Raw genomic sequence first — 56,432 nt, forward strand, 5'->3', positions numbered from 1 at the left:
AGATGCACCCGCACGCGACGGTGCTGGTCGACGACGCGGCGGCCTCGCGTCTGCAGCTCGCGGACTATTACCGCCAGACGTACGCGTCCAAGCCCGACTGGCAGGGCCTGTAGGCGCCCTTCTTCTCGCGGGTCCTCCCGCGACGCACAGCCGCCCGCCGACGCGCGGTCCACGCCCCTGGGCCGCGCGTCGGCGGGCTCTTTCCGTGCCCGCGCCGGGGCGCGCGGAGGGCGACGAGCGGGCGGCACCCGCCCGAAAGGGGGCGCAGATCGAGCCTCTGGGGCCGGGCGGACGTGGCCGACGCCTCACGCGCGCACGGCCGGGTGTCGGCGTCGCGACGTAGACTGCACCCCATGACCGAACTCCGTGCGAGCACCGCCCCCGGGGGTCCCGAGGACCCGTTCCGGAACCCTGCGACCGAGCCGACGACCGGCACGTCGACCGGGGTGCTCGAGCGCGAGGAGACGCGCGAGCAGACCGAGCCGGGCGACCACGAGCGCTTCGCGCACTACGTGCGCAAGGAGAAGATCATGGAGTCGGCGCTGTCCGGCAAGCCCGTGATCGCGCTGTGCGGCAAGGTGTGGGTCCCGGGTCGCGACCCGAACAAGTTCCCCGTGTGCCCCACGTGCAAGGAGATCTACGACGGTCTGCGGGACCCGCAGGACGGCGAGGGTGACTCCGGCAAGTGAGCGGGGAGCACCACTCGACGTCCACCGGTCACTCCGCCCCCGACTCCCGTAGCAGGACCAGCCCGCCCGCGCCGCAGAGCCCCTCGTCGGCTGCGGCGTCGCACCTGTCGCCCGCGTTCCCGCGCCGTGCCCCGTGGGGCTCGGCGTCGAAGCTGCGCGCCTGGCAGGCGGAGGCGCTCGAGCTGTACCGCACGCGCGCGCCGCGCGATTTTCTCGCCGTGGCGACGCCGGGCGCCGGCAAGACGACGTTCGCGCTGCGGGTCGCGACCGAGCTGCTGGAGCAGGGCGTGGTGCGGCGTGTGACGGTCGTCGCGCCGACCGAGCACCTCAAGCACCAGTGGGCGGACGCGGCGGCGCGCGTCGGCATCCGGATCGACCCGAACTTCCGCAACAGCCAGGGCCGGCACGGCGCGCACTACGACGGCGTCGCGCTCACCTACGCGCAGATCGCCGCGAAGCCGGCGCTGCACGCGGCGCGCACGACCGCCGACCGCACGCTCGTCATCCTCGACGAGGTACACCACGGCGGTGACGCGCTGTCGTGGGGCGACGCCGTGCGCGAGGCGTTCGAGGACGCGACCCGGCGCCTGGCTCTCACCGGCACGCCCTTCCGCTCGGACACGGCCGCGATCCCGTTCGTCGAGTACGAGCGCGGGCCGGACGGCATCCGGCGGTCGCGCGCCGACTACACGTACGGCTACGGCGACGCGCTGCGCGACCACGTCGTGCGCCCGGTCCTGTTCCTGTCCTACTCGGGGAACATGCGCTGGCGCACGAAGTCGGGCGACGAGGTGAGCGCGCGTCTCGGCGAGGCGCTCACGAAGGACATGACGGGGCAGGCGTGGCGGACCGCGCTCGACCCGAACGGCGAGTGGATCCCGTCGGTGCTCGCGGCGGCGGACAAGCGGCTCACGGAGGTGCGGCGCGCCATCCCGGACGCGGGCGGCCTCGTCATCGCGACCGACCAGACGGACGCGCGCGCCTACGCCGGCCACCTCGCGCGCATCACCGGCGAGTCGCCCACGGTCGTGCTCTCCGACGACGACGGCGCGAGCAGCCGCATCGAGGAGTTCTCCGACGGCGACGGGCGCTGGATGGTCGCGGTCCGCATGGTGTCGGAGGGCGTGGACGTCCCGCGGCTCGCCGTCGGCGTGTACGCGACCTCGACCGCGACGCCGCTGTTCTTCGCGCAGGCCGTCGGGCGCTTCGTCCGTGCGCGCCGCCGGGGCGAGACGGCGTCGGTCTTCCTGCCGAGCGTGCCGCACCTGCTGGAGCTCGCGAACGGGCTCGAGATCGAGCGCGACCACGCGCTCGACCGGCCGCTGACCGCCGAGGAGCAGGGCGAGGGGTTCAACCCCGAGGACGCGCTCCTGGCGGAGGCGAACCGCGAGGAGAAGGCGTCGGGGGAGCTCGTCCAGGGCTCGTTCGAGGCGCTCGAGGCGCAGGCGTCGTTCGACCGCGTCCTCTTCGACGGCGGCGAGTTCGGCACGGGGGCGGACGTCGGCTCGGACGAGGAGCTCGACTTCCTCGGGCTCCCGGGGCTGCTCGACGCCGACCAGGTGACCACGCTGCTGCGCCAGCGCCAGGCGGACCAGATGAGCCAGCGCTCGAGGAGCGCACGGTCCGCGGAGCAGGAGCGTGCGGAGATGGACCACCGCCGCGCGGCCGAGCTGCGCAAGGAGCTCCAGCAGCTCGTCTCGGCGTGGGCGCGGCGCAGCGGGCAGCCGCACGGCTCGGTGCACAACGAGCTGCGACGCCGGTGCGGCGGCCCCGAGGTGCCGCTCGCGACGGTCGAGCAGCTCGACGCGCGCGTCGCGACCGTGCGCGGCTGGTTCGTCGGCAAGCGCTAGACGCCCACCGCCCGGTGCGGCGGCACGACGGGGCACGACGGACGTCGGTCAGCCCGGCCCGACCGACGGCCGGGCGGCCCCGAGCCCGCGCGAGCCGCTCAGGGGAGCGTGTGCACGACCGTGGGGATGGCGGGGTCGCCGGCGGAGAGACGCCGCGCGCCGCGCGGGAGCTCCGCACGGGCCTCGCGGTGGCGGTGCGCGGCGTTCTGCACGCCGTACGAGCCGACCCACCGCGAGTCGACGGCGCCGTCGACGACGAGCGGCACCTGGAGGCGGCGCAGGTCGCCGTCGTCGGGCTCCCACTCCTGGACGGCGAGGTCGGCGCCGGTCACGACGACCTCCTCGACCGCGCGCCCGTCGGCGTCGTAGCGGCGAGCGGCGCACTTGCGGCCGCCCGTGCTCGTCTTGGCGGTGGACGCCTTGGCGACCGGCTGGAGCACTCCCGAGGAGTCGGCGCGCGCGACGAGCTTGTAGACCATCCCGCACGTGGGAGCGCCCGAGCCGGTGACGAGCGACGTGCCGACGCCGTACGAGTCGACGGGCGCGGCGGCCAGCGACGCGATGGCGTACTCGTCGAGGTCGGACGTCACGGTGATCTTCGTGTCGTGGGCGCCGAGCGAGTCGAGCTGACGGCGCACCTCGACGGCGAGGACGCCCAGGTCGCCCGAGTCGAGGCGCACGGCGCCGAGCCGTCCGCCGGCGGCGCGGACCGCGTTCTGCACGCCCTTGCGCACGTCGTAGGTGTCGACGAGGAGCGTGGTCCCGGGCCCGAGCGAGGCGACCTGCGACGCGAACGCCGACTCCTCGTCGTCGTGCAGGAGCGTGAAGGCGTGGGCGGCGGTGCCGATCGTCGTCAGGCCGTAGCGGCGGCCCGCCTCGAGGTTCGACGTCCCCGCGAACCCGCCCACGACGGCCGCGCGGGCCGCGGCGACGGCCGCGTGCTCGTGCGCGCGCCGCGCGCCCATCTCCAGGCACGGCCGCTCGACGGCGGCGCTCGTCATGCGCGACGCGGCGGACGCGACCGCGGAGTCGTAGTTGAGGATCGACAGCACGAGCGTCTCGAGCAGCACGGCCTCGGCGAACGTGCCCTCGACGGTCATGACGGGGGACTGCGGGAAGAAGACCTCGCCCTCGGGGTACCCGGTGATCGAGCCCGTGAACCGGTAGTCGGCGAGGAACTCGAGCGTGCGCTCGTCCACGACGTCCTGCGACCGCAGCCAGTCGAGCTCCGCGGTCGAGAAGCGGAACGACGCGAGCGCCTCGAGGACGCGGCCCGTGCCGGCGAGGACCCCGTACCGCCGGCCCGGGGGCAGACGGCGCGTGAAGACCTCGAACAGGCAGTGCCGCTCGGCGGTGCCGTCCGCGAGCGCGGCCTGGAGCATCGTCAGCTCGTACCGGTCCGTGAGGAGCGCGGTCGACGCCGACGGCCAGTAGGGCGGGCGCGGGGGGGAGGTGAGGCGGGCAGCGCTGTCGGCGGCGAGAGGGGCGACGCTGCCCGGGTCGGCGATGCTCATGCGGACCACGGTAGGGCAGCGACGCCCGCCGTGGGTGCTGAGAACTCCCCGAATACAGTGGTGACGTGAGACCTCAGCCGATCTTCACCCGCGCCGGTGGCGCGCGGGCGTCCGTGACCGTGCCCGAGGAGGCGACGCGCGCCGACGAGGCGGCCCGGCTCGACAGCCCGTGGGCGACCGTCGTGTGGAACGACCCGGTGAACCTCATGAGCTACGTCGCCTACGTGTTCGAGTCCTACTTCGGCTACCCGGCGGCGCGCGCGCACGAGCTCATGCTCCAGGTGCACCGGGAGGGGCGCGCCGTCGTCTCGACCGGCGACCGCGAGCGCATGGAGGTCGACGTGCAGGCGATGCACTCGTTCGGCCTGTGGGCCACGCTGCAGAAGGACGGCGAGCAGTGAGGCCGTTCCGCGCCGAGGCGCACGGGTACGTCGCGGAGCTCGAGCCGTCGGAGCGGATCGTGCTCGCGCAGCTCGCGGGCGACGTCGCGCAGATGCTCCAGGAGGGCGTGCCGGGTCGCGGTCCGGGAGGGGCCGGCCCGGGGGCGGGCGAGCCCGACGACGCGTGGTCGCCGCCCGGGTGGACCGGCCCGGTCCCGGGCGGGCCCGGTGGTGGTGGGGGAGCGGCGACGCCCCCGCCCGACCCCGCGGTGCGGCGTCTGCTCCCGGACGCCTCCGACGACGCCGAGGTGGCCGCGGAGTTCCGGCGCTTCACGCAGGACGACCTCGCGGCGCGGAAGGTGGGCCGGCTCGTGCTGCTCGCGCGCAGCCTCGTGGACCACGAGCCGGCGGGGGCGGCGCCGTACGTCGTGGGCCGGGACGAGGCCGAGGACGTCGCGGCGGCGCTGACCGACGTGCGGCTCGTGCTCGCCGAGCGGCTGGGCCTGCGGACCGACGAGCAGGTCGAGGGGCTCTACGACGAGCTGGACCGCGAGGGGGACGACGGCCCGGACGACGGCGAGGTCGGCGGCGCGCCGCGCCGGTTCCTCGTGAGCGTGTTCCTCCTCACGGGGCTGCTGCAGGAGTCGCTCGTCGACGGGATGCTCGCGGACCTGCGTGCGGGGCGCGGGCGTCCCTGAGCAGCGTGGACCGTCGTCGGGCGCCCGTGCGTCGCGTCGCTGCTGCGGCACCCTGTGGGCGCTGCCACAGCGGTGCGGCGCGTCCGGGCGCGCCGCGCGCGCGGACGCGCCAGTAGGCTCGGGCGGGTGAACGACGCTCCCATCGGGATCTTCGACTCGGGCGTGGGCGGCCTGACCGTGGCACGCTCGATCCTCGACCAGCTCCCGAACGAGGCCCTCCACTACATCGGGGACACCGCGAACGGGCCCTACGGTCCCAAGCCGCTCGCGGCCGTCCGGGCGATGGCGCTGGCGATCATGGACCAGCTCGTCGACGACGGCGTGAAGATGCTCGTGATCGCGTGCAACTCGGCGTCGTCGGCGGTGCTGCGCGACGCGCGCGAGCGGTACACGCAGCGTCACGGGCTCCCTGTGGTCGAGGTGATCCTGCCGGCCGCGCGGCGCGCGGTCGCGGCGACGCGCACGGGCCGGATCGGGGTCATCGGGACGCGCGCGACGATCACGTCGCGCAGCTACGAGGACGCGTTCGCCGTGACGCCCGGCCTGAGCCTGACGACGCAGGCGTGCCCCGAGTTCGTGCCGCTCGTCGAGCAGGGCGTCACGTCCGGCCCGGAGGTCCTGGAGGTCGCGCACCGCTACCTCGACCCGGTCAAGGCGGCGGGGGTGGACACGCTCGTGCTCGGCTGCACGCACTACCCGCTGCTGACGGGCGCGATCTCCTACGTCATGGGCGAGGAGGTCACGCTCGTGTCGAGCGCGGAGGAGACCGCCAAGGACGTGTACCGCACGCTCGTCGCGCACGACCTCGAGCGGTCGCGCGACGCCGGGCCGCCGCGGCACCGGTTCCTCGCGACGGGGAGCGCGGAGCCGTTCGAGCACCTCGCGCGGCGGTTCCTCGGGCCCGAGGTGCTCAGCGTGGAGGCCCTCTGATGCGCCTCGTCACGGTCGGCTGCTCCGGGTCCTTCGCGGGCCCGGCCTCGCCCGCGTCGTCGTACCTCGTCCAGGTCCCCGCCGCCGAGGCGGCCGCGGCGGGCGCCGAGGCGCGCGACTGGAACGTCGTGCTCGACCTCGGCAACGGCGCGCTGGGCGCGCTGCAGCGGTTCGTCGACCCGCTCGACGTGGACGCCGTCGCGCTGTCCCACCTGCACCCGGACCACTTCGTCGACGTGTGCGGGCTGTACGTCTACCTGCGGTACCACCCGGAGCGCGGGTCGGTGCGCACGGGCGTCCCGAGCCGCCTGCGGGTGCTGGGCCCCACCGGGACGGCGGCCCGGATCGAGGCGGCGTACGGCGCGGAGCCCGGGGACGGCATGGGCGAGGAGCTCGACGTGCGCACGTGGGAGCCGGGCGCCCCGGTGCAGGTCGGGCCGCTCACGCTCGAGCCGTTCCGCGTCTTCCACCCGGTCGAGGCGTACGGCGTGCGCGTCACGGGCCCGTCGTCGCTGCGCCCGGGCGAGCAGGCCGTGCTCGCGTACACGGGGGACACCGACGCGTGCGACGGCGTCGTGGACCTCGCGCGCGACGCCGACCTGCTCCTCTCGGAGGCCGCGTTCCACGAGGGCCGGGACGACGGCGTCGAGCGGGGCATCCACCTCACGGGCCGCCGGGCGGGCGAGGTCGCGACGGCCGCGGGGGCGCGCCGCCTCGTCCTCACGCACCTGCCGGCGTGGAACGACCCGCAGCGCTCGCTCGCCGAGGCGCGCGAGGTCTACGACGGCCCGCTCGACGTCGCGAGCACGGGCGCGGTCTTCGACGTCTGACCGCGCTCGGCGGACGGGGGCGGTCGGTAGGGTTGGCGCCATGACCACCCCTGACTCCTCCGGCACCTCCGCGGCCGTCGTGCGCGCCGACGGCCGCACGCCCGACCAGCTCCGCCCCGTGACCATCACCCGCCACTGGCTCGACCAGGCCGAGGGCAGCGTGCTCGTCGAGTTCGGGCGCACGCGCGTGCTGTGCGCGGCGTCGTTCACGGAGGGCGTGCCGCGCTGGCGCAAGGGGTCGGGCGAGGGCTGGGTCACGGCCGAGTACGCGATGCTGCCGCGCGCGACGAACGAGCGCAGCCAGCGCGAGTCCGTGAAGGGCAAGATCGGCGGGCGCACGCACGAGATCTCGCGCCTCATCGGCCGGTCCCTGCGCGCGATCATCGACGTCTCCGCGCTCGGCGAGAACACCATCGTGCTCGACTGCGACGTCCTGCAGGCCGACGGCGGCACGCGCACCGCCGCGATCACGGGCGCCTACGTGGCGCTCGCCGACGCCGTCGCGTGGGGCCAGCGGCACGGGCACGTCAAGGGCGGCAAGCCCGTCCTCACGGACTCGGTCGCGGCCGTGAGCGTGGGGATCATCGACGGCACCCCGATGCTCGACCTCCCGTACGTCGAGGACGTGCGCGCCGAGACGGACATGAACGTCGTGGTCACCGGGTCGGGCACGTTCGTCGAGGTGCAGGGCACGGCCGAGCACGCGCCGTTCGACCGCGCCGAGCTCGACGCGCTGCTCGACCTCGCGGTCGCGGGCACGGCGGACCTCGCCGCGATCCAGCGCGCCGCGCTCGCGCAGGACGCCCGGTGAGCGACGCCGTCGCGGGCGCGGGCGGGAGCGGCGTCGTCGTGCCCGACGGCGCGCGCCTCGTCCTCGCGACGCACAACCGGGGCAAGATCGCCGAGCTGCGCGCGATCCTCGCGGCCGAGCTCGACGCGCACCCGGGTCTCGAGCTCGCGCCCGGGGCGATCGTCGGCGCGAGCGACGTCGGGGCGCCCGAGCCGGTCGAGGACGGCGTGACGTTCGCCGAGAACGCGCTCCTCAAGGCGCGCGCGCTCGTCGCCGCGACCGGTCTGCCCGCCGTGGCGGACGACTCGGGTCTCGCCGTGGACGTGCTGGGCGGTGCGCCGGGCATCTTCTCCGCGCGCTGGGCGGGGCGCCACGGCGACGACGTCGCGAACCTCGAGCTCCTGCTGGCCCAGCTCGCGGACGTGCGCGCCGAGCACCGCGCGGCCGGGTTCGTGTGCGCGGCGGCGCTCGTCGCGCCGGACGGCACCGAGGTCGTGCGCACGGGCGAGATGCGCGGGACGCTGCTCACCGCGCCGCGCGGCACGAACGGGTTCGGCTACGACCCGATCCTGCTGCCCGACGAGCAGCCGGGCGACGGGACGAGCCGGTCCGCCGCCGAGCTGAGCCCGGCCGAGAAGAACGCCATCAGTCACCGCGGCAAGGCGTTCCGCGCGCTCGCGCCCGACGTCGTGGCCGTCCTCGGCGCACGCTAGGGGACGCGCGACAGGGGAGCGGGGCGGTGACGCGCGCGCCCGCCCGGTCCCGTCAGCGGGACGGGCGGACGCCGTCGCGCGGGGCGCGGCCCGCGAGCTCCGCGGCCCGGCGGCGCCGCTCGGCGGGCCGGAGCACGCCGACGAGCGCGACGACGCCCCGCCAGCCGAGCATCGTCACGGCGAGGAAGCCGAACGACACGACCTGGAAGGCCGGCGCGACGCCCTGCCCCGTGAGGACCCGCAGGAGCACCCCGAGCGCCCACGCGCAGCCCCACACCACGACGCCCGTCGGCCACGGCCGTGCGGGGTGCCGCCACGCACGCGTGACGAGCCAGCCGACCGCGGCTCCCGCCGCGAACGGCCACGCGACGACGAGCAGCCGCGCCGCGCCCTCGTCGGCCGCGTGCGTCGCGAGACCGCCGCTCGCGAGCGCGAGGACGCATGCGGCGTCGGCGAGTGCGGCGAGGGCGACGGCCGCGGGGCGCGCGCGGCCCGCAGGGGCGGGGCTCATGCCGTCGACGCTACCGCCTGCCGAGGTCCGCCACGGCCGCGCCGACGTGGCGTGCGACACCCCTCACAGACAGCCCAATCACAGGGGGCGCAGCCCCGGGACCTGCCACGCGCCGTCGAGCACCTCGGGGCGCGGCCGGTAGAGCCGGACGAGGAAGTTCCAGCCGTCGGGCACGGGGATCGCGTTCGGCTCGTCGGCCGGGTCGTCCGGCGGGACGAACCGCACCGTGACCGCGCCGTCGGCGTCGCGGACGCCCGTGATGCTGTTGACGGAGTAGCGGCCCTGCGGGTTGGGCGCGAAGAAGCCCTGCGCGTCGTACACGGACACCGACCAGAACGCGTCGACCGGGACGTCACGCAGCGTCAGCGCGTACCGCCCGACGGGCAGCCCCGGGTCGACCCCGACGTACGACGCCTCGCTCGTCGGCAGCCCGCCCCACCCCGCGGCCGTCCCGACGAGGTGCCGTACGGGGTCCACCTGCTCGCGCGTGCCGAACATGCGGTCGAACCCGCGCAGCCCCGCGGCGAGCCGCAGGAGCGCGCCCCGCGTCGCGTCGAGGCTCGCGGCGTCCCAGTCCGGCGCGACGAACGGCTCGGCCGATCCCGCGGTGAGGGTCAGCGCGTCCTGGAGCGCGGTCACGGCCGCGACGTCGCCCGGGTCCTGAGGGTCGACGAGGACGCGGACCGCCACGACCGCGTACCGCGTGCCGACCCGGGCGGCGTCGAGCGGGTACGTGCCCGGGTCGTGCAGCACGTCGCGCACGAGGTGGTCGTTGTCCAGCACCATCGCGGACAGGTAGCGCCCGCCCGCGTCCGGCAGCGTGAGGGTCGCGCCGCCGGCGAGGTCCACGACGGCAAAGCTGTAGAGCGTGTCCCGGTTGAGGCGCACCACGGTCTGGCGGTCCACCGGCGCGGGCTCGCGGTTGTGCCGGAACCGGTTGACCCCGCCCGCGTCGCGCTGCAGGTCGGCGAACATGCGGTCGGTCTCGGCGCGGACGAACGTGTCCACGTCGACGTGCTGGGGCATGGGTCCTCCTGGGCGGACGGTGCGGGCGGTGCGGGCGGGAGAAGCGAAGCACACGGGCCGTCGTCGTGCGCGCCGAGGACGGCGCCTAGGGTGGTCCCCGTGCACCTCGCGGCCGACGACCTCGCCTTCTCCTACCCCGGACGCCCCGTCCTCGACGGCGTGGGGCTGCGCGTCGCGCCCGGGACCCGACTCGGCGTCGTGGGCGAGAACGGCACGGGCAAGTCGACGCTCCTGCACGTGCTCGCGGGCGACCTCGTGCCGAGCCGCGGCGAGGTGCGCCGCGCGGGCTCGCTCGCGCTCGTCGAGCAGGAGCTCGCGATCGAGCCCGGGCAGACCGTGGGCACGCTCGTCGCCGGGACCCTCGCGGGGCTGCGGGCCGTCGCCGCCGAGCTGGAGGCCGCGGCCCGCGACTTCGACCACGAGGCGGGCGATCTCGCCGAGCTCACCGAGATCCTCGCGCGCGCCGAGCACCTCGCCGTGTGGGACGCCGACCGCCGGGTCGACGTCGCGCTCTCGCGCCTCGGCGCGTGCCGCGACCGCGACCGCGAGCTCGCCACGCTGTCCGTGGGCGAGCGCTACCGCGTGCGCCTCGCGTGCCGGCTCGCCGAGCGCGCCGACCTGCTGCTCCTCGACGAGCCCACCAACCACCTCGACGCCGGCGGCATCGACTTCCTCACGGGCGAGCTCGTCGCGTGGCGCGGCGGCGTGATCATGGTCACGCACGACCGGCAGCTGCTCGACGACGTCGCGACCGAGATCCTCGACCTCGACCCGTCGATGGACGGCAGGCCCGTGCTCTACGGGCAGCCGGGCTACCTCGCCTACCGCTTCGCGAAGAACCAGGCGCTGCACCGCTGGCGCCAGCGGTTCCGGGCCGAGCAGAAGCGCGCCGAGAAGCTCGCCGCCGTGCTCGACGCGTCGTACGAGGGGCTGTCGGACGAGTGGCGCCCGCCCAAGGGCAGCCAGAAGCACCGCCGCGCGACGCGCGCGCGGATCCACGTCAAGGCCGCCGACCGGCGCCTGCAGCAGCTCGAGGCCGAGGCCGTCGAGGTGCCCGTGCCGCCGCTCCAGCTCGTGTTCCCCGAGCTGCCCGCGATGTCTCCGGGCTGGGACCCGGGCGACCCGGTGCTCGAGCTGCGCAGCCCGCGCGTCGGGCCCGACGGCGCGGCGCGCCTCGACCTGCCCGGCACCCGGGTCGCGCTCCCGCCCTCCGGGCGCCTGCTCGTGACGGGCCCCAACGGGAGCGGGAAGTCGACGTTCCTCGCGGCGCTCGCAGGACTCGTGCCGCTCGACCGCGGGACGCGCACCGTGGTGGACGGCGCGCGGCTCGGCGTCGTCGCGCAGGAGGGCCCGTCGCTGCCCCCGGAGGCGGAGGCGCGCACGGGCTTCGACGAGTACGCGCGCGAGGCGCTCGACCTGCTCGACGCGGGCCGCCTCAACCCCGACCACCTCGTGCCCGTCGCGTTCCTCGGCCTGCTCACCGAGGAGGACCTCGACCGCCCGCTGCGCGAGCTGTCCGCGGGCCAGCGCCGCCGGTTCGACCTCGCGCGCGCCCTGCTCGCGGCGCCGCACGTGCTCCTGCTCGACGAGCCGACGAACCACCTGTCGATCGACCTCGTCGACGAGCTCACGCAGGCGCTGCGGGTGACGCCCGCGGCCGTCGTCGTCGCGACGCACGACCGCCGCATGCGCGACGACCTCGAGGACTGGCCCCGGCTCGAGCTCGGCGGCTGACAGGGCCGGCGCCGCGGGTCAGCGGCCCGCCGGGGCGCTCCCCGCCGGGACCAGCACGTGGCCCAGCGCACGGCCCCACGCGCGCGCCCGGTCGAGCTCGCCCTCGTCGAGCGGCCCCTCGACGTCGCCGACGTAGAACGACGCGGGCGGCACGACGAGCCGGAAGCCCGCCCGGCGCAGCACCTTCGCCGCACCGCGCGCGGCCGACCCGGGCAGCGGCTTGACCTTCGTGACGCGCGTGTCGAACGTCGCGGCGAGCCGCGGCTCGCTCTGGCGGGGGACGGACTCGACCCACTCGCGCAGCCCGGTCTCGCGGTCGGACACGGCGCCGCTCGCGCGCTGCACCGCCTCCGCGCGGGTCGACGGCCGACTCATCCCGAACGCGTGCGTCGGCCCGCCCACGACGAGCAGCCGGACGTGGCGCAGCGCCTCCGGAGTCGCGGCAGCCTCCTCGACGTCGAGCACGGTGACGCGCACGGCGTCGCACAACCCCTCCGCGACCGCGCGCGCGACCTGCTCGCTGTTGCCGTACATCGACTCGTAGACCACTGCGGCGTCCATGGCGTCCCCTTCGTCACCACGCCGCCGCGACCCGGCGGCGCCTCTCCCTCCAGCGTCGGCCAGGGCCGGCCGCCAGACCTAGGGCCCGACGGGCCGGGGGCGGGGGCCGTTGGTCCCGTCCGGGCGCGAGCGTCAGGGAGCGGCGCGCAGGCGCGCGTCCACGACGCGCACCAGCCACGCGAGGCCGACGAAGACGACCGCCACGACCGCGGTGTTGAGGAGCGCCGGGGCGAGGCCGAGCGTCGTGACGTCGAGGAACGGGTACGGGTACCAGCCGACGACGGCGCCGCGCACGAACGTGTACGCGATCCACGCCAGCGGGAACGCGAGCGACCACCACACGGTCGCGGCGTCCACCCGCGGCCTCGGGCCGACCAGCACCCACGCGACGAGCGCGAGCAGCGGTGCGAGCAGGTGCAGGAGCAGGTCGGACACCTGGCCCGCGGCGCTGAGCTCCGCGATCCCTCGCAGCACCGTCTGGTAGACGATGCCCGTCACCGCGATGCACAGGAGCGCGTCGAGGCGCGCGACCCGGAAGACGGCGCCGTCGCGCGCGGGCCGCACCACGAGCAGCACGGACACGACCCCGACGAGGAGGTTCGACTGGACCGTGAAGTAGGAGAACAGGCGCACGAGCCGCTCGGCCTGGCTCGGCGCGGTGCCCGGGCCGTCGACGAGCGCGATGACGAGCTCCATGACCACGCCCGCGAGCGCCGCGAGCGCGACGAGCGCGTGCAGCACGCGCGCGACGACGAGCCGGCGACCGGGCGCGGCGACGCGCGGGGCGGGCGTCACGGGAGACGGCCGACGTACGCCATCGCCTGGCGCAGCAGCACGCCCTGCCCGCCACGCATCTCGAGCTGGACCTCGTCGCTGCACGCCTGCTCGGGCGTGAGCCACGCGAGCTCCAGCGCGTTCTGCTGCGGGCGGCAGTCGCCCGTCACCGGCACGACGTACGCGAGGGACACCGCGTGCTGGCGCGGGTCGTGGTACGACGTGATGCCCGGCGTCGGGAAGTACTCGGCCACGGTGAACGGCTGCGGCGAGGCGGGCACCTGGGGGAGGGCGACGGGCCCGAGGTCCTTCTCGATGTGCCGCAGGAGCGCGTCGCGGATGCGCTCGTGGTACATGACGCGGCCCGAGACGAGCGCGCGCGTCATCATGCCGTCGGGCGTGACGCGCAGCAGGAGCCCGACGGCGACGACGTCGCCCGAGTCGTCGACCCGCACGGGCACGGCGTCGACGTAGACGAGCGGGAGCTGGGCGCGCGCGACCGCGATCTCCTCCGGGCTGAGCCAGCCCGCGGGTCGCGGGTTCTCGTGGGAGAAGTCGTCGGGCGGGAAGTCGGCGGTGTCGGTCACGCGACTGTTCTACCCCGAGCGGTGCGGCGGGGCGAGTCCGCTCAGCGCGGGGCGCCGTCCGGGGGCGGCTCGGCGACGCGCGCGACGATCTCGACGAGGGCACGCTCGGCGACCGGTCCGGGCAGCAGCTCCAGGAGGGCCATGAGCGGGGCCAGGCTGTCGGGCAGCACGCCCGCGCCGGGGTCGGCGTCGTCGCCGGCGGCGAGCAGCGGGCCGAGCGCCGCCCAGACCTCGTCGGAGGTCGGCGCGCCCGCGGCGGCCCCCGGCGCCGCCGCGAGCGAGCCGGCGACCGCCGCCAGCGCGGCGCCGACGTCGGGCCGGGGCGCGCCGCGCACGGCGTCCGCCCCGTCGACGAGCGCGGGGACGAGGCCGTCGAGCCCGGCCTCGGTCACGGGGGTCACGGTGAGGTGCGTCGTGTGCGGCAGTCGCGTGCCGTCCTCCTGGACGAGCCCGGGCTGCGGCTGGAGGACCCACCCGCGGGACCGGACGGCGTCGGCCCACAGGTGGGGGTCGACGCGGCGCTCGGGCGCCACGGACTCGTCGGTCGCGACGGCGACGAGCGGCCCCGTGGGGCGCCCGACCACGCGCAGTCCCTCGATCCCGTCGACGGCCGCGTGCAGGGCGCGCGTCGCACGCACGCAGCGCGCCGTCAGCGCCGTGTACCCGGCGGTGCCGAGGGCCTGGCTCACCGCCCACGCCGCGGCGAGCGGGGCCGCCGACCGCGAGCCGGAGATCGTGGGGTTGACGACGGGGTAGCCGGGCCAGCCCGTCGTCGCGAAGAACTGGCGGCGCTGCCGGTCGCGGCCGCGCACGAGCATGACGGACGTGCCCTTGGGGGCGTAGCCGTACTTGTGCACGTCCGCGGAGATGCTCGTCACGCCCGGGACCGCGAAGTCGAACGGCGGCGGGGTGTCGCCGCCCGCGGCCGCCCAGAACGGCAGGACCCAGCCGCCGACGCACGCGTCGACGTGCACCGGGACGCCGCGCGCGTGCGCCGCCGCCGCCACGTCGGCCACCGGGTCGACCACGCCGTGCGGGTACGAGGGCGCGGACACCACGACGAGCGCGACGTCGTCGCCGAGCGCGGCGACGAGGTCCGCGGCGGCGGGCGTCCCCGTCCCCGGGTCGACGGGGACGAGCGTGAGGTCGACGTCGAGGTACCGGGCGGCTTTGCGGAACGCGGCGTGCACGCTCACGGGGGCCACCACGCGCGGGCGCGCCCCCGGGTGCGCCTCGCGGAACGCGTCGCGCGCGATCTTCACGGCGAGCAGGCAGCTCTCGGTACCACCCGACGTCACGGAGCCCACGACGGCGTCCGGCCCGTCCGCGGGCCCGGAGAGCATCTCGCGCGCGAGCGCGACCAGCTCGCCCTCCATGACCGCGACCGACGTGAACGTCGTCGGGTCGAGGCCGTTGACGGGCTGGACGGCGCGCGCCGCGGCGGCCGCGAGCTCGTCGAGCTCGGGGAGCCCCGGGTCGTAGACGTAGGACAGGACGCGGCCGCCGTGCGTCGGCGCGTCGGCCGCACGGAGCGAGGCGAGCCGGTCGAGGATCCCGTCGGTGCGCAGCGGGACGTCGCCGCCCGGCGCGGCCGCGGGGTGCGGTGCGTCGGCCGACGGGTCAGTCGCGGGATCGGTCGGTCGGTGCGGGGTGGTCACGCGGCAGCTCCGGTGCTGTGTCGTCGATGTCCCCCTTGCGAAGACCGTACCGTACGAGCGGGACCAGGCTCAGCAGCACGAGGACCGCCGGGACGACCGAGAACGCGAGCGCGATCCCGTCGACGGCGGCGGCGGGCTGCGTCGCGACCTCGTCCGCGCGCGTCGAGACGTAGCCCGTCACGCCGAGGACGAGCGACAGCACGGCCGCGCCGAGCGCCATGCCCGTGGTCTCGCCCGCCGTCCACACGCCGCTGAACGCCCCGCCGCGGCCCTCGCCGTGCGTCCGCGCGTCGTGCGCGATGACGTCGGGGAGCATCGCGAGGGGGAGCGCCTGCATGCCCGCGTACGCGACGCCGGCGAGCGCCGTGGGCACGTAGACCCACGCCCCGGGGACCCACAGGAGGGGGATCATCCCGAGCGCGGCGACGGCGAACAGGACGGTCGCGACGACGAAGCCGCGCTCCTTGCCGTCGCGGCGCGCGAGGCGGGTCCACAGCGGCATGCACAGCAGCGCGGGCGCGATGAGGGCGGCGAAGAGGTAGCTCACCGCGGCCTCGTCCTGCAGCACGTAGCGCGCGACGTACGCCGCGCCCGCGAGCATGAGGCCCGTGGCGACGGCCTGGAGGAAGAACGCGACGAGCAGCGTCCGGAAGGGCCGGGACCGGCGCAGGGCGTCGGCCGACTCGCGGACCGCGAGCGCCCACGCGCGCGAGGCGGTCGTCGAGGGCGGGGGAGTCGCGGGCGCGGCTGCCTCGCCGCGCGGCCGCCGGGGCGCGACGCGCGAGGCGACGAGCATGCCCGCTCCGATGACGACGCCGGACACGACGCCCATGACGAGGTAGCCCGTGGTCGAGTCGCCGCCGCCGCGCAGGGCGGGCCCGCCCGCGCCGAACAGGAGGATCGCGAACGCGAGCGCCGCGACGCGCCACGCGAGGAGCCGGGTGCGGCCGTCGTAGGTGGCGTCGAGCTCGGCGGGGAGCGCGATGTACGGGACCTGGAAGAGCGAGAAGGCCGTGGCGGCGAGGAGGAACGCGACGAGCACCCAGATCGCCGCGGCGGTGGGGCCCGCCCCCGCGGGCGCGGCGAACGTGAGCGCGAAGAGCACGGGGAGCGCGAGGGCGCCGACGGTCATGAACCGCCGTCGCGACCCGGTGCGCGCGAGGTCGCGGTCGGACCCGTACCCGATGAACGGGTCGATGAGGACGTCCCACACCTTGGCCCCGGTGACGATGAGCCCGGCGACGGCGGCGGGCACGGCGAGCGCGTCGGTGAGGTACACGAGGAGGACGAGGCCGGGCAGGGTGCCGAAGCCGCCGGTGCCGACGGAGCCCGCGGCGTAGCCCGCGATCGTGGCGCGCGAGAGTCGGGTCGTGGTGGTGGTCGTCACAGGGGCAGCGTAGAGGCTGGTGGGACGCGCGGCCGGGCGTGCGCCCGTGCCTGCGGGGAATAGGTGGGGGACGATCGTTGCTCTACGAGGCAGAAACCCACCGTCCAGGAGGATCCCCCATGGCCACGCAGGCACTGACCGAGTCCACGTTCGAGCAGACCATCACCGAGAACGACATCGTCCTCGTCGACTTCTGGGCGGACTGGTGCGGGCCGTGCAAGATGTTCGCGCCGGTGTTCGAGGCGTCGTCGGAGGAGAACCCCGACGTCGTGCACGCCAAGATCGACACGGAGGCGGAGCGCGGCCTGGCCGCGGCGGCGAACATCACGTCGATCCCCACGCTCATGGCCTTCCGCGAGGGCATCCTCGTCTTCTCGCAGCCGGGCGCGCTCCCGGCTCCCGCGCTCAAGCAGGTCGTGGACGCGGTGAAGGGTCTCGACATGGACGACGTGCGCCGGCAGATCGCCGCGGCGAGCGACGGGACGCCCGCGCAGGACGCCTGACGCGACCCGGGGCGCACCGCGCGCCCCAGCACGACCACGCACGGCCCGGCACCCTCGAGGGTGCCGGGCCGTGCGTCGTCTCGGTCAGAGCCGCCACGCGCGCGCAGGGTGCGTGTGGCAGAGAACCGGTGCCCGCACCGGCAGGGGGCAATGGTGCGGGCACCGGCTCTGCCGTCACGCTAGACGGTCAGTTGGACGGTCGTCCAGGTGAGGAGCGGGTGAAGTTTCCCGTTCAACTTTCTGAGAGAGCGCTTACCACCGACACTGGCGCCATGGGGCTGCACTGGAAGCACAAGGACGACGGTACGTACGAGGCGCAGGCGCGTGAGGGCGTCTACCGGATCGCGGCGCGGCGCGAGGAGTGGTGCCTCGAGAAGCCGCACCCGGTGCCGGGACGCATCGGCGGCTTCCGCTCACCCGCAGAGGCGATGGCGTGGGGCGAGGACCTGCACCTCGCCGCGACCGGTCCGCGCGTGCGCACGCCGCAGCCGGCGTGGCCGACGGTCGACGAGTTCGCGCGCGTCGTGGACGTGCAGCCGACCGTCCTGCGTGCGTGGATCGCCGTCCACGCGGGCGGCTCGACGAGCCCCCGCCGTCGGCTCGACCCGACCACGCAGGAGCGGATCAAGGCCTTCTTCGAGGTCAGCGTCGTCCGCTAGGGGTGCCGCGCCGCCCGCCGGGATCCGGCGGACCGACGCCCCGCCCGGCGTCGACAGGACGAGGCGCCGGCGTGCGGTACCGGCGAGGCGCCGGCCTCAGGACCCCTGGAGGATCTCGTCGAGCGGCCCGACGTCGCGGGTCCCGCTCCGTGCGGCCTGGTCGACGATCACCCGGGCCACGTCCCGCAGGGGGACGTGGCGGTTGTTCGAGCAGTGGCGGATCCGGGCGAACGCCTCGTCCGCGTCGATCCCGTAGGCGCCCATGAGGACGCCCTTCGCCTGCTCGATCCCGCCGCGGGACCGGGCGGACGCCTCGATGTCGTGCCGCGCCCGCTCGTTCGCGATCGCCGCGATCCTGGCGGTCACGTCGACGACGTAGCCCATGAGCTCGACGACCTCGCCGCTCTCGCGCTCGCGGCGGCCCTGGCCGAGGAGGACGAGGTGCTTCTCCCGGCCGTGCGCGTCCATGATGCGGTGCACGCTCGCGAACGCCTCGCCGGTCTCCTGCGCCCTGCGGAGCATCGCGCGGACCCGGTCGCGGTCGTCGGGGTGCTTGTGGGCCAGGACCAGCTCGGTCGTCGGCACGACCTCGCCCGGCTCGAAGCCGTGCACCCGGTACGTCCCCGACGACCACCACCAGGTGCCGGTACCCAGGTCGAGGCGGTACTGGCCGATCTGCTGACCCGCCACGGGTGTCAGGAGGTGGTCGGTGGCATGGTCGTCCACGGACATGTCGTTGCTCCGGCTTCTGCAGAGAGATGAGGAGCCAGGTCCAGACTCGACCCTTCGACCGTACGCCCCTTCGGGGAGAAGCGACAGGCGAGACGCCGGCGTCCGTCGGGTTGCGCGGGGCGCCGCGGACCGCGGCGGAGGCTGCGTCGCAGGTGGGGGCGTCGGGCGACGTCCACGCGGTGCGCGAGGCGGGACTCGAACCCGCACGTCCGAGGACACCAGGACCTAAACCTGGCGCGGCTGCCAGTTACGCCACTCGCGCGCGGGGGTCAGTCTACGGCGCGAGCGCCGCGCCCCGGCCCGGTCGCTCCGCCCCGGGGGGGGCGGCGACCGGACGGCGGCGCGGCGCCCGCGCGGGTGGGACTACTTCGGGTCGATGCCCAGGTCGCGGCGCAGCTTCGCGACGTGACCGGTGGCCTTGACGTTGTACTGCGCGAGCTCGACCGCGCCCTCGGGGTCGACGACGACCGTCGAGCGGATCACGCCCACGACCGTCTTGCCGTAGAGCTTCTTCTCGCCCCACGCCCCGTACGCCTCGAGCACCGTCCTGTCCACGTCGGAGACGAGCGGGAACGTCAGGTGCTCGGCCTCGGCGAACGCGGCGAGCTTGTCCACCGGGTCGGGGGAGACGCCGACGACCGCGTACCCGGCGCCCTGGAGCGAGGCGAGGCTGTCGCGGAAGTCGCAGGCCTCGGTCGTGCAGCCGGGCGTGCCCGCCGCCGGGTAGAAGTAGACGACGACGTGCTTGCCGCGCAGGTCGGACAGCGTCACGGTGCTGCCGTCGGCGGCGGGCAGGGTGAAGTCGGGAGCGGTGTCGCCGACGGTGAGGCGCGTGGACATGGATCTCCTTCGGTCCGGCCAAGGGTGTGCTTCGAGCGTAGGTGAGGGTCCGCGGCACCGGTAGCGTTGTTGCTGTGAGCAAGACGACGTCCGCCCCCTCGACCACCGCGCGCCCGGCCCGCACGACCGCGCGCGACCTGCCGATCCGCATGCTGCACGACCGCCTCCTCGTCGAGCCCGAGGTCGACGCGAGCGAGCGTCAGAGCTCGGCGGGCCTCGTGATCCCCGCGACCGCCGTGGGCCCGAAGCGGCTCGCGTGGGCCGTCGTCGTCGCAGCAGGTGAGCACGTGCGCCAGGTCGCGGTGGGCGACCGCGTCCTGTTCGACCCGGACGACCGTGCCGAGGTGGAGCTCGGCGGCAAGGACCTCGTGCTGCTGCGCGAGCGCGACGTGCACGCGGTGTCGCAGGACGTCGAGGAGGACGGGCCGACGGGCCTGTACCTGTAGTCCCGCGCCTGGTCCGGGCGTCGCGGCCGGTGTCGCCGACGTCACACGGGCCGGGGCGGAACGGATTTTCCCGGCGCGCCCGCGGCTGCTAGTGTTTTCTCTCGCGCGCCATTAGCTCAATTGGCAGAGCAGCTGACTCTTAATCAGCGGGTTCGGGGTTCGAGTCCCTGATGGCGCACCACCACCGACCGGGCCGTCCGCACGCGGGCGGCCCGAGCCGCGCCGGTCGAGAGCCGGTGCGGGCGGCGGTCCGGATCCCTCGCGGGACACGGGCCGGCCGCTGGTAGGGTTCCCTCTCGCGCGCCATTAGCTCAATTGGCAGAGCAGCTGACTCTTAATCAGCGGGTTCGGGGTTCGAGTCCCTGATGGCGCACCCCTCCTGACCAGGCCGTCCACCCTCGCGGTGGGCGGCCTTCGTCGTCGGTGCCGCCGTCGCCCTTCCCTCGTCCTGCGTGCCCGCCGCAACCGTCGCCGTCCGTTTCGCCGGAGTTCGCCCGGCACCGACCTCGCGTTCACCCCCGCCGGGAAGGGTCCGGTGCGGGCGTCGTCGCCGCTCGGCAGCGCCGCCCGTCGACCCGTTCGCCACGGAAGGGAACCACGATGGACACGTCCGTGCCCACGCACAGGACTTCGAGACGGACCGCGGGACGGACCGGCGGCGGGGCGCGGCGTCGCGCCGCGCTCGCGGGAGCGATCGGGACGGTGCTCGCCGCCGGGCTGATCGCGCCCGGAGCGACCGCCGCCTCGCCCACTCCCCGGACGGCCGCCGGCGGCACCGCCGTGACGGCCACGCAGGAACGACCCGCGCTGACCCCCACGACCGGCACCTACCTCGACGGCACCGTGCGCGTCGCGGGCGACCCGGTGCGCGCGGGCGATCCGGTCACGGCGCTCGCGGTCGACGGCACGGCGCTCGACGCGAGCGCGACGCCCGCGACCGCACGCCTGCTGTTCGACGTCGGCAGCAACTCGGTCGAGAAGCGGTACGGCAGCCACGTGCTCGTCAACGGCGAGCGCCTCGAGCTCGACCGCGACATGGTGTCCGAGCGCGTCGCGCTCGACGTCCCGGCGCAGTGGCTCGTGCAGGGCGAGAACCGGGTGCGGTTCGTCGTCGGCGCGGTGACGACGTCGTGCGGGACGAACTACGACGACTACGACCTCACGGACGTGTCGCTCGAGCTGCTCGGCGAGGTCGCCGACGGCTCCGCCAACGCCTTCTCCTACGCGTTCGGCGACGGCTCGTGCGGCACGAACACCGCCCGCGTGCTCAGCGCCGACCTCACGTTCGACCTCGACCAGGACCCGGCCGCGACGACCGGCCTCGCCGCGGACCTCGACACCACCACCCTCGAGAACGGCGCGCACACGCTCACCGCGACCACGCTCTCCGGTGCGGTCGCCACGAGCGCCGTCACCGTGAACAACGGCGCCCCCGGCGCCCCGGCGCTCGTGCCCGCGGACGGCGCGCTCCTCACGGGGGAGCAGACCGTCCTGGCGACCCCGCCCGCGGGCGGCGACGCGCCCGCCGGGATCGCGCTCGACGGGACCCCGCTCGAGACGGTCGCGACCCACGGTGCGGGCTCGTCCGCGTTCGTCTTCACGGTCGGGTCGAACTCGATCGAGGCCCGCTACACGAACCACCTGCTCGTCAACGGGCAGCGCATCGACCTCGTCGACCGCGACTACGTGAGCGAGACGGTCCGGGTCGACGTGCCCAACGCGTACCTGTCCCCGGGGCGCAACACGATCCGCTTCGTCACGGGCACGTACCCGACGTCGTGCGGCGACAACCGCGACGACTTCGCGATCTCCGGGATCGCGCTCGACCTCACCGACGGCACGGCGACGGGCGTGGGCGTCGCACCGTCGTACTCGCTGGGCGACGGCGACTGCGGCACGAGCACGACGAAGCCGCGCGAGGTCGACCTCGCGTTCGACGTCGTGCGCGACGCCGACGCGCCCGCGACCGGGCTGCGGGCCGACGTCGACACCGCGACGCTGGCCGACGGCGAGCACACGATCACGGCGGCGACGGCCGCCGGCGCGGCCGCGCGCCGTACCGTGACGACCGACAACACCGGACCCGCGGTCGTCTCCAGCACCCCGGCTGCGGGCGCCGAGCTCGCGAGCGCGACGAGCCTCGCGGTCGAGCTCGCGGACGCCGCGGGCGTCCTGTCCGGCCCCGACGTGACGCTCGACGGCGAGCCGGTCGCGCTCGGCGCTCCCGTCGGCCCCGGGCTCGCCCCGGGTGCGCACACGCTCGTCGTCACCGCGACGGACGTGCTCGGCAACGCGAGCACGCACGAGATCGCGTTCACGAGCCTCGGCGTGCCGGACGTCCCGACCGACCTCGCGCCCGCGCACGGCACGCGCGACGTCGCGAGGAGCGTCGACCTGTCCGCGCGCGTCGCAGCGCCTGGCGGCGGCGACGTCACCGCCACGTTCTCCCGTGCCGACGTCACCGCCCCCGTGCTCGTCGCGCAGGGCGAGTCGGCCGAGGTCCCGACGACGCTCCCGATCGAGGGTGAACAGCCCGCCGGGGCCGACGCGCTCGCCCCGGGCGACGACCTGACGCTCGACTCCCCGCAGAGCCGCGACGTCACCTACCAGCGCTTCGAGCTGCCCGCCGACGGCACGACCGCCGGCCAGGTCGTGCGCTGGGAGGGCGTCGTCGACCCGCAGCGGCTCGCGACCCTGCACGTGTGGGACGGCGAGCGGTGGGAGCCGCTCGCGTCCGCGCGTGGCGCGGTCGAGGGCGCGACGTCGTTGAGCACCGTGCTCCGCGACGGTGCCGCGGTCGACGGGACCGTCCACGTCCTCGTCACGGGCACCGACCCCTTCGCCGACGACATCGCGGCGGGCGGGTCGCGCGAGGAGACCGACTTCGCGCCGCGCGACGCCTACGACTTCTCGCTCGTGCACCTCACCGACACGCAGTACCTCTCCGAGGGCGCGGTCGAGCAGGAGACGGCCGAGGAGCGCGCCGTGTGGGCCCGGGCGTACACCGACCTCACGCAGTGGGTCGTCGACAACGCCGAGGAGCGGGGCATCGCGTACGTCGCCCACACGGGTGACGTGAACGAGAACTACACCCGCGTGCCCGCCGACGACGCGGCGGTGGAGCAGATCCGCGGCGAGTACGCGTTCTCCTCGTCCGCGCAGCGGATCCTCGACGACGCGAACATCCCCAACGGCGTCCTCGCGGGCAACCACGACAACCTCACCGGCCAGGACAACGGGCCCGGGGCGCTGTTCAACGAGTTCTACGGCCCCGAGCGCTACGAGGCCCTGTCCGCGGGGTGGGAGAACGCGTCCTACGGCGGCCCGTGGCGCGAGGGCGACAACCAGAACCACTACGACCTGTTCAGCGCGGGCGGGCTCGACTTCGTCGCCGTCTACCTGTCGTACGGCGTGACGGACGAGGAGGCGGCGTGGGCCGACGGCGTGCTCGAGCAGTTCCCCGACCGGAACGCGATCGTGCTCACGCACGACTACCTCGTGCCGAGCACGAACCCCGACGGCCGTGACTCCGAGATCTCGACGCCCGACGGCCGCCTCGTGCACGCGAAGGTCGTCGAGCCCAACCCGAACGTGTTCCTCGTCCTCGCGGGGCACCGGCACGGCGTGGGCATCAACGTGCGCCAGGACGTCGGCACGCCGGGCAGCGGCGTCGTCGAGCTGCTCGCCGACTACCAGTTCTACGAGGTCACGGCCGAGGAGGCGGGGCTCACCGAGATCGGCGGGTACGCGCCCGACGAGGGCCTGCGGCTCGGCGCGAGCTTCCTGCGGCTGCTGCAGTTCGACGTCGACCGCTCCGAGATGATCGTCGACACCTACTCGCCGTGGCTCGCGAACTTCGGCGCCACCGAGTACGACGACGAGCAGCGCTACGACGGCCGCGAGGACGACTTCACCGTCCCCGTCGACCTCACGACGCGCGTGACGAGCCTCGCGACCGACGCCGTGTCGCTCTACGCGCCGGGCGAGGAGATCGGCCGCGTGACCGTCCCGTCGGGCGAGGTCGCGACCGTCCCGTGGGACGGGCTGGTGCCGGGAGCGCTGCACGCGTGGACCGTCACCGCCACGAGCGCGGGCGGCGGCACGGCCGTGTCGCCGGTGAGCACGTTCACCACCGCGCCCGCCGGGGGCGGCCTCGTCGTCGAGACGACGGCGCGCGCCCAGTGCCTGGCCGGCACGGCGTACGTCGCGGTGCGCGCGACCAACGCGGACACCGTCCCCGTGGACGTCACGCTCAGCACGCCGTTCGGCGAGCGCACCGTCCCGGGCGTGCGGCCCGGCGCGTCGGCGTACCAGGCGTTCTCCGTCCGGGCGTCCGACGTCGCGGCGGGCACCGCGCACGTCACCGCGAGCGGGGACGGCCGGTCCTTCGCCGCGGACGTCGCGTACGACGCGCTCGCGTGCGGCTGACACGTCGCTGACCCGTCGCCCGCGCACCGCCGACCCGGTGTCGACGGCATGACGGCGGCCCCCGGACCTCACGGTCCGGGGGCCGCTGCGTCGCTCGCCCGGTCCGGGGGCCGGTGGTCCGGACCGCGACCGGGCGGTAGGGTCTGCCCCGTGACGCACCCGTCCGTGACCTCCTGGTGGCCGACCGCCTGACGGCCGGTGACCTCCTCCGGCCGTGCCCCGACGACGTGGGCGGCCTCGGCAGACCCCGGTGCGCACGTCGTCGGCCCAGCGGCCGTCCCCCGAGCTGGAGCCCCCCATGACGACACAGCAGACCACGCCGACCTCCCTGCCCGTCCGGTCCCTCGAACCGACCGGCGCCGAGGTGCCCTCGACCGTCCCGACGCACTGGTACAACCTCGCGGCGGACCTGCCCGAGCCGGTGCCGCCGCACCTGCACCCGGGCACGCGCGAGCCGCTGACGCCCGACGACCTCGCGCCGCTGTTCCCGCTCTCGCTCGTGCAGCAGGAGGTGACGACCGAGCGCTACGTCGAGATCCCGCAGACCGTCCGCGAGATCTACGCGCTGTGGAGGCCATCGCCGCTCGTGCGCGCGCGCCGCCTCGAGCGGGCCCTGGGCACCCCGGCCCGCGTGTACTACAAGTACGAGGGCGTGAGCCCGGTCGGCTCGCACAAGCCGAACACGGCCGTCGCGCAGGCGTACTACAACGCCCTCGAGGGCACGACGAAGCTCACGACGGAGACCGGGGCGGGCCAGTGGGGCGCGTCGCTGTCGTTCGCGGGCGCGCTGCTCGGGCTCGAGGTCGAGGTGTGGCAGGTGCGTGCGTCGTACGACGCGAAGCCGTACCGTCGCGCGCAGATGGAGGTCTACGGCGGGGTGTGCCACCCGTCGCCGTCGGACCTCACCGAGGCCGGGCGCGCGATGCTCGCCGCGGACCCGGACACCACCGGCTCGCTCGGCATGGCGATCAGCGAGGCCGTCGAGACGGCCGCGAAGGACCCCGCGGCGCACTACGCGCTCGGCAGCGTGCTCAACCACGTCATGCTGCACCAGAGCGTCATCGGCCAGGAGGCGCTCGTGCAGCTCGACGAGGCGGGCGAGGGCGCGCCGGACGTCGTGTTCGGGTGCGCGGGCGGCGGGTCGAACCTCGCGGGCCTCACGTTCCCGTTCCTCGGCCGCAACCTGCGCGAGGGCACGACGACGCGCCTCGTGGCGTGCGAGCCGGCCGCGTGCCCGTCGCTCACGCAGGGCGAGTACCGCTACGACTTCGGCGACGTCGCGGGCCTCACGCCGCTGCTGAAGATGCACACGCTCGGCAAGGACTTCGTGCCGCCGGCGATCCACGCGGGCGGGCTGCGCTACCACGGCATGTCGCCGATGGTGTCGCACGCGGTGAACCTCGGCCTCATGGAGGCGACCGCCGTCGAGCAGGACGACGCCTTCGCCGCGGGGACGCTGTTCGCACGCGCCGAGGGCATCATCCCGGCGCCGGAGTCGACGCACGCCGTGGCCGCCGCGATCGCGCACGCGCGCGCCGCGACGGAGCCCGAGGTGATCGTGCTCGGCCTGTCCGGCAACGGGGTGCTCGACCTGCCCGCGTACGCCGCGTACGTGTGACGGACGGGGCGCCCCGCGCACGGCGCGCGCGGGGCGCCCCGTACCCTGGTGCGGTGCCCGAGCCGACCCCCGAGACCCTCGACGACGCCCCGACCGACATGACCGCGCCCGCTCCCGGCGCGAGCGACCCGACCGGCCCCGCCCGGCCGCGCTACCGCACGCAGCCCGTGTCGTTCGTGCGGCGCAGCGGGCGCCTCGCGCCGCGCCAGCAGCGCGCGTGGGACGCGCACCGGGACCGCTACGTCGTCGACGTGCCGCGCGACGTCGCGCGCACGTCCGTCGACCCGGCGTGGGTGCTCGACCTGCCCGGCACGTTCGGCCGCGCCGCGCGGCTCGTCGTCGAGATCGGCTCCGGCCAGGGCGAGGCCGTGGTCGCGGCCGCCGAGCGCGAGCCCGGCACCGACTTCCTCGCCGTCGAGGTGTACACGCCCGGCCTCGCCCAGACCGTGCTCCGCGCGTCGCAGCGCGGCCTGACCAACCTCCGGCTCCTGCAGGCGAACGCGGCCGAGGTGCTCGCCACGACACTCCCCGAGGGCAGCGTCGACGAGCTCTGGGTGTTCTTCCCCGACCCGTGGCACAAGTCCCGGCACCACAAGCGGCGCCTCGTGACGCCGTCGTTCGCGGCGCTCGCGGAGCGCGTCCTGCGCGCCCCGGACGCCGACGGCGAGCGGCCGGGCGGGGTCCTGCGCCTCGCCACGGACTGGGCCGAGTACGCCGAGCAGATGCTCGAGGTGCTCGACGCCGCACCGGGCCTGCGCAACGCGCACGGCCCCGGGGGCGTGGCGCCGCGCTTCGAGGGGCGCGTCCTCACGGGCTTCGAGCGCAAGGGCGAGCGTGCCGGCCGTGCGATCACCGACCTGGAGTACGTGCGCGTCTGACGCGCGCCGCGCGCGGTTCTTGCGGACAGAAGTGATCTACGGCACATTGTGCCGGGGGTGAAACGTCGCCCCGGGCACGCAGTGTCGCGTGCGGTCGTTCCCGAGGCGGCCGGCGGGGCCTCGCGAGTCCTCCATGAGCCAACGGAGGCGTCATGACCGACGTATCGGCCGTCCCCGGACCGGGACCCGCCGAAGAGACCGACTACCAGCGCGTGCAACGCTCGCCCGAGTTCCAGGACCTGCGCAGACGCTTCCGGAACTTCGTGTTCCCGATGACGGCGCTGTTCCTCGTGTGGTACTTCCTCTACGTCCTGCTCGCGAACTACGCGCACGACCTCATGAGCACCAAGGTCTGGGGGAACATCACCGTCGGGCTGCTCCTCGGCCTGGGGCAGTTCGTGTCCACGTTCGCGATCACGATGATCTACGCGCGCTGGGCCAACAGGCGCTTCGACGCCGCGGCGGACGAGCTGCGCCGCGAGATCGAGGAGGACGAGCTGTGAGCCCCCACCTGACGGCCGCGGAGGCCACCGACGTCGGCAACCCGGTCGTCAACATCGCGATCTTCGGCGTCTTCGTCGCCGTGACGCTCGTGATCGTGCTGCGCGCGTCACGGCAGAACAAGTCGGCCGCGGACTACTACGCGGGCGGGCGCTCGTTCACCGGGCCGCAGAACGGCACGGCGATCGCGGGCGACTACCTGTCCGCCGCGAGCTTCCTCGGCATCTGCGGCGCGATCGCGATCAACGGCTACGACGGCTTCCTCTACTCGATCGGCTTCCTCGTCGCGTGGCTCGTCGCGCTCCTGCTGGTGGCCGAGCTCCTGCGCAACACGGGCAAGTTCACGATGGCCGACGTGCTGTCGTTCCGGCTCAAGCAGCGCCCCGTGCGCATGGCGGCGGCGCTCGCGACGCTCGCCGTCGTGTTCTTCTACCTGCTCGCGCAGATGGCGGGCGCCGGTGGGCTCGTGGCGCTCCTGCTCGGCATCGACTCGACCGCGGGCCAGAGCCTCGTCGTCGCCGTCGTGGGCGCGCTCATGATCCTCTACGTGCTCGTCGGCGGCATGAAGGGCACCACGTGGGTGCAGATCATCAAGGCCGTGCTGCTCATCGCGGGCGCCGCCGTCATGACGCTGTGGGTGCTCGCGAAGTTCGGGTTCAACCTCTCCGAGCTGCTCCAGGGGGCGATCGACAAGGCCGGCGTGGGCGGCGAGGCGCTCATCGAGCCCGGCAAGCAGTACGGCGCGACGGGCACCACGAAGCTCGACTTCCTCTCGCTCGCCCTCGCGCTCGTGCTCGGCACGGCGGGCCTGCCGCACGTGCTCATGCGCTTCTACACCGTGCCGTCGGCCAAGGAGGCCCGCCGGTCGGTCGTGTGGGCGATCTGGCTCATCGGCATCTTCTACCTGTTCACGCTCGTGCTCGGTTACGGCGCCGGAGCCCTCGTCGGGCCGGAGACGATCAGCTCGGCGCCAGGGGGCGTGAACTCCGCCGCGCCGCTGCTCGCGTTCGCGCTCGGCGGCGAGATCCTCCTCGGGTTCATCTCGGCGGTCGCGTTCGCCACGATCCTCGCGGTCGTCGCGGGCCTGACCATCACCGCCGCGGCGAGCTTCGCGCACGACATCTACGCCAACGTCATCAAGAAGGGCGAGGTCAAGCCCGACGGCGAGGTCAAGGTCGCGCGGATCACGGTCGTCGTCATCGGCGTGCTCGCGATCCTCGGCGGCATCTTCGCGCAGGGCCAGAACGTCGCGTTCCTCGTGGCGCTCGCGTTCGCCGTCGCGGCGAGCGCGAACCTGCCGACGATCCTCTACTCGCTGTTCTGGAAGCGGTTCAACACGTCCGGCGCGCTGTGGAGCATGTACGGCGGGCTGATCTCGTGCGTCGTGCTCATCGCGTTCTCGCCCGTCGTGTCCGGCAAGGTGGACCCGGTCACGGGCGCGAGCCTGTCGATGATCAAGGACACGAGCATCGATTTCGCGATCTTCCCGCTGAGCAACCCGGGCATCGTCTCGATCCCGCTCGCGTTCCTGCTCGGGATCGTCGGGACGCTCCTGAGCAAGGAGAAGCCGCACCCCGAGAAGTTCGCCGAGATGGAGGTCCGCTCGCTCACCGGTGCCGGCGCCGAGAAGGCGGTCGTGCACTAGCTGTACTGACCGGAGACGTTGGTCGAATGAGTGCGATGCGTTGATCTGATCTGGTAGCGCACGAGGGCCTCCCGCGGTGGAGTGGAACTGCCTAGGTATCCGCTCCGCTCACAGGAGGCCCTCGTGTCCCACGCTAATGCTGCTCTGACGCCGCGCGCCCGGCTCACGGTCGCCCGGCTGGTGATCGACCAGCACGTCCCGATCGCGGAGGTCGCGGCCCGTTTCCAGTGCTCGTGGCCCACGGTCAAACGGTGGGCCGACCGGTACGCGACCGGCGAGTCCATGGCGGACCGGTCCTCGCGTCCACGCCGGATGCCGGCCAAGACCGACCGGGCGACGACCAGGCGGATCGTGTCGTTGCGGCTGCGTAAGCGTCTGGGCCCGGTCCAGCTGGCGGCGCTGACCAGGGTCGCGCCCTCGACTGCGCACCGCGTCCTGGTCCGGTGCCGACTCAACCGGCTCTCGCACGTCGACCGGGCCACCGGTGAGCCGGTGCGCCGCTACGAACACGACCACCCCGGCGCGATGCTGCACGTGGACGTCAAGAAGCTCGGCAACATCCCTGACGGTGGCGGGTGGCGGTTCGTAGGCCGGCCCCAGGGCAGACGCCACCGAGCGGCAACGCCCGGCAAGCCCAAGAATGCCTACAGCCATCCAAAGATGGGGCACGCGTTCGTGCACACCGTGATCGACGACCACTCCCGGGTCGCCTATGCCGAGGTCCACGACGACGAAACCGCCGTCACTGCGACCGCCGTCCTGCGCCGGGCCGTGACCTGGTTCGCCGCCCGCGGCATCACCACCCAACGAGTCTTGTCGGACAACGGCTCGCCCTACCGCTCACACCTGTGGCGCGAGACCTGCACCGAACTCGAGATCACGCACTCCCGGACCCGCCCCTACCGACCCCAGACGAACGGCAAGATAGAACGCTTCCACCGCACCCTCGCCGACGGCTGGGGCTACGCCCGCGCCTACACCTCAGAGACCGAACGACGCGCTGCCCTGGCAGCATGGATCCACGAGTACAACCACCACCGCCCCCACACCGCCTGCGGGAACAAGCCACCGATCACCCGATTGACCAACCTGTCCGGTCAGTACAACTAGCGGCGGACCCCGCGCCGTGCGGCGCCCCGACCCTGCCGGGCCGGGGCGCCGCGCGTCGTCCGGCCCGGACGTCGCGCCGCCCGCCGCGCCCGGCACGACGTACCGTCCTGCGCACGTCCACCCCCTCCGTGCCCGACGTCGTCGCCGCGCCGAGGGGCGCCGATCGCCGCCGCGCGTGAGGATGGGCCCATGACGAGCGACACGGAGCAGGAGACGGCTGCCGACGAGACGTTCGACGTGATCGTGATCGGCGGTGGCCCCGTCGGCGAGAACGTGGCCGACCGCGCGGGCCGCACCGGGCTGAGCGTCGCGCTGGTCGAGGCCGAGCTCGTGGGCGGCGAGTGCTCGTACTGGGCGTGCATCCCGTCGAAGACCCTGCTGCGCCCGGGTGCGGTGCGCGCCGAGGCGCGCGGCGTGCCGGGCGCGGACGTCGCCGACGGGCTCGACGTCCCCGCGATCCTCGCGCGCCGCGACACGATGGTCGCCGACTGGGACGACGCCGGGCAGGTCTCGTGGGTCGAGGGCGCGGGCATCACGCTCGTGCGAGGGCTCGGGCGGATCGTCGGGCCGCGCCTCGTCGAGGTCGTCCCCGAGGACGCCGACGCCGACCCGGACGGGCTCCCGCGGGCCCGCCGGCTCGCGGCGCGTCACGCGGTGGTCGTCGCCACGGGCAGCGTCCCGGTGCTGCCCGACGTCCCCGGGCTCGCCGACGTCAACCCGTGGACGAGCCGCGAGGCGACCTCCGTCGAGGAGGTGCCGGAGTCGATCGCGATCGTCGGCGGCGGGGTCGTCGCCGCGGAGATGGCGTTCGCGTTCACGGACCTCGGGTCGCGCGTCACCGTGCTCTCGCGCGGCGGGCTGCTCGGGCGCACCGAGCCGTGGGCGGGCGAGGCCGTCGCGGCGTCGCTGCGCGACCTGGGCGTCGACGTGCGCCTCGGCGTCACCACCGAGTCCGTCGAGCCCCTGCCCGACGGCGGCGCGCGCCTCACGCTCGGCGCGGCACGCTCGCGCGGGGACGACGACGCGCCGGACCTCTCGCCCGTCTCGGCCGCGCGCGTGCTCGTCGCGACGGGGCGCGTCCCGCGCACGCACGACCTCGGCGTCGACGCCGTCGGGCTCGCCCCCGGGCGCGCGCTCACGGTCGACGACACGATGCTCGTCCAGGGGCTCGCCGAGGACGCCGGGACCGGCTGGCTCTACGCGGCGGGCGACGTCACCGGGCGCGTCGCGACGACCCACCAGGGCAAGTACCAGGGCCGCGTCGTCGGCGACGTCGTCGCGGCGCGCTTCGGCGACGGCGGCACCGAGGGAGCCCCGACCGCGGGGGAGGAGCCGCCCGCCGTCGGCGCCGCGCCCGAGCCGTGGTCGCGCTTCGCCGCGACGGCCGACGCCGTGGCCTCGCCCCAGGTCGTCTTCACGCGGCCCGAGGTCGCCGCCGTCGGGCACACCGAGGCGTCGGCGCGCGACGCCGGGATCGACGTGCGCGTCGTGCGCTACGACCTCGCGAACGTCGCGGGCGCGTCGGTGCGCGCCGCGGACTACGCGGGGAGCGCCCAGCTCGTCGTGGACGCCGCGCGCGAGGTCGTCGTCGGGGCGACGTTCGTGGGCCCGGACGCCGCGGAGATGCTGCACGCCGCGACGGTCGCCGTCGTCGGCGAGGTCCCGCTGCGGCGCCTGTGGCACGCGGTGCCGTCGTACCCGACCGTGAGCGAGGTCTGGCTGCGCTTCCTCGAGGAGTACGGGCTGTAGCCGCCGGAGGACGTCCGTGGGCCCGCCGCCCGCGCGCGCCCGCCGTCGCCTAGGCTCGGGTGCGTGACGACCGAGACCTCCGCCCCGCGCGTCGCCCTCGCGACGTGCTCCGTCCTCCCGCACCTCGACCCCGACGACGCCCCGCTCGTGCGCGCGCTCGACGCGCGCGGGGTCGCCGCCGAGCCCGCGGTGTGGGACGACCCCGACGTCGACTGGTCGGCGTTCGACGCCGTCGTCGTGCGCTCGACGTGGGACTACTCCGCCCGGCGCGACGAGTTCGTCGCGTGGGCGGCGCGCGTCCCGCGCATCCTCAACACCGAGGCCGTGCTGCGCTGGAACACCGACAAGGGGTACCTGCGCGAGCTCGAGGCCGCGGGTGTGCCCGTCATCCCGACGCTCTGGCTCGACCCGGCGCGCAACCTGTCCTCGCGCGCGATCCACACGCGTCTGCCCGCGCAGGGCGACTTCGTCATCAAGCCCGTCGTGAGCGCCGGCGCGAAGGACACCGGCCGCTACCAGGCGGGCGAGGCGCACTCGCGCGGGCTCGCGATCCAGCACGCGAAGAACCTGCTGGTCTCGGGCCGCGAGGTCATGGTGCAGCCGTACGTGACGAGCGTCGACACCGCGGGCGAGACCGGGCTCGTGTTCGTCGACGGCGAGTTCTCCCACGCCGTGCGCAAGAACGCGCTCCTCACGGGCCCGCACCGCCCCACGCGCGGGCTCTACCAGGAGGAGGAGATGAGCCCGTTCACGGCGAGCGAGGAGCAGCTCGACGTCGCGCGCCGGGCGCTCGCGGTCGCGGCGGGAGCCGTCGGCGGCGGGGACGTGGCGGGCTTCCTCTACGCGCGCGTCGACGTCGTCACCGGCAACGACGGGGGCGTCGTCGTCATCGAGCTCGAGCTCACCGAGCCGTCGCTCTTCCTCTCCCTCGCCCCGGGCTCGCTCGACCGGTTCGCCGACGCGATCGCCGCGCGCGCCGCGCGCTGAACCGCTCCCGACCTCGCGTCGGACCTGCCGAGCACCCGCGCCGCGGCTGCTCGGCAGGTCCAGCCGCACGACGGCGGCCCGCCCCGGGACCGGGGCGGGCCGCCGTGGCGCGTGCGGGGACGGCTCAGGCGAGGCCGTTCTCCGCGAGCCAGTCGGCCGCGATGTCCGCGGACGAGCGCTGCTCCTCGGTGGACTGCACGTTGAGGGCGACGAGGCCCTCGGGCGTGAGCGCCGCGCTCACGGGGTTGATGACGTCCGCGATCTCGTCGGCGAGGTCCGCGTTGACGAGCGGCACGACGTTCGACGCGAGGAACAGACCTTCCGGGTCCTCGAGCGTGACGAGGTTCTCGGTCTGGATGCGCGGGTCGGCGCTGAACACGTTCGCCACGTTCACCGTGCCGGCGACGAGGTCCTGCACGGTCGTGTCGCCCGTCGCGACGAACGACACGTCGACGCCGTACACGTCCTTGAGCCCCTGCGGGCCGTACGGGCGCTGCTCGAGCTCGGCAGGGCCGCCGAGCGTGAGCGGCACGTCGAGGTCCGCGAGGTCCGCGATGCTCGTCAGGTCGTTCTCCGTGGCGAACGACTCGGTGACGTTGTAGGAGTCCTGGTCGGTCGCGCTCGACTGGTCGAGCACGGTCAGCCCGTCGGGCAGCGCCTCCTGCAGCGCGGCGTACACGTCCTCGGGCGAGGTCGCCGTGGCGTCGGGGTCGAAGAACTGCAGGAGGTTGCCCGTGTACTCGGGGAAGAGCTGGACCTCGCCGTCCTCGAGCGCGGGCATGTACGCGTCGCGCTGGCCGATCGAGAAGTTGCGCTCGACGGTGAAGCCCTCGGCCTCGAGCGCCTGGGCGTAGATCTCGGCGATGATCTCGTTCGAGTAGTACGCCTGGGAGCCCACGACGATCGCGTCGGACGAGGCGCTGCCGCCGTCGAGCGGGTCGGAGCCGCTGCAGGCGCCGAGGGCGAGGACGGCGGTCGCGGCGGTCGCGACGAGGGCGGTGCGTCGGGTGGTGCGCATGTGTCTGCCTTTCTGAGGGCCGTCCCGGGACCGGGAGGGGAGTGGGTCGGGGCCGCGGCGCGGTCGGCGGGGGAGCGCCGCGGGTCAGGCGGTCGTGGGGTCCGGGAGGCGCCGCCTGCGCCGTGCCGGGGCGTCGTCCGGGGCGCGGCCGGCCGCCACGCCGCGCGGCACGACGACCCGTTGCAGGATCGCGAACAGCGCGTCGAGGACGACGGCGAGCACCACGATGAGGAGGGCCGCCCCGAGGATCTGGGAGAAGTCGCGGATCTGGATGCCCTGGACGATGTAGAAGCCGAGGCCCCAGTTGCCGACGTAGCCGGCGAGCGTGACGGTCGCGACCACCTGGAGCGTCGCGGACCGGAGCCCGCCGATGAGCAGCGGGAGCCCGAGCGGGACCTCCGCCTTGAACAGGACCTGGCGACCGGTCATGCCGACGGACCGCGCGCCGTCGACCACGCGCCGCTCGACGGCCTCGACGCCCGCGTAGGCGCCCGCGAGGATCGGCGGGATCGCGAGCAGCACGAACGCCGTGACGGACGCGGCGACCTTGTGCGTCACGCCGAGCACGAGCACCAGGAGCAGCACGAGGCCGAACGAGGGGACCGCCCGCGCGGCGCCCGAGAGCGCGACGGCGATCTCGCGCCCCCGCCCGGTGTGGCCGATCGCCCAGCCCGCGGGGATCGCGACCGCCGCGGCGATCAGCACCGCGACGAACGTGAACGCGAGGTGCGTCCAGATCGCCTCCGGCAGCGGGAGCGCGCCGGTGAGCCGGTCGGGGGAGAAGATCCAGGCGACCGCGTCGGCGAAGACGTTCATGCGCGCACCTTCCGGGACCAGGGCATGAGCGCTCGCCCGGTGAGCACGAGCAGCAGGTCGACCACGAGCGCCACGAGCACGACCGCCACGACGCCCGCGAGGATCTCGGCGACGATCTGGCGCTGGTAGCCGTTGGTGAACAGGTAGCCGAGGTTGTCGATGCCGATGAGGATGCCGACGGTCGCGAGCGAGATCGTGGAGACGGCCGTGACGCGCAGCCCCGCGAGCACGACCGGCCCGGCGAGCGGCAGGTCGACCTGCCAGAAGCGCCGCCACGGGCCGTAGCCGACGGCGAGCGCCGCCTGCCGGACCGTCGGGTCGACGGACGCGAGCGCGTCCGCGACGAACCGCGTCATGATCGCGACCGCGTAGATCGTCAGCGCGACGACGAGGTTGACCTCGGACAGGAAGCTGATCCCGAGCAGCGGGGGCAGGAGCGCGAACAGCGCGAGCGACGGGATCGTGTAGAGCAGCCCGACGACCGTGAGCACGAGCCCGCGCGTGAGGCGGAACCGGAACGCGAGCCAGCCCGCGGGGATCGACACGAGGAACCCCAGCACGATGGGCAGCACGCACTGGCGCAGGTGCTCGACCGTGAGGCGGCCGATCAGGTCGAGGTTGTCGAGCACCCAGGTCATGCGCCGTCCTCGACGAGGTCGTCCACCAGCACGCCCTGGGTGCGGCCGCGGCCGTCGACGAGCACCGTCCCGTGGTCGGTGTGCTTGGTGCGCAGCGCCCGGGCGCCGCGGTCGGCGCCGATGAAGCTCGCGACGAACTCGCTCGCGGGGTTCTCGAGGATCTCGCTCGGGGACCCGATCTGCGCGACCTGCGCGCCCTTCTCGAGGATGACGACCTGGTCGCCGAGCAGGAACGCCTCGTCGACGTCGTGCGTGACGAACACGACGGTCTTCTCCAGCTCGCGCTGCAGCCGGATCGTCTCGGTCTGCAGCTCGGCCCGGACGATCGGGTCGACGGCGCCGAACGGCTCGTCCATGAGCAGGATGTTCGGGTCCGCGGCGAGCGCGCGCGCCACGCCGACGCGCTGCTGCTGGCCACCCGAGAGCTGGCTCGGGTAGCGGTCCGCGAGGCCGCGGTCGAGGCCGACCGTGTCGAGGAGCTCGAGAGCGCGCTCGCGCGCGGGCCCGCGCGGTGTGCCCTCGAGGCGCAGGACGGTCGTGACGTTGTCCACGACCTTGTGGTGGGGGAGGAGCCCGCCGTTCTGCAGGACGTACCCGATGCTCCGGCGCAGCTTCACCGGGTCGCGGTCGAGGATCGACGCGCCGTCGATCTCGATGACGCCCGAGGTCGGCTCGACCATGCGGTTGATCATCCGCAGGAGCGTCGTCTTGCCGCTCCCCGAGGACCCGACGAGCACCGTGGTGCGGTGCGGCGGGATGACGAGGTCGAAGTCGGCGACCGCCGCCGTGCCGTCGGGGTACGTCTTGGTGACCGATCGGAACTCGATCATGGGGCGCTGCCTCCCGACAGTCGGTGAACGGCTTCCACCCAACCACGACCGCGACGCGGTCTGCGAGCGCAATGCGTCGCCTGTCTCAGAACGTACGACGCCCCACCGACACGCGGCACTCGCACCGGTACGTCGGCTTCGCACTCTCGTCGGCGCCGCGGCCGTTCGGAACTCCCGTGACGCGCGTCACCGGGAGACCTATCGTGAGCGTGTGCCGCCGCCGGACGCCCTGCTCGCCTTCGCGCTCGCGTCGCTCGTGATCGTCGTGGTCCCGGGCCCCAGCGTGCTCTTCGTCGTGGGCCGCTCGCTCTCGCTCGGGCCCCGGGGCGGCGTCCTCAGCGTGCTCGGCAACGAGCTCGGCGCGCTCACGCTCGTCGCCGCCGTCGCGCTCGGCGTCGGCACGGTCGTCGCGACGTCCGTCGCGGTGTTCACGGCCGTCAAGCTCGTCGGCGCCGCCTACCTCGTCCACCTCGGCGTCCAGGCGGTCCGGCACCGGCGGGACGGTGCGGTCGGCGTCGCCGTCGCGCCCGTGCGCGAGCCGTGGTGGCGCGTCGTGCGCCAGGGCTACGTCGTCGGCGCGACGAACCCCAAGACCATCGTGTTCTTCGTCGCCGTCCTGCCCCAGTTCACGGACTTCCACGCCGGGCGGGTGCCGGCCCAGATGATGGTGCTCGGCGTGGTCTTCACCGTGATCGCGTTCGTGTGCGACGGCGCGTGGGCGCTCGCGGCCGGGGCGGCCCGGGCCTGGTTCGCGTCCTCGCCCGGGCGCCTGAGCGCGGTGCGCGCCACGGGCGGCGGCATGATGGTCGGCCTCGGCGGCCTCCTCGCCGTCGCGACGCACCGCAGCGCCTGAGCCGCCGGGACGTCCCGGGACGCGACACGGCAGGACGCGACGAGGGCCGGTCTCCGTACGGAGACCGGCCCTCGTCGTCTGGGGTGAGTAACGGGACTTGAACCCGCGACCCCCTGGACCACAACCAGGTGCTCTACCAGCTGAGCTATACCCACCATGCGGGACGTGCCCACGCGACCGGCGCGTGGAGCACCGGCCGTCGAAAAGTGTACCCGCTCCGCGGGGTGCTCCAGGACGCCCCGGCCGGGTCAGGCGTCGGTCGTCCCTGTGACGGTGGCCACGGACTCGTCCGCGGCCGGTCGGGTGCGTCCCCGGGCCACGCTCGTCGCCACGACCTCCTCGGCGAGGCGGCGCGCCGTCGCGGAGTCCGGGCCGGGCTGGGGGACGAACACGGCGGCGCGGTAGTACCGCAGCTCGTCGATGCTCTCGAGGATGTCCGCGAGCGCGCGGTGCCCGCCCTGCTTCTCGGGCGACGCGAAGTACGCGCGCGGGTACCAGCGGCGCGAGAGCTCCTTGACGGACGAGACGTCGATGATCCGGTAGTGCAGGTGGCTCATCAGAGCCGGCATGTCGCGGTCGAGGAAGCCCTTGTCGGTCCCGACCGAGTTGCCCGCGAGGGGCGCCTTGCCGGGCTCCGGGACCCACGTGCGGACGTAGTCGAGCACGCGCTGCTCGGCCTCGGCGAGCGTGAGCCCCTCGTCGAGCTCGTCGAGCAGGCCCGACGTCGTGTGCATCTGGCGCACGAAGTCGCCCATCTGCGCGAGCGCCTCCGCGGGCGGTCGGACCAGGACGTCCACCCCCTCGCCGAGCACGTTGAGCTCCGAGTCGGTCACGACGGCGGCGACCTCGACGAGGGCGTCGGCGCCCAGGTCGAGCCCGGTCATCTCGCAGTCGATCCAGACGATGCGTTCGTTCGCGTTCACAGGACTCACCCGCACAGCCTAGTCGTGGCGTGCGGCCCGTCCCCGCGCGTCGGCCCGGCTGCGCGGGGACCGGGTACGACGAAGGCCCCGGTGGTCCGGTCCACGGTGGGTCCGGACGGCCGAGGCCTTCGACGAGGTGCGCCGCCGCCTGTCGGGGTGGGACCCCGGCCCGGCGAGCGGTCGGTGCGCGTCATGCGGAGCGGCGCGGCAGGCGGGCCTGCCGGGTGTGCGCCGGGACGCGGGTCGTGGTGCGGCGCAGCTGCGACCGGCGCAGGGTCTGCTCCTGCAGCTGCTCGCGACGGCTGAGGGCCGCCACGTCGTACGTGATCAAGGGATGCATGGTGAGTGCTCTCGTGACGCTGGGTTTCGTGGGTCTGGCCGGACCCTCCACCGCCCGGTACGGACCGGACGGACGCCACCGCGGTGTGCTCCTAGAGGACCACGCGCGGCGGGGGCGGCGCACGGCTTTTTCGCCACGAGCGTCGGAGCGCCCCGCACGACGCCGCCCGGCCGGCCTGCGTGGTCGGTCCACCCTGCGTAGCCTCCGGGCATGGGTCCGAGAGGCGGGGCAGCGGGAGGCGCGTCCGCGCGCGAGGTGCTCGCACGGGTGTGGCCGGGGCTCGCGCTGGTCCTCGTCGGCGCCGTGGGCTTCGTCGTCCTGCTCGACGCCGTGCGCGACCAGGACGACCTCTGGGTGCTCGACGACCCCCTGCTCGCGTGGATGGTCGCGCAGCGCTCGCCCGTCGCGACGACGGTCCTCACCGTCGTGACGACCGTGTCCGGGCCGTACGTGCTCCCCGTCCTCGTCGCGCTGGGCTGCGTGCTGTGGGCCTGGCGCTCGGGCACGTGGTGGGAGCCCGGCATGTTCGCGGGGGCGATGGTGCTGTCCACGCTCGTCTCGACGGTGCTCAAGGCGGTGGTCGCGCGCCCGCGGCCGCCCGACGCGTCGATGGTCGTCGCGGGCGTCGAGCGCTCGTTCTCCTTCCCGTCCGGCCACACGATCGGTGCCGCGACGCTCGTGCTCGTCGGGGGCTACCTCGTGTGGCACCGGCACCACGACGGGCGGGTGCTCGCCGTCTGGGTGGCCGTGTCGGTGGTCGTGGTGGGCGCGGTCGCCCTGAGCCGGCTCTACCTCGGGTACCACTTCCTCACGGACGTCCTGGCGGGGATGGCGCTCGCGGTGGCGGTCCTCGGCGTCGTGGTCGTGGTCACGCGCCTGCACGACGCGCAGGCGGGCGGGCGCCCGCGCGTGGCCGCCCGGCCGGCGGGGACGGACGGCGACGTTCGCTAAAGAAGTCTTGCGCAAGAAGTCTTTCGTGAAGTAGCGTGCCCGCATGAGCACGTCAGGACGCGCGCCGTCCGGCCCGCGGCAGGCCGCCGGCCAGGTCGTCGCCACCGACCCCGCCAGCATCCGGGCCCTCGCCCACCCGCTGCGCCTGCGCATCCTCGCGATCCTCGACGACGAGGGCGAGGTCACCGCGACGCGCTGCGCCGAGGTCACGGGCGAGTCGGTCGCGAGCTGCTCGTTCCACCTGCGCATGCTCGCGAAGTACGGCTACGTCGAACCCGCAGAGCGGCGCGGCAAGGAGCGCCCGTGGCGCTCCGTCGGACGCGGCCGGCAGACGCGCTTCGACCCCGACGTCCCGGAGTCGCTGCACGCGGCCGGCGCCGTGGCGGGCCTCGTGCTCGACCAGGAGGCCGACCGGGTCCGCGCGTGGCTCGCCGCGGCGCCCGCCGAGGACCCGCAGTGGCTCCTCGCCTCGACGATGAGCGGTGCGTCGTTCTACGCGACGCGCGAGGAGCTCGACGCGCTCGCGCGCGAGGTCGAGGCGCTCACCGACCGCTTCGCCGGCCGCTGGGACGACCCCTCCCTGCGACCCGCGGGCGCACGCCCCGCGCGCCTGTTCGCCGTCGTCAACGCCGACCCCCCGCAGGACCCCCGATGAGCGCGCCGGACGGACCGGCGGGCACCACCCCGACCGGCACGAGCGCGACCGGCACGAGCGCGAGCGGCACGGCGGCGAGCGGCGTCGCACCGACCGGGACGACGGCCGGTCCGGCAGAGGACGCCGCCGCAGGCCCCGCGCGCGCCGCGCTGCGCGGCCGCGCGTTCCGCCTGCTGTCGGTGGCGTGGGCGTTCACGAACTTCGCCGACTCCGTCCTCGCGATCATCCTCGCCGTGTGGGTCAAGGACCTCACGGGGTCCAACGGCGCCGCCGGCCTCGTGTTCGCCGCGCTCGGCCTGCCGGCGCTCGCGTCGCCGTTCCTCGGGCAGCTCGCCGACCGGGTCTCGCGGCGCCGGATGCTCGTCGGGGCGTACGCCGTCGGGGCGCTGAGCGTGCTCGCGCTGCTCGCCGTGCGGGGCCCCGGGCAGGTGTGGCTCGTGTTCGTCGTCACGGTGCTCTACTCGACTGTCGGCTTCGCGACGGCCGCTGCCCAGTCGGGTCTCGTGCGAGACATGCTGCCCGACGACGCGCTCGCGCCCGCGAACGGCCGCCTCACGACGATCGACCAGGTGTTCCGCCTCCTCATGCCGGTCGTCGGCGCCGGCGCGTACGCGCTCGCGGGGGTGTGGCCGCTCGTCGCCGCGGCGTCCGTCGCGTTCACGGTCGCGGCCGTGCTCGTCGGGCGCATCCGGGTCGCCGAGACCCCGCCGACCCCGGCCGACGAGCGCGAGCCCTACCTCGGCGAGGTCACCGCGGGCTTCCGGCACCTCGTGCGGACCGCGCCGCTCGGCGTCCTCACGCTCGCGCTCGTCGTCGCGTTCGCGGCCGTCGGCCTGCTCAACGCGGTGAGCCTCGCGATCGTCGAGCACGGCCTCGGCCTCCCCGCGGCGCTCCTCGGCCCCATCGCGTCCGCCCAGGCGCTCGGGGCGATCGTCGCCGGGCTCACCGCGGCCCGGCTCGTCGCCCGCTGGGGCGCGCAGCGCGTCGTCGCGCTCGGCCTGCTCGTGCTCGCGCTGGGCATCGTCCCGACCACGGGCACGAGCGTCGCCGCGATCGTCGTGGGGCTCGGCGGGGTCGGGCTGGGCGTGACGTGGGCGGTCGTCGGGTTCGTCACCGAGCGCCAGCTCCGCACGCCCGGCACCCTCCAGGGCCGTGTCGCCGCCGCGAGCACGATGCTGCTCAACGTCCCGCAGCTCGTCCTCACCGTCGTGGGCGCGGCGCTCCTCGGGGTGCTCGACTACCGCGTGCTGCTCGTCGTCACGGTCGCCGGGGTCGTCGTCGCCTCGGGTCTCGCGCTGCGCGGCCGCCGAGCCGCTGCGGCGGTCGCCGAGTAGGGCGCGGCGGCGTCGGCCCCGGGATCAGTCGTCGAGACCGCGGGCGCGCAGCGCGTCCCCGAGCGCGTCGGCCTGACGCAGGCCCCCGACGACGAGCGGGACGGCGTAGGCACGCACGTCGCGCTCGCGGCCGCGGGCCCGGCACGCGTCGCGCACGCGGTGCGCGAGCGCGGTCACCACGGGGACGCACCGCACGGCGAGCGACAGGACGAGCGCGAGCCGGCCGACGTCGACCCCCACGCGCGCGAGCGGGCGCAGGCCCCGGCCGATCGCGGCGAGCACGGCGGACGTGCGCGTCGTGAGCAGCACGAGGCCCGCGAGCGCGACGAGCGCGACGAGGCGGGACGTGAGGACGAGCGCGGGCACGGGACCGAGGGTGAGCCACTGCACCGCGAGCAGCACGGGCACCACGAGACGCAGGGGCCGCACCTGCGCCCAGGCCGCGCGCAGGCCCACGCCCGCGACGGCGTACAGGGCCGCGACGGCGCCGACGACGGCCGCGACCGTCCCGGGCGACGTCGCCGCGAGCGCGACGGCGGACACGCCCGCGAGCCCGGCGAGCTTGGCCCCCGCGGGCGCGCGATGCACGAGCGACGTGCCCGGGCGGTACGTGCCGGGCGTCACGACGGCCGCCCGTGCGGCGCGACGTGCACGGCGGGCCTCGGCGCGGGCGAACCCGTCACGACGCGCCCCGGCGGCTCGCGGGTGCGGCCTCGTCGACGAGGCGCCGGTAGTGCGCGACGGCCGGCCCGGGTGCGTCGTCCGCCACGACCCGCCCGTCGTCGACGACGAGGACGCGGTCCATCGCGTCCATGAGGGTCAGGTCGTGCGAGACGAGGACGACCTGCTGGGGCAGGGCCGCGAGCTCGGCGGCGAACCGGCGCGTGTTGCGCAGGTCGAGGAGCGTCGTCGGCTCGTCGGCGACCACGAGGCGGGGCCGCGCCGCGAGGACGGACGTGAGCGCGAGGAGCTGCTTCTGCCCGCCGGACAGGAGGTGGGCGGGGTGGTCGGCGTGGTGGGCGAGGCCGCGCGCCGCGAGCGCGTCCCGCACGATCCGGTCGCGCTCGGAGGCGGGCACGCCGCGCACCGAGTATGCGACGTCCTCGGCGACGGTCGGCATGACGATCTGCGCGTCCGGGTCCGTGAACACGAACCCGACGCGGCGCCGGACCGCCGCGCCGTCGCGACGCGTGTCGAGCCCGTCGACGAGCACGCGTCCCGCCGTGGGGACCACGAGCCCGTTGAGCAGGCGCGCGAGCGTGCTCTTGCCCGAGCCGTTGGCGCCGACGATCCCGACGCGGCGCTCGGTGAGCTCGACGTCCACCCCGCGCAGGACGTCGCGCCCGCCGAGCCGCACGTGCACGTCCTCCAGCCGGACGACGCACCCCGTCGCCGCGTCGGCGGGCACGACGCCGGCGGGCACGACGCCCGAGGGCACGGCGTCGGCCGGGACCGGGGGAGCTGCGCCGGGCGTGCGCGCCCCCCGGTCGGCGTTCCGGCGGCGGGCCGCCGCGACCGCGCGCGCGATCATCGGACCACCTCCACGAGCGCGGCGACGCCGAGCCCGCCGCCCACGGCCGCGGTCGCGAGGCCGAGCGTCCCGGCGGGGGCGCCCGCGCGCACGAGCCGCGAGAACAGCCGGACGATGACGAGCGCACCGCTCGCGCCCCACGGGTGCCCGAGCGCGAGCGCGCCGCCGTCGGCGCACACGCGCGCGTCGTCCGCGGCGTCGCCGAGCGGGTCGAGCCCCAGCGCGTCCGTGACCGCGAGCACCTGTGCGGCGAACGCCTCGACGACCTCGACGGCCGCCACGTCGTCGAGCGCGACGCCCGCGCGGGCGAGCACGGCCCGGACGGCGGGCACGGGCCCCCAGCCGGGCAGCGCGGGGTCGCAACCGACCGTCGCGGACGCGAGCACGCGCAGGCCTGGTGCGCCCAGGTCGCGGCGCACTCGCTCGGGCACGACCGCGACGGCCGCGGCCCCGTCGCTCACGGGGCTCGCCGTCGCCGCGGTCACGGTCCCGTCGGGCGAGAACGCGGGCGCGAGCCGGGCGAGCACGGCGGGGTCGAGGCGGCGCGCCCGCTCGTCGCGCGCGAGCGCCCGTCGCGGCGCGCCGAGCCGCACGGTCTCCGCGTCGAGGCGCCCGGCCCGGTGGGCGGCGAGGGCGCGCGCGTGGCTGCGCAGCGCGTACGCCTCCTGGCGCGCCCGCGTCACGCCGCGGCGGCGCGCGAGCTCGTCGGCGGCGGCGCCCATCGCGGGATCGGCCCACGGCACGGGGGCGAACGCCGCGCGCTCGAAGGGGACGTCTCCCCCGGGCGTGCGGTGGGCGCGCGCGGGCGCGCGCGACGCGCTCTCCGTGCCGCCCGCGAGCACGAGGCGCGCCTCGCCCGCGCGGACCTGCTGGGCCGCGACGAGGACCGCGGCGAGCCCGGACGCGCACTGCCGGTCGACCGTCAGACCGGGGACCGCGACGCCCGCGCCCGCGGCGAGCGCCGCGACCCGCGCGACGTTGCCGCCCGGCCCCGTGCAGCACCCGAGCACGACGTCCGCCGGGTCGTCCGCGACGCCGAGCGAGCACGTGTCGACGAGCGTCGCGCGCAGCGCTCCGGCGGCGAGGTCGACCTCGGTGAGCGCGCGGTGCCCGTGCCCGGCCGTGCCGACCCACGTGCGCCGCGCGGCGACCACGACCGGCGCGTCCGCGGGCACGCCCCGTGCGCCGGTCATCGCAGCGGCTCCAGCCCTGCCGACGCGGGATCCGCGCCGCCGAGCGCCTCGCTCACCGCGCCGCGCGCGGGCTTGCCCGACGGCGTGCGGGGCAGCGCGCGCGTGCCGTACCAGCGGCGGGGACGCTGCGCGGGGGCGAGCGCGCCGCGCGCGACGCGCTCGAGGTGCGCGCGCAGGCCCGGGCGGTCGTCGCACTCGACGACGGCGCTCACCACGGCGCCGAGCCGGCGGTGCGCCGTGCCGAGCACGACGACGTCGCGCACGCCGGGCACCGCGCGCAGCACGACCTCGACGTCCTCGGGCACCACGGTCGACCCGCCCGTGAGGATCGCGCCGTCGCCGCGACCGCGCAGCACGAGCGCGCCGCCGTCCGGCGGCAGGGGGTCGGCGAGGTCGCCCACGGTGCTCCACGCGCCGTCCCGCCGCAAGGGGCCGGTCGCGCGCGCGAGGTAGCCGCGCGACACCCACGGGGAGCGCACCCAGACCTCGCCGACGCTCGCGGCGGGCAGGGGCCGCACGTCGAGCTCGACGCCGGGGAACGGCCGCAGCCCGGACCCGTCCGGGTCGTACGCGACGAACGACAGCTCGACCGCCCCGTAGTACGCGAGGACGTCGACGCCGAGCGCTGCGGCGCGGGCCCGGGCCCCGGCGGGCAGGGACGCGCCGCCGACGACCGCGTGGCGCAGCCGCGAGGGCGCACCCGCGGCGACCGCGGCGAGCACGTCGTCGAGCACCTGCGGCACGAGGTGCACGACGTCGCAGCGCGCGAGCGCCGTCGTCGTGGCGGCCGGCGTGCGCGTGAGGTACACGCCCGCGCCGACGGCCAGCGCGTGCACGGCGGCGAAGCAGTACAGCGAGGACGCGAGCGGCCCGGGGACGAGCACCGTGTCGGCGGGCGTGAGGTCGACGAGCCGCGTGACGTCGTCGAACGAGCCCGCCCACGAGGCGCGCGTGCGCACGACGGCGCGCGGGCGGCCCGTGCTGCCCGACGAGAAGCCGGCCCACGCGAGGTCGCCCGGCTCGGGCGCGCGGCCCGGCGCGGGGAAACCGGCGGCGGGGCCCGTCCCGCGGGGGAGCGGCACCTCGACGAAGGTGCGCGGCGCGAGCGTCCGCAGGACCTCGGCGCGGTGCGCGCGCGGCCACGACGGGTCGCACACCAGCGGCGTCGCGCCGAGGTGGTCGACCGCCAGCACCGCGGTCAGGCAGTCGAGCGGGTCGGGCAGCGAGACGGCCACGAGGTCGCCGGGCCGCGTGCCCGTCGCGCCGAGGTGCGTCGACCCCGCGCGCACGTCCGCACCGAGCGCGGCGTACGTGCGCGACCGCTCGGGCGTGCGCAGCGCGACGCGGTCGCGCGCGGCCGGGTCGGCGGCGTGGGCGAGGACGTGAGGGGCGACGGGCACGCGGACACTCTCGCAGGCGTCAGGACGTCGCGCGGGCGCCGCCCGCTGTGCGGCGGGCCGGGCGGGCGGCCGGGTAGGCGCGCACGACGCCGACCGTGATCGCCGCGGCGGCCAGCGCCTTGAGCACGTCCCCCGGGACGAACACCAGGGAGAGCTGCGCGGTGGTCGCGAGCGGCACGCCGGTGACGAGCGCCTGGACGGGCACGCCGATCGCGTAGACGACGGCGACGCCGCCCACGAGGGCCGCGACGAGGACGCGGCCGAACACGACGCGCGCGAGCCGGTCGACGAGCCAGCCCACGACGGCCGCGCCCGCGAGGAACCCGAGGAGGTATCCCGCGGACGGCCCGACGAACGCGCCGAGCCCGCCGCGCCCGCCCGCGAGCACCGGCAGCCCGGCCGCCGCGAGCGCGAGGAACGTCGCGACGGCGAGCGTGCCGCGCCACGCGCCCAGGATCGTGCCCGCGAGCATCACGCCGAGCGTCTGGAGCGTGATCGGGACGGCGTTCCCGAGCAGCGGCAGCGACCCGGGCATGCCGAGCGCGGCGATCAGCGCGGCGAACGTCGCGATGCGCGCGGCGTCGCCCGCGTCGAGCGCGAGTCGTCCGCGGGCACGACCGGGTGCGTCGGCGCCGGCCGCGGAGGCCGTGGGCGGGGCGGGTGCGGTGGTCGGGGAGGGGGTCATCGGGGCTCCTGCGGGGTGAGGTCGACGGTGGCGAGGTCCACTCTCCCGAGCCGCGACGCGCGGCGGCGTCGGTGGCGCGGACGACGCGGGCGGCGCGCCGTGCACGGTTCCCACAACCGGTTGGAGGGTTCTCACAACGCCCACCCGGGCGCGTGGGGGCGGTGTCGTCGACCGCGCACAAACGGGGCCCGTACGAGGGCCGCGGGTGCACCCCGAAGGGCTTGGCACTCTCGGGGTGAGAGTGCTAATAGTGGAGGTGTAGCCACCCGCGAGGTGCCTGCCTCGCGGGAGCACCGATGCGGTCCCGGACGGTCCGGGACCGACCGACGAGGAGGTGAGAGGTGTGGCTGCGATGATCGACCCGTTCTCGACCACCTTCGACGCGATGGACCGCCTGGTCGGGCAGCTCGTGTCCGGGGTGCGCTCGACCGCGTCCGCGGCCGCCGGCATGCCGCTCGACCTGTTCCGCACGGGCGACCACTACGTCCTGACGATGGACCTCCCCGGCGTCGACCCCGGCACGATCGACGTCTCGGTCGAGGACCGCACGCTGACGATCCGCGCCGAGCGCAGCCCGCGGACCGACCCCGACGTCCAGTGGCTCGCGCGCGAGCGGCCGACCGGCACCTACGCGCGCCAGCTCACGGTCGGCCGGGGCCTCGCGCTCGACGAGATCACGGCCTCGTACGAGGACGGCGTGCTGTCGCTGACGATCCCCGTCGCGGAGGAGGCACGGCCCCGTCGGATCGAGGTCGCGCACCACGCCGGAGGCGGGGCGCCGACCCAGATCACGTCCGGGGCCGAGTCCCAGGCGGCCGAGAGCTGACCGCTCAGGCCTCGCCCGGGAGCGCCTTGCGGACGACGATCCGCGTCCAGGCGCCGAGGTAGATGCGGTCCCCGTCGGCCAGCTCGCGCCGCTGGCCGGCGGGGACCGGGTCCGTGGGGAGCGGCTCCCCGGCCGGGCTCACGTACGTGCCGTTCGCGGACTGCAGGTCCTCGACCCACCAGCGCTGGCCGTCCGTGCTGAGCTGGCAGTGCCGCCGCGAGACGCCGGTGTCCGCACCGCAGTCGACCTGCGGGTGGATGCCGCGCGACACCGACGGACGCCCCACGAGCACGCTGCGCTCGCGCAGGACCACGAGGCCCGGGAGCCCGGCGGACGGCATCGGGTCCTCGGGCTGTTGCGCGGCGTACCAGTCCGGGTCGATCCAGATCTCGGCGACCCACTGGTCCGGCCCGGGGACGGGCGGCGTCGGCAGGTGGGTGCCCGACGTCGCGGGCTCGCCCGCCTCACCGCCGGTCGTGCCCGCGGGCGCCTGGCCCGGCAGCGGGGGCGGCGTCGCCGCCGACGCGGGCGACGGCCCGGGGTCGCCCGGCGCGGGCGTGCCCGGAGACGGGGCCGGGGCGCTCGACGACGGCGGGGGCGTCGGGGCCGACGGCGGGTCGAGCGACAGCGCGGACGGCGGCTCGACCGGGTCGGGCAGCGCGCCCGTCGTGAAGTCGTACCCGCAGTTCTCGCAGAACAGCGCGCCCGGAGGGGCCGCGAACCCGCAGTGCGGGCACTGCGCGGGCTCGGCCGCGGGGGAGGCGGCCGACGCGGCGGGCGACGGCGCGCCCGCGGGTGCCGCGGCCGGCGTCGACGCGGCGCCGATGGGCTCGCCGCACACGTCGCAGTAGTCGGTCGACTCGGACGGGTGCCCGTTGGGGCAGACGACGGCGCTCACCGGCGGACCCGCGTGGTCTTCGTCGAGGCCGTGTCGAGGGCCATCTCGTCGAGGGTCGACGTGTTGCGCTTGAGCCGCACGGTGCCCTGCTCCTCGTTGTCGATGTCGACGACCTTGCGCAGGCGCGAGGTCGCCTCGTCGTTGCCGGTCTGCTGCGCGAGCTGCACGGCGCGCCCGAGCTTGACGGTCGCCGTGGCCTCGTCGCCCGCGGCCTTGGCCGCCAGGCCCTCCTGGATGGCCGCCGCGAGCTCCGTCTGGCCCGTGTAGTGCGCGACCTCGGGGTTGATGCGCGTGGTGAGCGACTCGTCGTCCGACCACTTGGCCTTGACCAGCCCGGACGAGACGACCTCACCGTTCACCGCGAGCTGCACGCGCGCGGCGAGCTGCTCGGAGCCGACAGGCTTCGACCCGACGCGCACCGCGACGTGGTAGTCGCGCGACTCGTCGCCCCACGAGCCCGTCGGGTAGGCGCCCGTGAGCGGGTTGACCTCCGCACGACGGTTCGTCAGGTCCTCGACCGTGGGTGCGACCTGGCGCACGAACAGGACCTGCGCCCCCTGCGGGGCCCACACGCGCAGGTCGGCCGACGCGACGCCGCGCGCCATGGACGCCCGCATGAGCTTCTCGAAGTCGGCAGCGATCTCGGCCGGGTCGGCGATGAGGTCCACCGTGCCGAGCAGCGCCGTCGAGATCTCGCGGAGCTCGTCGACCTGCCATCGCGAGCCCACGCCGCGTGCGTCGCACTGGAAGTGGCCCGTGACGTCGCGGACCGCGGCCGAGAGGTTCGCGCGCGGCTCCGACTCGTTCTTGCCGTCCGTGAGGAGGATCGCGTGCCGCTGCGTCGCCTGCGGGACCGTCGCGAAGAGCTGGTCCGCGAGGCGCAGCCACGTGCTCATCGCCGTGCCGCCGCCGGGCGTGAGCATCGAGATCGCGCGCTTGGCCTCGGCGCGCGCGCCCGGCTCCATCTGGACCATCGCCATGCGCGCGTTGGGGTAGGGGAACGCGCGGTTCGCGACGTGGCTGCCGCCGACGATCGCGAACCACGTGCCGTCGAGGATCTGGTCGACCGCGACCTGCGCCGCGTGCTTCGCCGCCTCGATGTTGCGGCCCGACATCGACCCCGACGTGTCGACCATGATGATCTCGGCCACGCCGCCCGCGCCGCCGCCGGCGCTCCCCGCGCTCCCCGCCCCCGTGCACGTCACGGTGACGATCGCGTGGACGTCCGTCGCGCCCTCGGACAGGAACTCGTTCTGGTAGACCTCGGCGGCGAACTCGGCCATGGGGGCTCCTTCGGTGGTGCGGGTGTTCGTGCAGGCTATCGGGTCGTCGGGCCCGGGCGCGCGGCCCGGGTCAGGTCGTGGGGATCGTCGTCTCGAGGTCCGGGTCGAGGCCGTCGGGAGCGGGGGCTGCGGACCGGACGAACCGTGCGAGCGTCGCGGTGATGTTGTCCCGCCCGCCCTGCGCGTTCGCCCAGTCGACGAGCGCGCCCGCGAGGGCCTGCGGCTCGCCGCCGACGCGCTCGTGCGTCGCGCGCACGAGGCCGGCGAGGTCCGCGGCGGGCGAGCAGTAGTTCCACAGCCCGTCCGAGCACACGAGCACCCAGCCGTCCCGGTCGGGCAGCGTCGCGGCCGTCCGGGCCACGGGGTCGGGCGCGTCCGGCCCGAGCCAGCGCGTGATGGCGTGGGCCTGCGGCGACGTCTCCGCCATCGCGCGGGGCACGCCCTGCGCGATCATCTCCTGCGCCCACGAGTCGTCGACGCTGAGCTGCCGCGCCTCGCCCTCGTCGGGGACCCAGTACGCGCGCGAGTCGCCCACCCAGCCCGCGACGACGAGCGGCCCGTCGACGACGGCCGTCGCGAACGTGCACGACGGCGGGTTCTCCCGGTCGGCCATGTCCCCGACGGTCGCGAGGATCGCGCTCTGCGCGGCCCGTGACGCCTCGCCGACGAGCGCCGACCAGGCGCCGATGCGCGCCGACGGCTCGCCCGTGACGGGCGCCGCGCCCTCCTGGGAGCCCGAGGCGAGCACGTCACGCGCCGCGCGCGCGGCGGCCAGGCTCGCGACGTCGGAGTCGGGCGCCGAGGAGACGCCGTCGCACACGACGAGCGCGGCGAACGCGCGCTCGTCGTCCGCCGACGGGCTCGCGGCGAGCGCCATCGCGTCCTCGTTGCGCGAGTGCCGCACGCCGCGGTCGCACACGCCCGCGACCCACGCCGCGGGGCGCTCGGCCCAGTGGTCGCGCTCGGACGCCGCGGGCTCGCCGCACTCCGTGCAGTACCCGTCCTCGGCGACGGTGCCGCCGCACCGCACGCACGGGCGCGCCGCGGGCGCCGCCGGGTCGGACGTCGCCGGCTGGGTCGCGGCGGCGTCGTCCGTCGCCGGGTCGTCGTCCGTCGCCGGGTCGCCGGTCGACGCCGGGTCGCCGGTCGCCGGGTCGCCGGTCGACGTCGGGTCGCCGGTCGGGGCAGGGTCGCCGCCCGCGGGCGGGAGCGGCGCGAGCGGCGTGCCGCACGCCTCGCAGAACCGGGCGCCGTCGTGCGACGGCTCGCCGCACGCCGGGCACGCGAGCACCGACGACTCGGCGACGGTCTCGCCCGGCGCGGTCGAGGAGGAGTCGCTCATCGGACCGTCCACCGCCGCACCTCGTTCGCGCGGTCGACGAGCACGATCCGCTCGTCGCGCGAGTCGGTGAGCGCGGCGAGCTCGCGGTACGCGCCCTCGAGCGCGTCGCGCAGGGCAGGCTCGTCCGCCGGCACGCCGGCGATCCGCGTCGTGGGCTCCGGACCGCTCGTCGTGACGGTCTCGAGCGCGGAGCGCAGCACGCCGACGGCGAGCTCGGCGCGCTCGCGCGGCGCGATCGACACCGCGGCGACGCTCGCCATGGCGTCGGCGAGCGCGGGCAGGCCGCGGCCGGACTCGGCGAGCAGGTGCGCGCGCAGCGTCCGCGACTCGACGTACGAGCCGCGCGTCGGCCCGACGAGGTCGAGAGCGTGCAGCGCCCCGTCGAGGTCGCCGCGCGCCTCGCGGATGCGCATGAGCCCGAACGCGGCGGGCGCCGTGTAGTTGGCGTCCGTGCGCGCGCAGATCACGTAGAGCGACTCGGCGATGTCCGGCTCGCCGCTCAGCTCGCACGCCGCGGCGAGCGCGAGCTTCGGCGCGAGCTCGCCCGGCACCTGGCCGTAGACCGCGTTGAACGACGCGCGCGCGGCGACCGCGTCGCCCTGCGCGAGCTCGCCCAGGCCGCCCACCCACGCGGCGCGCCACTCCCACGGGTCGTCGGCGAGGATCCGGGCGATCGTGTCCCGCAGCACGTCGAAGCGCTCGGCCTCGATGGCCGCGCGGGCGCGCGCGAGGCGCACCTCGACGGTGTCCTCCGGCGCGTCCGCGAGCGCGGCGAGCCGCGCGTCCGGGTCCACGACGTTGACGCCCGCGAGCCAGCTCGCCATGGGGTCGTGGTCGTCGCGCCGCAGCGACGGGAGCTCGTCCCACGCGAGCGGCCGGCCCGCGACGTCGGCGACCGGGGCCTCGAACAGCACCGACGCCGCCGAGTGCAGCGCGGGGTTGCCCGGCCCGGCGTCGGCCGCGACGACCTCGCGCAGGACGCCGAGGAGCTGCGTGCGCATCTCGTCGGCCGTCGCGAACCGGTCCGCCGGGTCGAGGGCGCACGCCTTGGCCAGCAGCCGGTAGAACGAGTCGTATTGCTGGAACACGGGCGTGTCCGCGACGGGCGGCAGCGACGCGACGTACGTCGTCGTGTTGCCGCGGAAGTCGAGCACGAGCGTCGCGAGCGTGCGGCCGATCGTGTAGATGTCGGACGCGACCGACGGGCCGACCTCCGCCACCTCGGGCGCCTGGTAGCCGACGGTGCCGAAGATCGCCGACGTCATGTCGTCCGCGCGCCGCACGCCGCCGAGGTCGATGAGCTTGACGCCGTCGCCCTGCTGGATGACGTTCTCCGGCTTGAAGTCGCAGAACAGCAGGTTGTGGTCGTGCAGGTAGGCGAACGCGGGCAGGATCGCGAGCACGTACGCGAGCGCCTGGTCGACGGGCATGGGGTCGATGACCCCGTTGTTCGCGTCGCGCCGCGCCTGGAGGATCTCCTTGAGCGACTCGCCGCCCACGTACTCCATGACGGTGTAGCCCGCGCCGTCGTGCATCGCGAAGTTGTAGATCTCGACGATGAGCGGGTGCTCGACCTCGGCGAGGAACTGCCGCTCGGAGATCGCCGCGGCGTACGCGTCGGGGTCGCCCGAGTTCAGCAGGCCCTTGAGCACGACCCACCGACCGGACACGTTCTGGTCCCGGGCCAGGTAGATCCAGCCGAGGCCCCCGTGCGCGAGGCAGCCCACGACCTCGTACTGCCCGCCGACCAGGTCGCCGGGCTTGAGCTGCGGCGTGAAGTCGAAGCGGGTGCCGCAGTGGGGGCAGAACCCGGACGTGCGCCCGGGCTGCCCGTCGCGACCGCGGCCCACCTTCTCGCCGCACGCGGGGCAGAACCGCTTGCGCTCGGCGACCTCGGGGACGGCCATGACGGACTGCAGCGGGTCGCGCACCGGCACCGACGGCACGGTCGTCAGGCCCGCGCCGAGGCCCCGGCCGCGCAGGCGCGTCGAGGACGTCCCGACGCGGCGGGTCGCCTTGGACCCGGTCGCGGCGGTGCGTGCCGAGCCGAGCGCGGTCGAGGCGAGGCGGCTCGAGCTCGTGCGGCCGGTGCGGGTCGAGCGCTCGCCGTCGGGGTCGGCGGAGCCGGGGGCCGTGCCGGGGCGGCCCTCGACGAAGCCCGTGCCGAGCATGGCCGACGGGGACGCGGCCGCGGCGCTGCCCGGGGCGGGCGCGCCCGTCGCGCTCGCGCCGGTCGCGGTGCCCGTGGGCGCGGCGCCGGAGCCGCCGGCGGGGGACCCGCAGACGTTGCAGTAGCCGTCCTCGATGGTGCCCGGGCAGCCGGGCTCCGAGCACGGGACGGTCGCGGTGGTCGTCACGACGACGCTCCTTCCGGGGTGGGCAGGTCGCGGGTGAGGAACTGGTACTGCTCGACGAGGAACCGGGCGAGCGTCACGTCGCACGGCGTCGCCTCGACGGCCTCGCGCGCCTCGACGAGGCCGGCGCGCACGGTGGGGGAGGCCGAGCGCCCGTTGGCCTCGGCCCGCTCCGCGAGCCGGTCGAGGCTGTAGCGCAGCTCGGCGCGCTCGCGCAGCGGCTTGGTGTAGGCGTCCTCGACGGTCTCGACGGCGCGCGCGACGGTCGCCAGGCGCGCGGCGTACGCGTCGAGCTCGAAGCGCGAGTCCGGCACGGGGCCGAGGCGCGAGACGTCGGGCACGGCCAGGCGCGGCGGGTGCGCGATCTCGCGACGGCAGCGCGCGACGAGCTCCCGGAGCGCGGGCTCGCGCGCCTCGAGCGCGGCGCGCTGCTCTTGCGTGCGCGCGCGGTCGCGCCGCAGCTCGCGCCGCTGCGCGGACGCGACGATGAGGTCGCGCTCGGCCCGCGCGACCTCCGTCTCGAGCTCCGCGAGCGGGCCCGAGACGTCGGCACCGCGCGCGGCCTGCGCGACGAGGTGGTCGAGGCGCCCCCGCAGGGTCTCGACGCGCCCCCGCGCGTCGGCGTCCGACCCGGCGAGGTCCTCGCACCGCACGAGCTCGGCGCGCACGCCGCGCAGGCGCGCGACCTGGTCGGCCGTGTGCGGGTCGAACGACAGGCGCGTGCGGAGCTGGACGACGAGCGCGTCGCACAGCTTGACGGCCTCGACGAGGGAGACGAGCGCGGCGCCCGAGCCCGAGTCGAGGCGGCCCCAGACGAGCTGGGAGATCCTCTCGCGCGCGACGGCGTCGGCCCGGCCCGAGTCCCACACGGGCCGGATCTCGTCGGCGCGCGAGCGGATCGCCTGCCACAGCGTGAGCGCGAGCACGAGGTCGGAGGTGTACGCGTCGGGCGTCGCGGCCGACTGCGCCGCGGCGTCGAGCCGGTCGAGCTCCGTGCGGCGCTCGTCGAGCCACGTCTCGAGCGCGGCGAGGTACGCCAGGAGGTCGGCGGCGGGGATCGCCTCGCCGAGCCGTCCCGGCGCCTCCGGTGCGGGCGTGCGCGTCACGGCGTGCGGCCGTACACCGCGGCCGGCGGGGTCGGGGCGGGGCCGAGGCCGCCGAGCCACTCGTCGTAGATCGCGGCCCAGCGCCCGTCGGACTTCATCTGCTCCAGGACGCCGTTGACGAACCGCACCATGTCCACGTCCTGCGCGGGCACGCCGATGCCGTAGGGCTCGTCGCTGATCGCCTCGCCCACGACCTTCGCGTACGGGTCCTGGGCCGCGAAGCCCGCGAGGATCGTGTCGTCGCCCGTGATCGCGTCGACCTTGCCCTGCTGGAACAGCACGAGGCACTGCGTGTGCGTCGTCGCCGGGACGGGCTCGATGCCCGCGAACTGCTCGAGGCGCGTGAGCGTCGTCGTGCCCTCGGGTGCGCACACGCGCTGGCCCTCGAGGTCCGCGATCCCGTTCGCGGTCGAGTCGCGCGTCACGAGCACCTTCTGCCCCGCGTGGTAGTACTCCGCGGAGAACGCGATGGACTCCCAGCGCTCGCAGGTGATGGTGAACGCACGCGCGACGAGGTCGACCTCGCCGTTCTCGAGCACGTCGAGGCGCTGCCCGGACGTGATGACGCGGAACTGCAGCCGGTCGGGGTCGCCGAAGATCGCGCGCGAGATCTCGTGGAGCACGTCGATGTCGAAGCCCTCGATCTGCCCGGACAGCGGGTTGCGCGCGCCCATGAGCAGCGTGTCGGCCGAGACGCCGACGACGAGCGAGCCGCGGTCGCGGATCTCGGCCATCGTGCTGCCGCCGGGCAGCGCCTCCGGGCCCGGCAGCGCGCCCTCGGGAGCGTAGGACGCGAGCGGGTCTGCGCACTCGGCCGGCGCCGCGGGCGCGGCGGGCGCCTCCTCGGCACCCTCCTGCGCGGGCGCCTCGGCGAGGCGCAGGTCGTCCGCGCCGGACGGCCCTGAGCACGCCGCGAGCGCGAGGACCGCGGCGACGGCGGCCGCGACGGCACCGCCGGTGTGGCGGCGCCGGGTGGTCCGGGCGGGGAAGGCGAGCGTCGTGGTCACCGGTACTCCTCCAGTCGTGCCGAAACGCCGCGCCACGCGAGCAGCGCCGCGACGAGTCCCGCCACGAGCACGAGCCAGCCCGCGACGGTCGCGGTCGTCGCCGCGCCGTCGAGACGGTCGCTCGTCGCGGCGGCGCCGGTCTCGATGTCGTCGCGCGCGGACGCGGAGAACGCGTCGAACGCGGCGTTGGGGCTCTCGGGGTCGGTCGCGGTCGCGAGCGCGACCGCCTCGTCCCACCGGCCGTCGTCGTCGAGCGCGCGGATCTCCGCGTGCCGGGCGACCCACGCGTCGAGGGCCTGGGCCGTCGAGCCGTCGAGGATGCCCTCCGCGGCGGCGGCGTCGAGCCGCGCGGCCGCGTCGTCCGTCGCGGTGACGAACGCCTCCTCGTACGCCTGGCCCGACCCGCGCTTGATGAGCGTGAACGCCTCCATCGACTTCGCGTCGTTCCCGAGCGAGTACGCCTGGGACGCGGCGAGCGTCGCCGCGTACGGACCCGTGCGCACGTCCTGCGCGCGCGAGCTCGCCTGCGCGAGCAGCACGGTGGCCACCACGCCCACGACGAGCACGACGCCCGTCGCGACCGCGAGACCCACGTTGAGCACGCGGTGCGTCCGGCGCGCGAGCCAGACCTGGCTCGCGAGCAGCACCGCGAGCGCGAGCAGCCCGCCCGCGAGCACCCAGAGCGCGTTGCGCACGCCCGAGAAGTCGGCGGCGACGCGGTCGGCGTCGTCCAGCACGACCTCGTCGAGCGTCGGGAGCATCTGCTCGCGCAGGATCGTCGACGCCTGGTCGAGGTAGGCCGAGCCGACGGGGAAGCCCTGGCGGTTGCTCGCGCGCGCCTGCTCCACGAGCCCCGTGTAGACCGTGAGGTCGGCCGCGACCTCGCCGAGCAGCGCGGCGTCGCCCTCGTTGCTCCCCGACAGGGTCGCGAGCCGCGTCGCGGCCTGGTCCACGAGGTCGTCGTAGCGCGCGCGCTGGTCGGCGGGCTCGAGGCCGCCGACGAGGAACGCGCCCGTCGCCGTCGCGTCCGCCGCGACGAGCGCGTTGCGGACCTCCTGGACGCCCACGAGCTGGGCCGCGTCCTCGCTCGCCGCCTCGAGCGCGCGCGACTGCACGCTGCCGGCCTGGAACCCGAGCACGCCCAGCGCGAGCGCGGCGAGCACGCACAGCGCCATGACGAGCCGCAGCTTGCCCGGGGTGCGGCGCAGCGCGCGCCGCGCTCGGGACGCGCGGGCGGTCGGCGCGGCCGCCGGTGCGGGCGCGCTCGTGCCCGGCGCTGTGCCGGGCACGGGGGCGGTGGGCTGGCCCGCCGGGCGGACCGGGGTGGTCGTCATGCGTTCTCCTCGGCGGTGGAGGGTGCGGTCTGGGGGGCGCCGGCCGGGTCGTGCCCGGCGCGCTCGGGGTCGGTCTGGTCGGCCGCGGTGGGGTCGCTCGCGATCGGGTCGGCCATGGCCGGGTCGCCCTCGGCGGGTTCGTCCGGGGCCGCGGGCGGGTCGAGCGTGGCGAGCAGCGCGGGGGCGCCCTCGCCGTCGACGACGTCGACCGGCAGCAGGAGGCGCAGCTCGTCGACGCTGGGTCGCGCGGTGTCGCGCAGGCGCCACGCGTGGCGCGCGACCGCCGCGTCGAGCACGTTGCGCGCCCAGCGCGCGTTGCCGAAGCCCTCGGTGCGTGGCTGCGCGGCGGCCAGGCGCTCGAACACGTCGAGCGCCTCGGGCGTCGGC

At 75.6% G+C, this 56,432-nt stretch carries 54 protein-coding genes, 4 tRNA genes and 1 pseudogene (1 of these 59 running past the window's edge); 28 read left to right on the plus strand and 31 right to left on the minus strand.

Features of this window, described 5'->3' with window-relative positions; genetic code table 11:
* From GJV82_RS10935 to GJV82_RS10945, 3 genes and pseudogenes are all read left to right on the plus strand, one after another.
* Positions 1–113: pseudogene (locus GJV82_RS10935) on the plus strand (glucosamine-6-phosphate deaminase); the annotation flags it as partial.
* Positions 114–353: 240 nt separating this feature from the next.
* Positions 354–689 (plus strand): DUF3039 domain-containing protein, encoded by a 336-nt coding sequence (locus tag GJV82_RS10940; protein WP_155099249.1) that lies wholly within the window; start codon positions 354–356, stop codon positions 687–689.
* A gap of 104 nt (positions 690–793) precedes the next feature.
* Positions 794–2,539, plus strand: a complete 1,746-nt coding sequence (locus GJV82_RS10945) for a DEAD/DEAH box helicase (protein ID WP_155099275.1) — start codon at positions 794–796, stop codon at positions 2,537–2,539.
* A 98-nt stretch (positions 2,540–2,637) separates the two neighbouring features.
* Here GJV82_RS10945 and GJV82_RS10950 read toward each other — a convergent pair whose 3' ends face one another.
* On the minus strand, positions 2,638–3,921 hold the full coding sequence (locus tag GJV82_RS10950; RefSeq protein WP_404812963.1) for a nicotinate phosphoribosyltransferase: 1,284 nt from the start codon (positions 3,919–3,921) through the stop codon (positions 2,638–2,640).
* A 245-nt stretch (positions 3,922–4,166) separates the two neighbouring features.
* On the opposite strand from GJV82_RS10950, the gene clpS reads away from it, so the two are divergent.
* From clpS to rdgB, 6 genes are all read left to right on the plus strand, one after another.
* Positions 4,167–4,454, plus strand: a complete 288-nt coding sequence (gene clpS / locus GJV82_RS10955; RefSeq protein WP_318657542.1) for an ATP-dependent Clp protease adapter ClpS — start codon at positions 4,167–4,169, stop codon at positions 4,452–4,454.
* Entirely contained in the window at positions 4,451–5,131 is a 681-nt protein-coding gene (locus GJV82_RS10960; RefSeq protein ID WP_318657524.1) for a DUF2017 family protein, read from the plus strand. Before clpS ends, GJV82_RS10960 begins: the two co-directional genes overlap by 4 nt.
* 126 nt (positions 5,132–5,257) lie before the next feature.
* Positions 5,258–6,061 carry a glutamate racemase gene (gene murI, locus GJV82_RS10965; RefSeq protein ID WP_318657525.1) on the plus strand — a complete coding sequence of 268 codons (804 nt, stop codon included), beginning with the start codon at positions 5,258–5,260 and terminating at the stop codon, positions 6,059–6,061.
* Positions 6,061–6,891, plus strand: coding sequence for an MBL fold metallo-hydrolase (locus GJV82_RS10970; RefSeq protein ID WP_155099252.1), 831 nt, complete (start codon positions 6,061–6,063; stop codon positions 6,889–6,891). Before murI ends, GJV82_RS10970 begins: the two co-directional genes overlap by 1 nt.
* A 40-nt stretch (positions 6,892–6,931) precedes the next feature.
* Complete coding sequence (gene rph, locus GJV82_RS10975) at positions 6,932–7,702, plus strand: ribonuclease PH (protein ID WP_155099253.1); 771 nt, start codon at positions 6,932–6,934, stop codon at positions 7,700–7,702.
* Positions 7,699–8,394 (plus strand): RdgB/HAM1 family non-canonical purine NTP pyrophosphatase, encoded by a 696-nt coding sequence (gene rdgB / locus GJV82_RS10980; protein ID WP_318657526.1) that lies wholly within the window; start codon positions 7,699–7,701, stop codon positions 8,392–8,394. The genes rph and rdgB overlap by 4 nt, the downstream gene beginning before the upstream one ends.
* Before the next feature lie 52 nt (positions 8,395–8,446).
* On the opposite strand, the gene GJV82_RS10985 is transcribed toward rdgB, so the two are convergent.
* On the minus strand, positions 8,447–8,905 hold the full coding sequence (locus tag GJV82_RS10985) for a DUF3054 domain-containing protein (protein ID WP_155099254.1): 459 nt from the start codon (positions 8,903–8,905) through the stop codon (positions 8,447–8,449).
* Positions 8,906–8,983: 78 nt separating this feature from the next.
* Positions 8,984–9,931, minus strand: coding sequence for a DUF1254 domain-containing protein (locus GJV82_RS10990; RefSeq protein WP_155099255.1), 948 nt, complete (start codon positions 9,929–9,931; stop codon positions 8,984–8,986).
* 99 nt (positions 9,932–10,030) lie between these two features.
* On the opposite strand from GJV82_RS10990, the gene GJV82_RS10995 reads away from it, so the two are divergent.
* The gene (locus GJV82_RS10995; RefSeq protein WP_318657527.1) at positions 10,031–11,665 is read left to right on the plus strand and encodes an ABC-F family ATP-binding cassette domain-containing protein; all 1,635 of its coding nucleotides are present in this window, start codon (positions 10,031–10,033) and stop codon (positions 11,663–11,665) included.
* A gap of 18 nt (positions 11,666–11,683) precedes the next feature.
* Here GJV82_RS10995 and GJV82_RS11000 read toward each other — a convergent pair whose 3' ends face one another.
* The 5 genes from GJV82_RS11000 to GJV82_RS11020 all read right to left on the minus strand — a co-directional run bounded on the left by GJV82_RS11000 (position 11,684) and on the right by GJV82_RS11020 (position 16,632).
* Positions 11,684–12,226, minus strand: coding sequence for a flavodoxin family protein (locus GJV82_RS11000; protein ID WP_155099256.1), 543 nt, complete (start codon positions 12,224–12,226; stop codon positions 11,684–11,686).
* A gap of 132 nt (positions 12,227–12,358) precedes the next feature.
* Positions 12,359–13,021 carry a Pr6Pr family membrane protein gene (locus GJV82_RS11005; protein WP_318657528.1) on the minus strand — a complete coding sequence of 221 codons (663 nt, stop codon included), beginning with the start codon at positions 13,019–13,021 and terminating at the stop codon, positions 12,359–12,361.
* A complete protein-coding gene (locus GJV82_RS11010) occupies positions 13,018–13,587 on the minus strand; it encodes an NUDIX hydrolase family protein (RefSeq protein ID WP_024842323.1) in 570 nt (189 codons plus the stop codon). Before GJV82_RS11010 ends, GJV82_RS11005 begins: the two co-directional genes overlap by 4 nt.
* A 41-nt stretch (positions 13,588–13,628) precedes the next feature.
* Positions 13,629–15,245, minus strand: coding sequence for a pyridoxal phosphate-dependent decarboxylase family protein (locus GJV82_RS11015; protein WP_318657529.1), 1,617 nt, complete (start codon positions 15,243–15,245; stop codon positions 13,629–13,631).
* A complete protein-coding gene (locus GJV82_RS11020) occupies positions 15,208–16,632 on the minus strand; it encodes an MFS transporter (RefSeq protein WP_318657530.1) in 1,425 nt (474 codons plus the stop codon). The genes GJV82_RS11015 and GJV82_RS11020 overlap by 38 nt, the downstream gene beginning before the upstream one ends.
* Positions 16,633–16,751: 119 nt before the next feature.
* Between GJV82_RS11020 and trxA the strand changes: the two genes are divergently transcribed.
* Positions 16,752–17,135, plus strand: a complete 384-nt coding sequence (gene trxA / locus GJV82_RS11025; protein ID WP_024842326.1) for a thioredoxin — start codon at positions 16,752–16,754, stop codon at positions 17,133–17,135.
* Positions 17,136–17,407: 272 nt separating this feature from the next.
* On the plus strand, positions 17,408–17,794 hold the full coding sequence (locus tag GJV82_RS11030; protein WP_115942297.1) for a hypothetical protein: 387 nt from the start codon (positions 17,408–17,410) through the stop codon (positions 17,792–17,794).
* Positions 17,795–17,890: 96 nt separating this feature from the next.
* On the opposite strand, the gene GJV82_RS11035 is transcribed toward GJV82_RS11030, so the two are convergent.
* From GJV82_RS11035 to bcp, 3 genes are all read right to left on the minus strand, one after another.
* The gene (locus GJV82_RS11035) at positions 17,891–18,526 is read right to left on the minus strand and encodes an ANTAR domain-containing protein (protein WP_155099257.1); all 636 of its coding nucleotides are present in this window, start codon (positions 18,524–18,526) and stop codon (positions 17,891–17,893) included.
* A gap of 180 nt (positions 18,527–18,706) precedes the next feature.
* Positions 18,707–18,788 (minus strand) — tRNA-Leu (locus GJV82_RS11040).
* A 101-nt stretch (positions 18,789–18,889) separates the two neighbouring features.
* Positions 18,890–19,366 carry a thioredoxin-dependent thiol peroxidase gene (bcp, locus tag GJV82_RS11045; protein ID WP_024842144.1) on the minus strand — a complete coding sequence of 159 codons (477 nt, stop codon included), beginning with the start codon at positions 19,364–19,366 and terminating at the stop codon, positions 18,890–18,892.
* Positions 19,367–19,440: 74 nt separating this feature from the next.
* Between bcp and GJV82_RS11050 the strand changes: the two genes are divergently transcribed.
* From GJV82_RS11050 to GJV82_RS11100, 11 genes are all read left to right on the plus strand, one after another.
* The gene (locus tag GJV82_RS11050; RefSeq protein ID WP_318657531.1) at positions 19,441–19,812 is read left to right on the plus strand and encodes a GroES family chaperonin; all 372 of its coding nucleotides are present in this window, start codon (positions 19,441–19,443) and stop codon (positions 19,810–19,812) included.
* Positions 19,813–19,917: 105 nt separating this feature from the next.
* Positions 19,918–19,993 (plus strand) — tRNA-Lys (locus GJV82_RS11055).
* Positions 19,994–20,112: 119 nt separating this feature from the next.
* Positions 20,113–20,185, plus strand: a tRNA-Lys gene (locus GJV82_RS11060).
* 227 nt (positions 20,186–20,412) lie between these two features.
* Positions 20,413–24,240 carry a metallophosphoesterase gene (locus GJV82_RS11065; protein WP_155099258.1) on the plus strand — a complete coding sequence of 1,276 codons (3,828 nt, stop codon included), beginning with the start codon at positions 20,413–20,415 and terminating at the stop codon, positions 24,238–24,240.
* A 298-nt stretch (positions 24,241–24,538) separates the two neighbouring features.
* The gene (locus tag GJV82_RS11070) at positions 24,539–25,858 is read left to right on the plus strand and encodes a TrpB-like pyridoxal phosphate-dependent enzyme (RefSeq protein ID WP_024842148.1); all 1,320 of its coding nucleotides are present in this window, start codon (positions 24,539–24,541) and stop codon (positions 25,856–25,858) included.
* Positions 25,859–25,956: 98 nt separating this feature from the next.
* Complete coding sequence (trmB, locus tag GJV82_RS11075; protein WP_155099282.1) at positions 25,957–26,736, plus strand: tRNA (guanosine(46)-N7)-methyltransferase TrmB; 780 nt, start codon at positions 25,957–25,959, stop codon at positions 26,734–26,736.
* A 152-nt stretch (positions 26,737–26,888) separates the two neighbouring features.
* Positions 26,889–27,239 carry a DUF485 domain-containing protein gene (locus GJV82_RS11080; protein ID WP_155099259.1) on the plus strand — a complete coding sequence of 117 codons (351 nt, stop codon included), beginning with the start codon at positions 26,889–26,891 and terminating at the stop codon, positions 27,237–27,239.
* Positions 27,236–28,882, plus strand: a complete 1,647-nt coding sequence (locus GJV82_RS11085) for a solute symporter family protein (RefSeq protein WP_318657532.1) — start codon at positions 27,236–27,238, stop codon at positions 28,880–28,882. Before GJV82_RS11080 ends, GJV82_RS11085 begins: the two co-directional genes overlap by 4 nt.
* A gap of 123 nt (positions 28,883–29,005) precedes the next feature.
* Positions 29,006–29,992 (plus strand): IS481 family transposase, encoded by a 987-nt coding sequence (locus tag GJV82_RS11090; RefSeq protein ID WP_318657533.1) that lies wholly within the window; start codon positions 29,006–29,008, stop codon positions 29,990–29,992.
* 189 nt (positions 29,993–30,181) lie between these two features.
* The gene (locus GJV82_RS11095) at positions 30,182–31,741 is read left to right on the plus strand and encodes a dihydrolipoyl dehydrogenase family protein (protein ID WP_155099260.1); all 1,560 of its coding nucleotides are present in this window, start codon (positions 30,182–30,184) and stop codon (positions 31,739–31,741) included.
* 63 nt (positions 31,742–31,804) lie between these two features.
* Entirely contained in the window at positions 31,805–32,728 is a 924-nt protein-coding gene (locus GJV82_RS11100) for an ATP-grasp domain-containing protein (protein ID WP_115942305.1), read from the plus strand.
* A 124-nt stretch (positions 32,729–32,852) separates the two neighbouring features.
* Here the strand turns inward: GJV82_RS11100 and GJV82_RS11105 are convergent, their stop codons facing one another.
* The 4 genes from GJV82_RS11105 to GJV82_RS11120 form a co-directional block, all read right to left on the minus strand.
* On the minus strand, positions 32,853–33,746 hold the full coding sequence (locus GJV82_RS11105; protein WP_155099261.1) for an ABC transporter substrate-binding protein: 894 nt from the start codon (positions 33,744–33,746) through the stop codon (positions 32,853–32,855).
* A gap of 84 nt (positions 33,747–33,830) precedes the next feature.
* Entirely contained in the window at positions 33,831–34,562 is a 732-nt protein-coding gene (locus GJV82_RS11110; protein ID WP_024842155.1) for an ABC transporter permease, read from the minus strand.
* Positions 34,559–35,200, minus strand: coding sequence for an ABC transporter permease (locus GJV82_RS11115; RefSeq protein ID WP_155099262.1), 642 nt, complete (start codon positions 35,198–35,200; stop codon positions 34,559–34,561). Before GJV82_RS11115 ends, GJV82_RS11110 begins: the two co-directional genes overlap by 4 nt.
* A complete protein-coding gene (locus GJV82_RS11120) occupies positions 35,197–36,030 on the minus strand; it encodes an ABC transporter ATP-binding protein (protein WP_155099263.1) in 834 nt (277 codons plus the stop codon). Before GJV82_RS11120 ends, GJV82_RS11115 begins: the two co-directional genes overlap by 4 nt.
* Positions 36,031–36,241: 211 nt before the next feature.
* On the opposite strand from GJV82_RS11120, the gene GJV82_RS11125 reads away from it, so the two are divergent.
* A complete protein-coding gene (locus GJV82_RS11125; protein ID WP_318657534.1) occupies positions 36,242–36,883 on the plus strand; it encodes a LysE family translocator in 642 nt (213 codons plus the stop codon).
* 79 nt (positions 36,884–36,962) lie between these two features.
* Here GJV82_RS11125 and GJV82_RS11130 read toward each other — a convergent pair.
* The 3 genes from GJV82_RS11130 to GJV82_RS11140 all read right to left on the minus strand — a co-directional run bounded on the left by GJV82_RS11130 (position 36,963) and on the right by GJV82_RS11140 (position 38,137).
* Positions 36,963–37,038: transfer RNA gene (locus GJV82_RS11130), tRNA-His, on the minus strand.
* A gap of 93 nt (positions 37,039–37,131) precedes the next feature.
* On the minus strand, positions 37,132–37,815 hold the full coding sequence (gene orn, locus GJV82_RS11135) for an oligoribonuclease (RefSeq protein WP_318657535.1): 684 nt from the start codon (positions 37,813–37,815) through the stop codon (positions 37,132–37,134).
* Between the two features lie 181 nt (positions 37,816–37,996).
* Positions 37,997–38,137, minus strand: coding sequence for a hypothetical protein (locus GJV82_RS11140; RefSeq protein ID WP_155099264.1), 141 nt, complete (start codon positions 38,135–38,137; stop codon positions 37,997–37,999).
* A gap of 219 nt (positions 38,138–38,356) precedes the next feature.
* Between GJV82_RS11140 and GJV82_RS11145 the strand changes: the two genes are divergently transcribed.
* The 3 genes from GJV82_RS11145 to GJV82_RS11155 are packed head-to-tail and all read left to right on the plus strand — an operon-like array spanning position 38,357 to position 41,086.
* A complete protein-coding gene (locus GJV82_RS11145; protein ID WP_155099265.1) occupies positions 38,357–39,097 on the plus strand; it encodes a phosphatase PAP2 family protein in 741 nt (246 codons plus the stop codon).
* 43 nt (positions 39,098–39,140) lie between these two features.
* Positions 39,141–39,752 carry an ArsR/SmtB family transcription factor gene (locus GJV82_RS11150; RefSeq protein WP_155099266.1) on the plus strand — a complete coding sequence of 204 codons (612 nt, stop codon included), beginning with the start codon at positions 39,141–39,143 and terminating at the stop codon, positions 39,750–39,752.
* The gene (locus tag GJV82_RS11155) at positions 39,749–41,086 is read left to right on the plus strand and encodes an MFS transporter (protein WP_155099267.1); all 1,338 of its coding nucleotides are present in this window, start codon (positions 39,749–39,751) and stop codon (positions 41,084–41,086) included. The genes GJV82_RS11150 and GJV82_RS11155 overlap by 4 nt, the downstream gene beginning before the upstream one ends.
* Positions 41,087–41,110: 24 nt before the next feature.
* Here the strand turns inward: GJV82_RS11155 and GJV82_RS11160 are convergent, their stop codons facing one another.
* From GJV82_RS11160 to GJV82_RS11180, 5 genes are read right to left on the minus strand one after another with little or no spacing between them, the layout of a single operon-like run.
* A complete protein-coding gene (locus tag GJV82_RS11160; protein WP_318657536.1) occupies positions 41,111–41,710 on the minus strand; it encodes an energy-coupling factor transporter transmembrane protein EcfT in 600 nt (199 codons plus the stop codon).
* 55 nt (positions 41,711–41,765) lie between these two features.
* Positions 41,766–42,617: an energy-coupling factor ABC transporter ATP-binding protein gene (locus GJV82_RS11165; RefSeq protein WP_155099268.1), complete on the minus strand. Its 852-nt coding sequence runs from the start codon at positions 42,615–42,617 to the stop codon at positions 41,766–41,768.
* Complete coding sequence (locus GJV82_RS11170; protein ID WP_155099269.1) at positions 42,614–43,810, minus strand: thiolase family protein; 1,197 nt, start codon at positions 43,808–43,810, stop codon at positions 42,614–42,616. Before GJV82_RS11170 ends, GJV82_RS11165 begins: the two co-directional genes overlap by 4 nt.
* Positions 43,807–45,210, minus strand: coding sequence for a class I adenylate-forming enzyme family protein (locus GJV82_RS11175; protein ID WP_318657537.1), 1,404 nt, complete (start codon positions 45,208–45,210; stop codon positions 43,807–43,809). The genes GJV82_RS11170 and GJV82_RS11175 overlap by 4 nt, the downstream gene beginning before the upstream one ends.
* Positions 45,211–45,229: 19 nt before the next feature.
* Positions 45,230–45,895, minus strand: coding sequence for a biotin transporter BioY (locus GJV82_RS11180; protein WP_155099270.1), 666 nt, complete (start codon positions 45,893–45,895; stop codon positions 45,230–45,232).
* A 343-nt stretch (positions 45,896–46,238) separates the two neighbouring features.
* Between GJV82_RS11180 and GJV82_RS11185 the strand changes: the two genes are divergently transcribed.
* On the plus strand, positions 46,239–46,721 hold the full coding sequence (locus GJV82_RS11185; RefSeq protein ID WP_404812962.1) for an Hsp20/alpha crystallin family protein: 483 nt from the start codon (positions 46,239–46,241) through the stop codon (positions 46,719–46,721).
* A gap of 4 nt (positions 46,722–46,725) precedes the next feature.
* Here GJV82_RS11185 and GJV82_RS11190 read toward each other — a convergent pair whose 3' ends face one another.
* From GJV82_RS11190 to GJV82_RS11225, 8 genes are all read right to left on the minus strand, one after another.
* Positions 46,726–47,619, minus strand: a complete 894-nt coding sequence (locus GJV82_RS11190; RefSeq protein WP_318657538.1) for an FHA domain-containing protein — start codon at positions 47,617–47,619, stop codon at positions 46,726–46,728.
* Complete coding sequence (locus GJV82_RS11195; protein ID WP_155099271.1) at positions 47,616–48,902, minus strand: VWA domain-containing protein; 1,287 nt, start codon at positions 48,900–48,902, stop codon at positions 47,616–47,618. The genes GJV82_RS11190 and GJV82_RS11195 overlap by 4 nt, the downstream gene beginning before the upstream one ends.
* Before the next feature lie 70 nt (positions 48,903–48,972).
* On the minus strand, positions 48,973–50,244 hold the full coding sequence (locus GJV82_RS11200) for a PP2C family serine/threonine-protein phosphatase (protein WP_155099272.1): 1,272 nt from the start codon (positions 50,242–50,244) through the stop codon (positions 48,973–48,975).
* Positions 50,241–52,601 carry a serine/threonine-protein kinase gene (locus GJV82_RS11205; RefSeq protein WP_318657539.1) on the minus strand — a complete coding sequence of 787 codons (2,361 nt, stop codon included), beginning with the start codon at positions 52,599–52,601 and terminating at the stop codon, positions 50,241–50,243. Before GJV82_RS11205 ends, GJV82_RS11200 begins: the two co-directional genes overlap by 4 nt.
* Positions 52,598–53,704 carry a hypothetical protein gene (locus GJV82_RS11210; RefSeq protein WP_318657540.1) on the minus strand — a complete coding sequence of 369 codons (1,107 nt, stop codon included), beginning with the start codon at positions 53,702–53,704 and terminating at the stop codon, positions 52,598–52,600. Before GJV82_RS11210 ends, GJV82_RS11205 begins: the two co-directional genes overlap by 4 nt.
* The gene (locus GJV82_RS11215; protein WP_318657541.1) at positions 53,701–54,711 is read right to left on the minus strand and encodes a glutamate ABC transporter substrate-binding protein; all 1,011 of its coding nucleotides are present in this window, start codon (positions 54,709–54,711) and stop codon (positions 53,701–53,703) included. Before GJV82_RS11215 ends, GJV82_RS11210 begins: the two co-directional genes overlap by 4 nt.
* Positions 54,708–56,045: a hypothetical protein gene (locus GJV82_RS11220; protein WP_155099273.1), complete on the minus strand. Its 1,338-nt coding sequence runs from the start codon at positions 56,043–56,045 to the stop codon at positions 54,708–54,710. Before GJV82_RS11220 ends, GJV82_RS11215 begins: the two co-directional genes overlap by 4 nt.
* Positions 56,042–56,432 carry part of the coding region annotated (locus tag GJV82_RS11225) for an AAA family ATPase (RefSeq protein ID WP_155099274.1) on the minus strand (this coding region is incomplete at its 5' end). 995 nt of the annotated region lie beyond the right edge of the window, so 391 of the 1,386 annotated nt are shown. The genes GJV82_RS11220 and GJV82_RS11225, both read right to left, overlap by 4 nt.

Origin of the sequence: Cellulosimicrobium composti, assembly GCF_009711085.1 — a bacterium.
Lineage (GTDB): Bacteria > Actinomycetota > Actinomycetes > Actinomycetales > Cellulomonadaceae > Cellulosimicrobium > Cellulosimicrobium composti.

Bases quoted from the DNA above. Each gene is read 5' to 3' on its own strand.
- GJV82_RS10940 (WP_155099249.1), top strand. From the start codon at position 354: ATGACCGAACTCCGTGCGAGCACCGCCCCCGGGGGTCCCGAGGACCCG.
- GJV82_RS10950 (WP_404812963.1), bottom strand. From the start codon at position 3,921: ATGCTCCAGGCCGCGCTCGCGGACGGCACCGCCGAGCGGCACTGCCTG.
- GJV82_RS10970 (WP_155099252.1), top strand. From the start codon at position 6,061: ATGCGCCTCGTCACGGTCGGCTGCTCCGGGTCCTTCGCGGGCCCGGCC.
- rph (WP_155099253.1), top strand. From the start codon at position 6,932: ATGACCACCCCTGACTCCTCCGGCACCTCCGCGGCCGTCGTGCGCGCC.
- GJV82_RS10985 (WP_155099254.1), bottom strand. From the start codon at position 8,905: ATGAGCCCCGCCCCTGCGGGCCGCGCGCGCCCCGCGGCCGTCGCCCTC.
- GJV82_RS10990 (WP_155099255.1), bottom strand. From the start codon at position 9,931: ATGCCCCAGCACGTCGACGTGGACACGTTCGTCCGCGCCGAGACCGAC.
- GJV82_RS11000 (WP_155099256.1), bottom strand. From the start codon at position 12,226: ATGGACGCCGCAGTGGTCTACGAGTCGATGTACGGCAACAGCGAGCAG.
- trxA (WP_024842326.1), top strand. From the start codon at position 16,752: ATGGCCACGCAGGCACTGACCGAGTCCACGTTCGAGCAGACCATCACC.
- GJV82_RS11030 (WP_115942297.1), top strand. From the start codon at position 17,408: ATGGGGCTGCACTGGAAGCACAAGGACGACGGTACGTACGAGGCGCAG.
- GJV82_RS11035 (WP_155099257.1), bottom strand. From the start codon at position 18,526: ATGTCCGTGGACGACCATGCCACCGACCACCTCCTGACACCCGTGGCG.
- bcp (WP_024842144.1), bottom strand. From the start codon at position 19,366: ATGTCCACGCGCCTCACCGTCGGCGACACCGCTCCCGACTTCACCCTG.
- GJV82_RS11065 (WP_155099258.1), top strand. From the start codon at position 20,413: ATGGACACGTCCGTGCCCACGCACAGGACTTCGAGACGGACCGCGGGA.
- GJV82_RS11070 (WP_024842148.1), top strand. From the start codon at position 24,539: ATGACGACACAGCAGACCACGCCGACCTCCCTGCCCGTCCGGTCCCTC.
- trmB (WP_155099282.1), top strand. From the start codon at position 25,957: ATGACCGCGCCCGCTCCCGGCGCGAGCGACCCGACCGGCCCCGCCCGG.
- GJV82_RS11080 (WP_155099259.1), top strand. From the start codon at position 26,889: ATGACCGACGTATCGGCCGTCCCCGGACCGGGACCCGCCGAAGAGACC.
- GJV82_RS11095 (WP_155099260.1), top strand. From the start codon at position 30,182: ATGACGAGCGACACGGAGCAGGAGACGGCTGCCGACGAGACGTTCGAC.
- GJV82_RS11105 (WP_155099261.1), bottom strand. From the start codon at position 33,746: ATGCGCACCACCCGACGCACCGCCCTCGTCGCGACCGCCGCGACCGCC.
- GJV82_RS11110 (WP_024842155.1), bottom strand. From the start codon at position 34,562: ATGAACGTCTTCGCCGACGCGGTCGCCTGGATCTTCTCCCCCGACCGG.
- GJV82_RS11115 (WP_155099262.1), bottom strand. From the start codon at position 35,200: ATGACCTGGGTGCTCGACAACCTCGACCTGATCGGCCGCCTCACGGTC.
- GJV82_RS11120 (WP_155099263.1), bottom strand. From the start codon at position 36,030: ATGATCGAGTTCCGATCGGTCACCAAGACGTACCCCGACGGCACGGCG.
- GJV82_RS11145 (WP_155099265.1), top strand. From the start codon at position 38,357: ATGGGTCCGAGAGGCGGGGCAGCGGGAGGCGCGTCCGCGCGCGAGGTG.
- GJV82_RS11150 (WP_155099266.1), top strand. From the start codon at position 39,141: ATGAGCACGTCAGGACGCGCGCCGTCCGGCCCGCGGCAGGCCGCCGGC.
- GJV82_RS11155 (WP_155099267.1), top strand. From the start codon at position 39,749: ATGAGCGCGCCGGACGGACCGGCGGGCACCACCCCGACCGGCACGAGC.
- GJV82_RS11165 (WP_155099268.1), bottom strand. From the start codon at position 42,617: ATGATCGCGCGCGCGGTCGCGGCGGCCCGCCGCCGGAACGCCGACCGG.
- GJV82_RS11170 (WP_155099269.1), bottom strand. From the start codon at position 43,810: ATGACCGGCGCACGGGGCGTGCCCGCGGACGCGCCGGTCGTGGTCGCC.
- GJV82_RS11180 (WP_155099270.1), bottom strand. From the start codon at position 45,895: ATGACCCCCTCCCCGACCACCGCACCCGCCCCGCCCACGGCCTCCGCG.
- GJV82_RS11195 (WP_155099271.1), bottom strand. From the start codon at position 48,902: ATGGCCGAGTTCGCCGCCGAGGTCTACCAGAACGAGTTCCTGTCCGAG.
- GJV82_RS11200 (WP_155099272.1), bottom strand. From the start codon at position 50,244: ATGAGCGACTCCTCCTCGACCGCGCCGGGCGAGACCGTCGCCGAGTCG.
- GJV82_RS11220 (WP_155099273.1), bottom strand. From the start codon at position 56,045: ATGACGACCACCCCGGTCCGCCCGGCGGGCCAGCCCACCGCCCCCGTG.